The organism is Cryobacterium sp. Hz7 (assembly GCF_004402815.1).
Taxonomy (GTDB): Bacteria; Actinomycetota; Actinomycetes; order Actinomycetales; family Microbacteriaceae; genus Cryobacterium; species Cryobacterium sandaracinum.
Genome location: NZ_SOFB01000050.1, coordinates 57,672 through 100,063, shown reverse-complemented (window position 1 = coordinate 100,063; position 42,392 = coordinate 57,672). Strand labels below are relative to the sequence as shown.

The window sequence follows — 42,392 nt, the reverse complement described above, 5'->3', positions numbered from 1 at the left end:
ACCTACCAAGACTGGATCCATAGCTACAATCACCACAGACCCCATACCGGCATCGGCGGCAAATCACCCATCAACCGTGCTCACAACGTCAGTGGGAACAACATCTAGCCCGCGCCCCCTTTTTCCCCCCGCGTCCCCGCGCGCGTACGACGCACCCCACCGAGACCCGGCGGCCGCCCCTGGCCGCCGGGTTTCGGCATCCGTTCCCCGTGCCCCGTCCCCCGTGGCCCGTGCCCGTCCCCGTCTTCCCCTCGCGCCGGCCGGCATCCGTGCCCCGTCGGACAGTTCCTTCGTGGCGCTTCCCGGAGGGCAGCTCCCGTGGGTGGTGTGTGGCTAACTCAGGAGATCTACCCTGGCGGCGCCAACGGATGCCGGACTGGTGCAGTTTGCCCGTCGCTTCACAGCTGTTTCTCCTGAATTAGCCACGGGTCGGCGGCGACACCTCGGATCCTCCACAGCACAGGCTGACCGGAGCAGGCCACAGGTGGGCAGCCGACGCGGCAGACGGGGCCCGCGCTGTCCACACTGTCGACATGACTTGGGCAGAGTACTTCCGCGTCCACAATGTGCAGATCGCCGAAACCGGGGCGCTGAACGCCGGCGGCGCCAATTGGCGGGTGCTGAGGGCGGCCGTGGAGAGTGGATATCTGGTGAGGGCGCGTCGAGGGCACTATGCGCTTCCCGATACGGATGCGCACATCCTCGAAGCGGTGCGGCTGGGTGGGCGACTCGCCTGCGTCTCCGCGGTTGCGAATGCCGGGATCTTCGCTCTGGACAGCACCTTCGCGCACATCCATGTCGACCCCACCGCTTCCCGGTTGCGGGCGCCGCACGATCGATTTCAGCAGCTCAACGCTCACAACCGAGACGGTGTGGAACTCCACTGGGGTCAGCTGCTCGACCCCTGCGGCGGCACCGAGTTCCGTATCGGGCTGGCCGATGCGCTGGTCCAGGTTTTCCGGTGCCAGGAACCGAGATTCGCGATCGCGTCACTCGATAATGCCTTGTACAAGAGACTGCTCGCGGAGCAGGCCGTGGCCCAGATCTTCGCAGCTCTGCCCGCGGAGTTGCAGTCCCTGCGCCCGCTCATCGACTGTTGCAGCGAATCGGGCCAGGAGACCGTGCTCCGCCTCGTGATCACGGGAGCCGGCTTCGACGTCGAGATCCAGGTCGAGATCGGGGGCGTCGGTCGCGTCGATATGATCGTCGAGGGGCGCATAGCGGTCGAGGCCGACAGTCGGCAGTTCCACGACGGCTGGGAGGCGCACGCGCGCGACCGCACCCGCGACTGCGACCTCGCCATGCGGGGGTACCTGACTCTGCGGGTTCTCTACCGGGACATCATCCACCACCCGAAGCGCGTCATCGCCGCGATCACTGGCCTTCTGGCGTCGACCAGTCACTACCGCACTTTCATCGTCTAGTCGGTTCGCGGCAAGCCGACATCCGCTCCCGCACCTTCATCGTTTAGTCGGTTCGCGGCAAGCCGACATCCGCTCCCGTGGGGCTGCCGGGTCCGGCTCGGCGGACACCCAACCTGCCGGTCATGCGGTTGAGACCCACCCCCATGTGGCTAACTCAGGAGATCTGCCGAATCGCAGTATCAGACCCGCGTGTTTCCGGGGCGAAGAGGAACGCATATTACGGATGTCCTGAGTTGGCCACGCAGGCAGGAGCCGTGCCTGCTTCGAGCCCGGCGTTGCCGTCAGCGTGGCCGGGCGGCGCGCGCAGCGGGGCGGTCCGCCCGCGGACCCGACCTCCTTGCGGTCGAGACCCACCCTCGTGTGGCTAACTCAGGAGATCTGCCGAATCGCAGTATCAGACCCGCGTGTTTCCGGGTCAAATAGAAACGAATGCGACGGATGTCCTGAGTTGGCCGTACCGGGGCAAGCCAGGGGGACCCCAGCGGCACCGTCAGCGGGGGCCTGCGGTCAGTGGGGCGAGGCTGCGGGCCGCGAGGGCCCCGGGCAGCGCGGCGAGGCTGGTGATCCGGATGATGCCCAGCCGGGCGGCCTCGGCCGCATCCGCCCCGGCCCCGGCACCACTACCTCCAGCACCACCCCCAGCCCCGGCCGCGGTCCGGTCCAGCCAGACTCCGGTCAGCCCCGCCGCGGCGGCTCCGATCGCGTCCGTGCGCAGCCGGTCGCCCACGTAGACAGTCTGCTCCGACTCCGACCCGAACACCATGCAGGCATGCCGGAAGATGCGAGGATCCGGCTTGGCGAAGCCCAGGCTGCCGGATGCGATCACGTGCTCCAACCGCACGTCGAGCCCGGTGTCCGCCAGTTTGTGCCCCTGAGGCGTCGACTCACCGTTGGTGATCAGCCCGATCCGCACGCCCGGAAAGGCGACGGCCAGCGCGTCGAGGCAGGGGAGCGCATCGGTGTGGAGGCGCCAGCTCGCCCGATAGTGTAGAAAATACGCGTCGAACCAGCTCGTCGCAGCCGGCCCGGTCAGGGTCACGCCGTGCGCCGCCGCGAAGTCGCGGGCCCGCTCCCGGCGCTGCCCGGCGAAGTCCAGACTGCCGGCGAGGTAGGCGTGGTAATGCCGCTCTTCCAGGTCGTCCCAGAGCGCCAGCGCCGCGCCGGGGTCGGCGTCGGTGAAGGTGCCGCCCAGAGAGCCGAGGTAGGCGCGGATGCCGTCGGCCACGGCACCGCGATGGGCGAACAGGGTGTCATCGAGGTCGAACAGAACGACGGCGGGCGCGGGCGCGGACATCCGCTACCTGACGACGACGTCGACGACCATGACGACCATGACGACGACGACCATGACGACGACGACGACGACGTCGACGGGCCGGCCCCGCCCCAGCGGCAGCGAGCTCACCACAATCGCCACCACCGCCCTAGCGCCGCGGTAGCAGGCCGACGCGGTCGTAGGCGCGCGCCAGCGTCTCGTTGGCCACCGTCGCCGCCCGGTCCGCGTTGAGGGCGAGGAGTCGGTCGAGTTCGGCCGGGTCGTCGAGCAGCTCGAGAACGCGCGCCCGGATCGGCCCGAACGTGCCCGTGACCACCTCGGCGAGACCCTTCTTCAGGTCGCCGTAGCCGCGGCCGGCGTACTCGTCCTCGATCGAACCCACCGAGCGTTCCGCGAGCACCGAGTAGATCGTCAGCAGGTTGGCCACGCCCGGCTTGTTCTCGCGGTCGAAGACCACGCCGCCCTCGGCATCTGTGACCGCGCGCATGATCTTCTTATTCGTCACTGCCGGCTCGTCGAGCAGCCAGATCACGCCCGCGTGCGACTCGGCCGACTTCGACATCTTCGACGTCGGGTTCTGCAGGTCGTAGATCTTGGCGGTCTCCGTGACGATGGCGACCTCCGGCACTGTGAATGTCTGCCCGAACCGGGCGTTGAAGCGCGCCGCGAGGTCGCGGGTCAGTTCGACGTGTTGACGCTGGTCCTCGCCGACCGGCACGATCTCGGTGTCGTACAGCAGAATGTCCGCGGCCATCAGCATTGGGTAGGCGAACAGTCCCACGGTGGTCGCGTCCGATCCCTGCCGGGCGGATTTGTCCTTGAACTGGGTCATCCGGCTGGCCTCGCCGAAACCGGTGATCGTGTTCAGCACCCAGGCCAGCTGGGCGTGCGCGGCGACATGCGACTGCACGTACAGAGTCGACGCCGACGGGTCGATGCCGCTCGCGATGTATTGGGCGGCGGTGCGGCGGGTGTTCTCCCGCAGCTTCACCGGGTCCTGCGCCACGGTCAGGGCGTGCAGGTCGACGATGGAGAAGTACGCGTCGTGGGTCTGCTGCAGCGCCTTCCAGTTCAGGAGGGCGCCGATGTAATTGCCGATCTGCAGGGAATCGGCGCTCGGCTGCATGCCCGAGTAGAGGCGGGGCTTGTCCATGGGATCAGATCTTTTCGTAGCGTGTGGCCGCCGGCCGGGCCGAAAGCGCGAGTTGGAGGGGAGGTCAGATGGTGTAGTCGACGACCACGGGGGTGTGGTCGGACCAGCGCTGGTCGTAGGCGGCCGCGCGGTCGACGACGTAGCCGGTGACGGATGCCGCGAGCGCCGCTGTGGCCAGCTGGTAGTCGATCCGCCAGCCGGTGTCGTTGTCGAACGCCTGGCCGCGCCACGACCACCAGGTGAACGGCCCGTCCACTTCGCCGGACCACCGGCGCCCCACGTCGATCCAGCCGAGTCCGGCCCCGGCGTTGTAGTCCGGGGCGTCTTCGGCGCCGACGATGCGGTCGAAGTAGGCGCGCTCCTCGGGCAGGAACCCGGCGCGCTTCACGTTTCCGCGCCAATTCTTGATGTCGAGCGTGCGGTGCCCGACGTTCAGGTCACCGAGCACGACGGCCCGGTCGCTGTGCGCGGCGAGCTCGGGCAGTCGTTCGAGCATGGCGTCGAGGAACCTGTACTTCTCGACCTGCTTCGGGGTACCCACCTCGCCGGAGTGCACATAGGTGCTCACGACGGTGATCAATTTGCCGTTGACCTCGTAGTCGGCTTCGAGCCAGCGGCCGGCGCTGTCGAATTCGGCGGCACCGAGCTCGACCCGGTGGATGGCCGCGGTCGATCGGCTGGCCAGGGCCACCCCGGCCCGGCCCTTCGCGGTGGCGGCGTCGTGCAGGATGCTCCACCCCGGCCCGAGCAGACCCTCGAGGTCCTCGGTCGAGGCACGCACCTCCTGAAGGGCGAGGATGTCCACGTCGCGTTCGGACAGCCAGTCGCCCATTCCCTTGCGGAAGGCGGCGCGCACGCCGTTCACGTTCACGCTCGCGATCCGCAGGCGCTCGCCGGCGAAAGCCGCGGACACAGCGGAGTCGGCGGAGGCGGCGGAGGAAGCAGGGTCGGACGCGGCCGGGGTGGAAGCGGCAGTGGAAGCGGCAGTCGAGGCGGAAGGCATTCCCCAATTCTACTTTGGCTCAGGCCTTGGGGCCGTCGTTCGTCAGCTCAGCGGCTCGCTTCTCGGCGGCGCGCAGGCGACGCGTGGTGAGCAGCCGCTGGGGCCAGGCCGCGGTGTCGTGCGCGAGGCGGGCCTCCCGAAGCTCGGCCTGCACCACCACGCGGAACGCCTCCTCCTCCTGCCGGCGCTTCTCGGTGGCAACCTCATCCGCGCTGATCCGTCGCGGTGAGAACCCGGCGTCGTCCATGCCGACGGCGATCCAGGATGCCGCGAGCAGTGTCAGGGTGCTGGTCAGGTTGAACCAGATCAGGAGTCCGATGATCACCGCGAATGCGGCGAGCAGCGGGTTGCGGCCGGCGCCGGCGAGCAGTGTGCTGCCGAGGACCTTGAGGACACCGAGGCCCACCGCGCCCAGAATGGAGCCGGTGATGAGCTGGCGGACGGGGATCCGCACTCGCGACAGCACCCGGAACAGTGCGGCGAGGGTGATCGTGTCGATCAGGAGCACGAGGAGCAGGCCGACCGCTCGGGCGGCGCCGTTGAACCAGAACGAATCCCGGGACACCCCGAAAAGCCCGAACAGGGCCCCGAGCGCCTCGGTGCTCGCGATCGAGATCAACGCCGATACCACGAGCACGACCGCGAACAGCACTCCGAGGCCCAGCTCCCGCAGCTTGACGAGGAGGATGAAGGTCTTGTCGGGCGGCATCCGGAAGATCGTGCGCACCGCCTGCGCCGTTGTCGAGAGCCAGCCGAGCACGGTCGCGAGCAGACCGACCAGTGCGATGACGCCGGACCAGCCGAGGACCCTGGCGTCGGCGAGGACGCTCGGGTCAATCACGCCTTCCTCGCCGATCAGCCCGGGCACGGACTGGTTGATGAAGGAGTAGAGCGTCAGCTCGAGGTCGGGATTGGTCGTGATCCACAGTCCGGCGATGGAGAAGGTCAGCCAGAGGGCCGCGAACGTCGCGAAGATGGCCTGGTAGGACATGCCGCCGGCCAGGATGCCGCCGCCGCTTTCACCGAACCGGGTGAAGACCCGCACCGGGCGCGAGCGCATGACCCGCGCGATGAGGGTCTTGATCCGGTCGATCGCCGTGGGAGTGTTCACCCGCTCAGCCTAAGCGGCAGCCGGGCAGCGGAGAAAGCGAAAGGCCGGTATCGCCACGACGAAACGTCGTGACAAGACCGGCCCCAGGGTTCGGACCGGCTACACCATGCCGCGCAGCATGGCCTGCTTGACCTCGGAGATGGCCTGCGTGACCTGTATCCCGCGGGGGCACGCCTCGGTGCAGTTGAAGGTCGTGCGGCAGCGCCACACGCCTTCCTTGTCGTTCAGGATGTCGAGGCGCACGGCGGCGTTGTCGTCGCGCGAGTCGAAGATGAAGCGGTGCGCGTTGACGATCGCGGCCGGACCGAAGTACTGTCCGTCGGTCCAGAACACCGGGCAGCTCGACGTGCACGCGGCGCAGAGGATGCACTTCGTCGTGTCATCGAAGCGTTCGCGCTGGGCGACGGTCTGGATGCGCTCCTTGCCATCGGTGGGGGCGTTGTTCGCCACCAGGAACGGTTGCACGGCACGGAACGATTCGAAGAACGGCTCCATGTCCACGATCAGGTCCTTCTCCAGCGGCAGGCCCTTGATCGCCTCCACGTATACCGGCTTGGTGATGTCGAGGTCCTTGATCAGGGTCTTGCAGGCCAGGCGGTTGCGGCCGTTGATGCGCATGGCGTCCGAGCCGCAGATGCCATGCGCACAGGAGCGGCGGAAGCTCAGTGAGCCGTCCTGCTCCCACTTGATCTTGTGCAGAGCGTCGAGCACGCGGTCCGTCGGGTACATCTGTACGTCGAAGTCGTCCCAGTGCGGTTCGTCGTCGACCTCCGGGTTGTACCGGCGGATGATCAGGGTCACGGTGAAGGACTGGATTTCCTCCGGCACGACCGGCGCACTCGCAGTTGTCGGTGCGGTTGCGGTAGCGGTAGCGGTTGCGGTACTCAACTCAGTACTTCCTTTCCATCGGCTGGTAGCGCGTGATGGTGACCGGCTTCCAGTCGAGCGCAATGTGGTCGGCGGCGTCGGCGGAGAGCGGGTCTCCGGTCAGGTAGGCCATGGTGTGCACGAGGTAGTTTGCGTCGTCGCGCAGGGGGAAGTCGTCGCGCATGTGCCCGCCGCGGCTCTCCTTGCGGTTGCGTGCGGAGTACACGACGACCTCGGCCAGGTCGAGCAGGAAGCCGAGTTCGACGGCCTCGAGAAGGTCGGTGTTGAACCGGCGTCCCTTGTCCTGCACGCCGATGTTCTTGTACCGCTCGCGCAGGCCGTGGATCACGTTGGTGACGTCGGAGAGCGATTCGTCGGTGCGGAACACCTGCGCCTTGGCGTCCATCGTCTCCTGCAGCTCCTTGCGGAGCACGGCGATGCGCTCGGTTCCGGTCGAGGTGCGGATTCCTTCCAGCAGCTCCCGCACACCCCGGGCCGGGTCGGTCGGCAGCGGCGTGAACTCGGCCGTCGTGACATAGGCGACGGCGTTGTTGCCGGCGCGCTTGCCGAAGACGTTGATGTCGAGCAACGAGTTGGTGCCGAGGCGGTTGGAGCCGTGCACGGACACGCAGGCGCATTCGCCGGCCGCGTAGAGGCCGGGCACGACGGTCGTGTTGTTGCGCAGCACCTCCGCGTTCACGTTGGTGGGGATGCCGCCCATCGCGTAGTGCGCGGTGGGCATGACCGGCACCGGTTCGGTGACCGGGTCGACGCCCAGGTAGGTGCGGGCGAACTCGGTGATGTCGGGCAGCTTGGTCTCGAGCACCTCGGCACCGAGGTGGGTGCAGTCGAGGTACAGGTAGTCCTTGTTGGGACCGGCACCGCGGCCTTCAGCGACCTCCTTGACCATGCAACGGGCGATGATGTCCCGCGGGGCGAGGTCCTTGATGGTGGGCGCGTAGCGCTCCATGAACCGTTCGCCGGCCGCGTTGCGGAGGATGGCGCCCTCTCCGCGCGCGCCCTCGGTGAGCAGGATGCCGAGGCCCGCCAGTCCGGTCGGGTGGAACTGGAAGAACTCCATGTCCTCGAGCGGCAGGCCCTTGCGCCACACGATGCCCACGCCGTCGCCCGTGAGGGTGTGCGCGTTGGAGGTGGTCTTGTAGATCTTGCCGAACCCGCCGGTGGCGAAGATGAACGCCTTCGCCTGGAAGACGTGCAGTTCGCCGGTGGACAGGTCGTAGGCGACGACGGCCGAGGGCTGGTCGACCCCGTCGACCGGTGTCATGACCAGGTCGAGCACGTAGTACTCGTTGAAGAAGTTGATGCCGCGTTTGACGCAGTTCTGGTAGAGCGTCTGCAGGATCATGTGGCCGGTGCGGTCGGCGGCGTAGCAGGCCCGCCGTACCGGTGCCTTGCCGTGGTCGCTGGTGTGGCCGCCGAACCGGCGCTGGTCGATCTTGCCCTCCGGCGTTCGGTTGAAGGGCAGGCCCATGTTCTCGAGGTCGATGACCGCGTCGATGGCTTCCTTGGCGAGGATCTCGGCCGCGTCCTGGTCCACCAGGTAGTCGCCACCCTTGACCGTGTCGAAGGTGTGCCATTCCCAGTTGTCTTCTTCGACGTTGGCGAGGGCCGCGGCCATCCCGCCCTGCGCCGCACCCGTGTGCGAACGCGTCGGGTACAGCTTGGAGATCACGGCCGTGCTGGCGCCGGAGCCGGCTTCGATGGCGGCACGCATACCGGCACCCCCGGCTCCCACGATGACGATGTCGAACTGGTGGTAGTGCACACCGTCGATGACGGTGGACTCTGAGGGCGCGGTTGAAGCATCCGTAGTCATATGGGTTTTAGCAGCTCCTAAATGGCCGAGCAAAACGAAGGAAGAAGATCGGCGGGCGAACCGGCCGGGCAAGGGTCGAACGTGAATACCACGAGCGTGCCGAGCACGATCAGGATCACGACGGCCGCCAGGATGGCGGACTTCAGGATGCCGCGGGTCAGACGCTGCGTGGCGTAGTCGTTGACCAGCGTGCGCATGCCATTGCCGCCGTGGATCAGGGCGAGCCAGAGCATGAGAACGTCCCAGACCATCCAGAACGGGGTGGTCAGCTTGCCGGCGACGAAAGCAAAGTTGAGGGCGCTGACGCCCTCGCCGACCATCAGGTTGACGAAGAGGTGTCCGAAGATGAGCACGACCAGCACGACGCCGGAGACGCGCATGTAGATCCAGCCCCACTTCTCCCAGTTCACGCCGCGGGAGCGCGGCGCGCGGGAGTAGGGGCTGCGGGGAGCTTCGATTGTGGATGTCATGGCTCTCCCCGTTCTAGTGGCTGAACACGTTGATCAGGTGGCGCGGCACGAAGGCGAGCATCGTTACCACCCACAGGGCGACCACGACGTAGAACATGGCCTTCTGGTACTTGGCGTTCCAGAAGTCGATCAGGATGATCCGAATCCCGTTGAAGGCGTGGAACACGATGGCCCCGACGAGCGCGGTTTCGCCGAGGCCCATGATCGGCGTCTGATAGCTGCTGATGACCGCGTTGTAGGCCTCCGGGCTGACGCGCACCAGCGCGGTGTCCAAGATGTGAACCAGCAAGAAGAAGAAGATCGCAACACCCGTAATGCGGTGGAGGACCCACGACCACATGCCCTCACGGCCCCGATACAGGGTTCCGGCGGGGCGACGTGATGTCGTCTTCTGCTGGGATGTCAGTGTCGCTGCCTGCTCTGGCATGACCAACCCTCCCTGGCTGTGTGGCGGCCTCGACGAAGCTGGCCGACAATGCGCCGTGCGCGCATGGAACAATTATAAGTGTCTCTGTGCCGAGATAAAACGCGAATGTCCGGCTAGCGCTGCATTGACAGCGGAACCGCAACCATGGCGCGAACGGCGGCTCGTTCGTCGACGACCTGCTCGTAATGCGCCAGCAGCGCGCCGCACACGTTTTCCCAGGATCGACCGAGCACGCTCCGTCGTCCCGCCTCGCCCATCCGCCGCCGCAGCGCAGGGTCCAGGACCAGCCGGGCGACGCAGCGGCGCAGGTCTCTCTCGTCGTCCGGAATGAAGAGGAAACCGTTTTCACCGTGGCTGACCAGGTCGATCGGGCCGCCGGCCCGCGGTGCGACGACCGGCAGCCCGGCGGCGTGCGCCTCCTGCAGGGTCTGGCCGAAGGTCTCCTCGGTGCCCGCGTGCAGGAACAGGTCGAAGCTCGCGTAAGCCCGGGCGAGATCCGCCCCGTCCAGGCGGCCGAGCCAGGTCACCGGCATCCCGGCGAGCTCCCGCTCGAGCGCCGGCCGCGACGGGCCGTCGCCGACGAGGGCGAGACGGATGCCGGGCAGCCCGCGCAGGGCCCGGAACCTCTCCACCTGCTTCTCCGGTGCCAGGCGGCCGACGTAGCCCACGACGACCTCCCCGTTCGGGGCCAGCCGGCTCCGCAGCGCCGACGCCTCCGGGTCGGATCTCCGGTTGGGGTGGTAGCCGACCAGGTCGACGCCGCGGGTCCAGTGCGCCAGCCGCCGCAGGCCGATGCGGCGCAGGTCCGCCATCGACGCGGAGGAGGGAGCCAGGGTGAGGTCGGCTCCCTCGTGCACCCACTTGACGAAACGCCAGACGGACTGCGCGGCCGGGCCGAGCCGGTTGCGGCGGGCGTAGCCGGCGACATCCGTCTGGAAAACGGCGACGCTGGGAACGTCCTGCCGGTTCGCGGCCGCGATGCCCTGTGCGCCGAGCAGGAACGGCGACGCAGCGTGCAGCACGTCCGGGGCGAAATCGGCCAGCAGGCGGTGCACCTGCGGGCTGGGCATTCCCACCGGGAACTGCCGGTAGCGTGCCGCGGGAACACCGTGCACGGGGAACCCGGCGTACTCGGCCGGGGCGCCGGCCGGGGCGATGACCATCGCGTCGTGGCCCGTGCGGGAAAGATGCTCGAGCACCTTGCACACGCTCGTGGTGACTCCGCTGACCGTGGGCAGAAAACTTTCGGTGATGAGTGCAACCCTCATGAGGGTGACCCTAGGCACGCCCTCCGGCGCGCAGGTGAACGCACCGTGAACGGCGTGGACCGGGCGGTAGTCTGGCCGAATGCTGCCTTCCACGGAACCACTCGATCGTTTCTACAGCGTGATTCCCGCCGGTGGGATCGGATCCCGGCTGTGGCCGCTGTCCCGCGCCGACGCCCCCAAATTCCTGCACGACCTGACCGGCTCCGGCCAGACCCTGCTCAGGGCCACTTGGGATCGCCTCGCACCTCTGTCGGGCGAGCAGCGCATCATGGTGGTCACCGGCCGCGCGCACCGCGCCGCCGTCGAGGAGCAGCTCCCCGAGCTCGCCGACCTGAACGTGGTGCTCGAAAGCGAGCCGCGCGAGTCCACCGCCGCCATCGGCCTGGCCGCGGCGATTCTGGAGAAACGCGAACCGGACGTCATCATCGGCTCCTTCGCCGCCGACCACGTGATCAAGGGACACCACCTGTTCCGCCAGGCGGTCGCCGAGGCCGTGCGCGCCGCCGACGCCGGCTACATCGCCACCATCGGCATCCAGCCCACGGAGCCGGCCGTCGGCTTCGGCTATATCAAGACCGCCGGCGCGCTGCACATTGCCGGCGCCGCCAGCGCCCTGTCGGTGGACTCCTTCGTGGAGAAGCCCGACCTTGCCACCGCCCAGGACTACCTGGCCAACGGCACCTATTTCTGGAACGCCGGCATGTACATCGCCCGCGCCGACCGCCTGCTGGAAGAGATCGGGGCGTCCGAGCCCGAACTTCTCGCCGGGCTGCTCGAACTGGCCGAGGCCTGGGATACCCCGCGCCGCGGCGCCGTGGTCGACCGCGTCTGGCCCCGCCTGAAGAAGATCGCGATCGACTACTCGGTCGCCGAACCGGCGGCCGCCCGCGGCAGGCTCGCCGTGATCCCCGGCCAGTTCGACTGGGACGACGTGGGTGACTTCGCATCGATCGCGAAAATCCACGCCAACGGCCGCAAGCGCGATCTCGCCATCCTCGGCGACGGTGCCCGGGTGCTTGCGGACTCCTCGAGCGGGATCGTGGTCAGCCACACCGGGCGCATGATCGCCCTGATCGGCGTCGAGGACATCGTCGTGGTCGACACCCCGGACGCCCTCCTCATCACCACCAGCGCCAACGCGCAGAAGGTCAAGGCCGTCGTCGACGCGCTAAAGCTGTCCGGCAGCAACGACGTGCTCTAATCGGCATCAAACCCCCCGATCGGGGGCATTTTCGGGCCCGATTCGGCCGGGGCGTCCGGCGGGCCTGCCGCGGACCAGTATCGCGTCTTGATAACCTTTCGCCCACGGGCCCGTTTTGCTCCTCTGAGCAGAGAATCATTCGATAGCGTGTAAACCAATACAGCCCCTTGCGAACCCGCGCCGGGCGACCATTGGAGGTCATTTTGACAATCATGAAACGACGGGTCGCATTCAGCGGCCTTGCCACGTTGGGCGTCGTGGCCCTTCTCGCAGCCTGTGCGCCGGCGCCGACCGATGAGGGAACCGCTGGTGGCGGTGCCGAATCCGACTACCTGCCCTGCATCGTCTCCGACTTCGGCGGCTTCGACGACAAGTCCTTCAACCAGTCCAGCTTCGAGGGCATCACCAAGGCCTCCGACGAGCTCGGCATCGAATTCCAGCAGGCCGAGTCCAAGTCGGAAGACCAGTACGGTCCGAACGTCTCGAGCATGGTCGACCAGGGTTGCGACTTCGTCCTCACCGTCGGTTTCGCCCTCTCCAACGCCACCCGCGATGCCGCCCAGGCCGCGCCCGACACCAACTTCGCGCTGATCGACTCCGCGCTCTCCAATGACGACTTCAGCCCGCTGACGCTCGACAACGTGAAGCCGGTGCTGTACGACACGGCGCAGGCCGCGTTCCTGGCCGGCTACCTGGCCGCGGGCACCACCAAGACCGGAGTCGTCGGCACCTATGGCGGACTTCAGTTCCCGTCGGTCACCATCTTCATGGACGGCTTTGTCGACGGCGTCGCGTACCACAACGAGAAGAAGGGCACCGACGTCACCGTCAGCGGCTGGGACAAGACCACCCAGACCGGCCTGTTCGCCGGTGGCTTCGACGACATCAACCAGGGCAAGGCGCTCAGCACCACCCTGATCGACGCCGGCGCTGACATCATCCTCCCGGTTGCCGGACCGCTCTTCCAGGGCACCGCGCAGGCCATTCAGGACTCCGGCAAGGACGTCGCCATCATCGGTGTCGACAGCGACCTGTTCGAGACCACGCCCGAGTTCGCTTCGCTTTACCTCACCTCGGTGCTCAAGCAGATGACGGATGCCACCGAGCAGATCATCCTCGACGACGCTGAGGGTAACTTCTCGTCCACCCCCTACGTCGGCACGCTCGAGAACGAGGGCGTCGACATCGCCCCGCTCCACGACTGGGAGTCCAAGGTCGACCCCGCGGTCATGACCGAGATCGAGGCCATCAAGGCCGACATCATCAGTGGTGTTCTCAAGGTTGAGTCGCCCGCGACCCCGAAGTAGCACCGAAGCAGCACTCAGACGCAGTCGGGGAGGCACGCATCTTGCGGGCCTCCCCGACTGCGTCTGTGGGCGGATGTCGTCGGCCGGGATGCCTGCACACCCAAGCGAACGGCGCCACCCCGCCAACATATGAGCAAGAGCGTCAACTTTCGCTCGTCACTGAATAGAATCGACGACATGAAGCTCGAACTTCGAGGCATTACGAAGCGATTCGGTGCCCTGGTCGCGAATGACCACATTGACCTCACCGTCGAGGCCGGAGAAATCCACGCACTGCTCGGCGAAAACGGCGCGGGGAAATCCACCCTGATGAACGTGCTCTACGGCCTGTACCGGGCCGAGGAGGGCGATATCCTCCTCGACGACGTGGTGCAGCACTTCAGCGGCCCCGGCGACGCCATGGCCGCCGGCATCGGCATGGTGCACCAGCACTTCATGCTCATCCCGGTGTTCACCGTCGCCGAGAACGTCATGCTCGGGCATGAGGAGACCAAGGCGGGCGGTCGCCTCGACCTGCCCGCGGCCCGCAAGCACGTGCGCGAGATCTCCCGACGGTTCGGGTTCGACGTCGACCCGGATGCGCTCGTCGAAGACCTCCCCGTCGGCGTGCAGCAGCGGGTCGAGATCATCAAGGCGCTCTCGCGCGACGCGAAGGTGCTCGTCTTCGACGAGCCCACCGCCGTGCTCACGCCGCAGGAGACCGACGAGCTGATGGTCATCATGCGCCAGCTCAAGGCGAGCGGTACCTCCATCGTGTTCATCACCCACAAGCTGCGCGAGGTGCGCGAAGTCGCCGACCGGATCACCGTCATCCGTCTGGGCAAGGTCGTCGGTGAGGCGTCCCCGACCGCGAGCAACGTCGAGCTGGCCACCCAGATGGTCGGCCGTGCGGTCGACCTCACCGTGGACAAGTCCCCGGCACTGCCCGGTGAGGTGGTTCTGTCGGTGAAGAACCTCACCGTGCTGGGCCCGCACGGTCAGATCCTGGTCAACAACGTCAGCTTCGAGGTGCACAAGGGCGAGATCCTGGCCATCGCCGGGGTGCAGGGAAACGGCCAGACCGAACTCACCGAGGCGATGATGGGGCTCCAATCGCGGGTTTCCGGGGAGATCACCCTCGACGGCAAGTCGCTGCGCGGGCATTCGGTGCGCCAGGTACTCGACGCCGGAGTCGGATTCGTGCCGGAAGACCGCAACGAAGACGGACTGGTCGGTGAGTTCACCATCGCCGAGAACCTCATGCTCGACCGCTCGAACAAGCTCCCCTTCGTCAAACGGTGGAACGTGCAGCGGGCCTTCCTCGCCGCGTTCGCCGAAAAAAAAGTCACAGAGTTCGACGTGCGCGCCCAAGGCATCGAGACCCCGGTCGGCAAGCTCTCCGGCGGCAACCAGCAGAAGGTCGTGCTCGCCCGCGAGCTCGGCCGCGATCTGCGCCTCTTCGTCGCAGCCCAGCCCACCCGCGGGCTCGACGTCGGCTCGGTGGAGTTCGTGCACGAGCGCATCGTGGCCACCCGGGATGCCGGCACGCCCGTGATCGTCATCTCGACGGAGCTCGACGAGGTGGCAGCCCTCGCGGACCGGATCATGGTCATGTACCGCGGTCGCATCGTCGGCATCGTTCCCGGTGACACGCCGCGCGCCGTACTCGGTTTGATGATGGCCGGCGAAACGCCCGCCGGAGAAGGAGCTGCCGCGTGAGCGCGACACAGGGTCCCACGACCGAGTCAGGAACGCCGTCAATCCCGGCCCCCGAACAGCCGTCCCGCTGGAACCAGGCGTTTCGCGAGATCACCACCGGCAACGCGATCATCTCCGTGCTCGCCGTCGTGCTCGCGCTTTTCGTCGGCGGCATCATGATCGCCTTCACCAACGAGGGCGTTCAGGAAGCCGCAGGCTACTTCTTCTCCCGGCCCGGCGACCTGCTGCGGGAAGTCTGGTATTCCGTGTCCGGCGCCTACTCGGCCCTGTTCCAGGGGTCGGTCTACAACTTCCGTCGACCGAGCTTCGCCGCCGGCATCAAGCCGCTCACCGAGACGCTCACCTTCGCGACCCCGCTGATCATGGCGGGGCTCGGCGTGGCGCTGGGCTTCCGGGTGGGCATGTTCAACATCGGTGGCCGCGGCCAGATGCTGATCGCCGCCGCCCTCGGCGGCTGGGTCGGTTTCGCCGTCGACCTGCCCTACGGCCTGCACATGGTCGCGGCCCTCGTGGCCGGCGTGCTCGGCGGCGCCCTCTGGGGTGGGATCGTGGGTCTGCTCAAGGCCCGCACCGGCGCCCATGAGGTGATCACCACGATCATGCTCAACTACGTCGCGTTCTACCTGGTCAGCTATCTGCTGCGCGAGGGCTTCCTGAAGACCCCCGGATCGAACAACCCGAAGAGCCCGGCGACGAAGGTCACCGCGGTCTTCCCCGACCTTCTCGGCTCGACGTACTCGCTGCACTTCGGCTTCATCCTGGCCATCGCCGCCACGGTTTTCACCTGGTGGCTGCTGTCCCGGTCGAACCTGGGCTTCCAGTTCCGGGCCGTGGGACTGAACCCCCACGCGGCGCGCGTCGCCGGCATCAGCGTCAAGCGCATCTACGTCTACGCGATGCTGTTCTCGGGCGGACTGATCGGCCTGGCCGGCATCAACCAGGTGCTCGGCACCACGACCAGCGGTTTCGGCGCCGGACTGGACTCCGGTATCGGCTTCGATGCGATCACGGTCGCGCTGCTGGGCCGTTCCAAGCCCTGGGGTGTGTTCGCCGCGGGCATCCTGTTCGGCGCGTTCAAGGCCGGCGGTTTCTCGATGCAGGCGGCCGAGGGTGTGCCGATCGACATCGTGCTCGTCGTGCAGTCACTGATCGTGCTTTTCATCGCGGCTCCGCCTCTCGTGCGGGCCATCTTCCGACTGCCGGCCCCGGGCTCCGCGCCCCGCCGGGCACTGCCCAACGTTTCCCAGGAGGTGGCTGCACAGTGAGCACCGTTGCCCCGGCCGTCCAGCCCGTATCGTCGACCGCCGACGATCGCCCCGACTTCAAAATCGTGAAGAGTTGGAAGTCGCCCATCGCCCTGGCGATTTTCACCGTCGTCGCCTTCGCGCTCTTCGTGGCCTTCGGCCGCGAGGGCGTCAGCACCATGCGGCTCTCCACCTCGAGCGACCTGATCCAGCTTCCCGATCTCCTGCTGCCCACCCGGCTGACCGGCATCGTCATCAGTGTGCTGCTGCTTGTGATCACGGGCGTGAGCGTGTGGCTGGTGCAGTCCCGGCGTCAGGTGCCGATCTGGCTTATCTCCGTCTACGCGGTGCTCTTCCTGATCGGATTCCTGGTCTGGGCCGCCGCCGGCGAGTCCATCCCGATGCCCGGGCTGCTGTTCGGTTCGCTCAGCCTGGCTGTACCGCTGATCTTCGGTGCTCTCGGCGGTGTCATCTCCGAACGGGTCGGCGTGGTCAACATCGCCATTGAGGGGCAACTGCTCGCCGGGGCGTTCACCTCGGCCATGGTGGCGTCCCTGACCAACCAGCCCATCCTCGGCCTCGTCGCGGCCATGTTCGCCGGCGTTCTCGTTTCGATGGTGCTCGCCTCGTTCTCGATCAAGTACTTCGTCGACCAGGTCATCGTCGGTGTCGTGCTCAACGTTCTCGTGATCGGCGTCACCGGTTTCCTTTACTCCCAGGTGATGGCGCCCAACGCGGCCCTGCTCAACCAGCCGCCTCGATTCGAGCGGATCAACATCCCGCTGCTCAGCGAGATCCCGATCATCGGACCGGTCTTGTTCCGGCAGACCCTGATCGTCTACATCATGTATGTGGCCGTCGCCTTGGTGTACTACGGCATCTTCCACACCCGGTGGGGCCTGCGCCTCCGCAGCGTGGGCGAGCACCCCCAGGCGGCAGACACCGTCGGCATCAACGTCGGCCGCACCCGGTTCTGGAACGTGTCGCTCGCCGGCGCGATCGTCGGCCTCGGCGGCGCCTACTTCACCCTCGGTTCGGTGGGCGCTTTCGGCAAGGAGATGACCGCCGGAGCCGGCTTCATCGCGCTGGCCGCCGTGATCTTCGGCCGTTGGGATCCGATCCGGGCCACGCTGGCCGCCCTCCTGTTCGGGTTCGCGAGCAACTTGCAGAACGTGCTCAGTGTCATCGGTTCGCCGGTGCCGAGCGAGTTCATGCTCATGCTGCCGTACCTGATCACCATCGCCGCCGTTGCCGGGTTCGTCGGAACGTCGCGGGGACCGGCGGCATCCGGCAAGCCCTACATCAAATCGTGACCGGCGTGAGCCACGGCGCCTCGCCAGCGGCCGGCGACATCGACTGGGCGGCGCTGCGGGAGGCCGCGACGACGGCGATGGCCCAGGCCTATGTGCCGTACTCGAAGTTTCCGGTCGGCGCCGCGGCGCAGGTCACCGACGGTCGTGTGATCAGCGGATGCAACGTGGAGAACGCCTCCTACGGGCTCACCCTCTGCGCCGAATGCGCCCTCGTCTCCGTGCTGCACCTGACCGGGGGAGGCCACCTCGTCGCGTTCACCTGCGTCGACGGCAACGGCCGAACGCTGATGCCCTGCGGTCGCTGCCGCCAGCTGTTGTACGAACATTCCGCGCCCGGCATGCTGCTGGAGACGGTGTCGGGTGTGCGCACCATCGATGAAGTGCTGCCGGACGCCTTCGGGCCGAGGCAGCTCGCCGAATATCAGGAAGAGTAGCTGTGAGCACCAACGAGAACCGTATCGAGGCCTTCGACGCCGTGGACCTGATCCATGCCAAGCGTGATCGGGGCGAGCTCAGCACGCCGCAGATCGACTGGCTGATCGACGCGTACACGCGCGGTTACGTCGGCGACGAGCAGATGGCCGCCATGACCATGGCGATCTTCCTGAACGGCATGAATCGCCGGGAGATCAAGGATCTCACCATGGCGATGCTGAGCAGCGGCGAGCGGATGAGCTTCGCCGGACTCGGCAAGCCGACCACCGACAAGCACTCCACCGGCGGCGTCGGCGACAAGATCACCCTGCCGCTGATGCCACTCGTGGCGGTCTTCGGTGCGGCCGTGCCGCAGCTGTCCGGCCGCGGCCTCGGCCACACCGGCGGCACCCTCGACAAGCTCGAATCCATCCCCGGCTGGCGTGCGCACCTCACCAACGAGGAGATGTTCGCGCAGCTGCAGGAATTCGGCGGCGTGATCTGCGCCGCCGGCGGCGGTCTGGCCCCGGCCGACGGCAAGCTCTACGCGCTGCGCGACATCACCGGCACCGTCGAGGCGATCCCGCTGATCGCGTCGTCGATCATGTCGAAGAAGATCGCGGAGGGCACCGGCGCCCTCGTCCTGGACGTGAAGTTCGGGTCGGGCGCGTTCCTGAAAGACATCGAACGGTCCCGGGAGCTCGCCCGCACCATGGTCGCCCTCGGCGAGGACGCCGGCGTGGCGACATCCGCTCTGCTCACCAATATGAACGTGCCGCTCGGGCTCGCGATCGGAAACGCCAACGAGGTGCGTGAATCGGTCGAGGTTCTCGCCGGCGGCGGGCCGGCGGATGTCGTCGAGCTCACCGTGGCCCTGGCCCGGGAGATGCTCGCTCTGGTGGGCATTACCGACGTCGACGTGGAATCCGCTCTCACGGACGGACGCGCCATGGACAAGTGGCGCGACGTGATCCGTGCCCAGGGCGGCGATCCCGACGCCCCGCTGCCCGTGGCCCGCGAGACCCACGTCGTCACCGCCCTGCGCGACGGTGTGCTCGTCGAGCAGCAGGCGCTGCCGTTCGGCATCGGCGCCTGGCGCCTCGGCGCCGGCCGCGCCCGCAAGCAGGATCCGGTGCAGCACGCCGCCGGCATCGACCTGCACGCCAAGCCGGGCGATATCGTGCGCGCCGGCCAGCCCCTGTTCACCCTCAGTGCCGACGAACCCGAGCGCTTCGCGCGGGCCCTGGAGGCCGTGGACGGCGCATATCGCATCGGCGACCCCGGCGAGCCCGTGCAGGACGGCGGCCCGCTGATCGCCGAGCGCATCGGCCGCTGAACCGCCCGCCGGTCTCGGCCCGTGCATCTGAACGGATGTGCGGGCCGGCTCAGCCGGCAGTGTGACTCTCAGCACCCAGCCGGTAGATTAGGGGGGTGAACACGAGCCCTGAGGACTACCTGCTGCCCGGTGCCGGCACGAGCATCAACGCACTGCCGAAGATCTCCCTGCACGACCACCTCGACGGCGGCCTGCGCCCGCAGACCATCATCGAGCTGGCCGGCGCGGTCGGGCTGGCGCTGCCGGCGACGGATGCCCGATCGCTCGGCTCCTGGTTCAGCACCCAGGCCGACTCCGGCACCCTGGTCGACTACCTGAAGACTTTCGACGTCACCGTCGGCGTGATGCAGACCCGCGAGGCCCTGGTGCGCGTGGCCCGCGAATTCGTGGAGGACCTCGCCGCCGACGGCGTGATCTACGGGGAGATCCGCTGGGCCCCCGAGCAGCACCTGGCCCGCGGCCTCACCCTCGACCAGAGCGTCGAGGCGGTGCAGGAGGGCATCGAGGCCGGCATCGCGCTGGTCGCGGGTGCCGGGTCCCGCATTCGGATCGGCCAGCTGATCACGGCCATGAGACATGCCGAGCGCAGCCTGGAGATCGCGGAACTCGCCGTGCGGCATCGTTCCAACGGGGTTGTCGGCTTCGACATCGCCGGGGCCGAACTGGGGTTCCCGGCCCACCACCACCGGGACGCGTTCGACTTCCTCGCGAAGGCCTTCCTGCCCGTCACCGTGCATGCGGGCGAGGCTGACGGGTTGGAGAGCATCCGCGGGGCACTTTACGACGGCCGGGCATTGCGCCTGGGCCACGGCGTACGTCTCGCCGAGGAAATCGTGATCGGCCGCGAAGACGCGGAGAACACCTACGTCACGCTCGGCCCGGTGGCGCAGTGGGTGCGCGACCGCGACATCGCCCTCGAGCTCAGCCCGTCGTCCAACCTGCAGACCGGCGCAATCGCCGCGTGGGGCGCGGACCTGCTCGACCACCCCTTCGACCTGCTCTACCAGCTGGGCTTCCGGGTCACGGTCAACACCGACAACCGCCTGATGAGCAGCACCACCCTGACCCAGGAACTCGCGCTGCTCAGCGATGCGTTCGGCTACGACATCGACGACCTCGAGGTCTTCCAGCTCAACGCGGCGCAGGCCGCGTTCCTTCCGCTCGACGAACGCGAAGAGCTGGCGGACGCCATCGTCGCCGGTTTCGAAAGCGCCTGAGCGACTCGCGAAAGCCGACCTCCTACCCCGTGAAAGTTCCCATGCCCCTTCCGCCCCTGCCCCTCGAAGCCATCGCGATCGGCGTCCACGTCGACGACTGGCGCGGCGCGGTGGCCGCCGCCGGTGACGCCCTCGAGCGCTCCGGCGCCACCGCCCCCGAATACACGAAGCGCATGATCGCCGTCATCGAGGAATTCGGTGCCTACGTGGTCATCGCCCCCGGGCTGGCGCTCGCGCACGCCCGACCCGGACCCGATGTGCACACCGAGGGTCTCAGCATCGTGACCCTGGCCGACCCGGTCGCGTTCGGACATCCGCACAACGACCCGGTCAGCGTGGTGCTCGGGCTCGCCGTCACCAGCTCCGACGAGCACGTGCTGCTCGTGGCCGAGTTGGCCAACGTCTTCAACGACGCGCACGTCATCCCCTCGCTCGCCGCGGCCACGGATGCCGACGCCATCCGCGCCCTGCTCGGCGTGCCGACCGCAACAGAGGAGCCCTCATGAAGATCGTCGCACTCTGCGGGGTGGGAGTGGGAACCTCCGCCATCCTCAAAATCAACGCCGAGCGCGCGCTCAAACGCCTCGATATCGAAGCCTTCGTCACGGCCACCGACATCGCCGGGGTGAGCACGGTCGGGGCGGATGCCCAGGTCATCCTGACCTCGTCGGAGCTGGTCGACGCCATCGGCAAGACCAATGCCGATATCGTCGTGATCGACAACTACTTCGATGTGGACGAGCTCACCGCCAAGCTGGAGACCGCCCTGGGCTGACGCCCTCGCGGCGGTGCGCTGCAGCTGCGCCGTTGCGCGCGAGGCACGCCGCCCGCGCAACGGCGCAACACCCGTGCGCCGTGCGAACGGATGCTGCACCGCGCTTCGCGGGGCTACGCGATCAGGTCGCGCATGCCCCGGTCGAGCTCCGCGAGGGTTGCCTCGGCGGCGGCCCGGCGTTCGGCGACCGTGCCGACGGAACTGCTGGTGTCGAGGTAGACCTTGAGCTTGGGCTCGGTGCCGCTCGGGCGCACCATGACGCGGGAGCCGTCGGCCAGCCGGATGCGCAGCACGTCGCTGGGCGGCAGGCCGTTGAAGCCCCCGGAGAGGTCGTCGATGTGGTCGACGGCGATGCTGCCGACGAAGACCGGGGGTGTCTCGCGCAGCCGCGCCATGACCTGCTCGATCTCGGTCAGGTCGGTGACGCGCACCGAGATCTGGCCGGAGGCGAAGTGGCCGAAGCGTTCGCTGAAACGGTCGAGGTGCTGGGCGAGGGTGACGCCCTCCGCCTTCAGATTGCTGACCAGGGAGAGCAGCGCCACGGCGGCGGAGATGCCGTCTTTGTCGCGCACGGTCTCGGGGTTCACGAGGTAGCCGAGGGCCTCCTCGAAGCCGAAGATCAGGTCGGGCGCGCGCGACACCCACTTGAAGCCGGTGAGGGTGTCGGTGAACCGCAGCCCGTAAGCCTTCGCCACGGCCTCCAGCGCCGGGGTGGAGACGATGGAGCACGCGAGGGTGCCGGTGGCGCCGCCGTCACCGGTGACGCTCGCGGCCAGTTCCGCGGCTCGCCAGCCGAGGATCGCCCCGACCTCGTTGCCGCTGAGGCGCCGGTACCCGTCGGGGGACCCCTCTTGCGGGATGGCGATCGCAAGGCGGTCGGCGTCGGGGTCGTTGGCGATGATCAGCTCGGCGCCGGTCTCACGGGCCGTCTCGTAGGCGAGGTCCATCGCGCCGGGTTCTTCGGGGTTGGGGAAGGAGACCGTGGGGAAGGCGGCATCCGGGGCGATCTGGGCGTCGACGAGCGTGGGAAGGTCGAAGCCGGCGGCTTGAAGCACCCGGCGGGTGGTGTCCCAGCCGACGCCGTGCAGGGCCGTGTAAACCGTGTTGACCTGCGCGAGGGGCCGGCGGGCAAGACCTGCCGTCGCGTCGATGTAGGCCTGCACGATCGACTCGGGCGCCGTCTCGTAGGGTGCCCGGGGCAGGTCGGGAACCCGTTCCTCCGCGGCGACGCGTAGGATCTCGGCCGCGATCGCGGCGTCGTCGGGCGAAACGATCTGGGAGCCTTGGTTGGCGCCGCCCAGGTAGACCTTGTAGCCGTTGTCGTTGGGCGGGTTGTGCGAGGCGGTGACCATGATGCCCGCGCCGACGTCGAGGTGGCGCACAGCAAACGCGAGCACGGGGGTCGGTAGTAAACGGGGGAGCAGGATGGCGCGTACCCCTGCACCGGCCATGATCGCGGCCGAGTCAGTGGCGAAGACCTGCGAGTTCTTGCGCCCGTCATAGCCGATGACGACCGAGGGGACCCGGCCCGGGGCGGCGTTCTTCGTCAGGAACGCGGCGAGGCCGGCGGCTGCCTGGCAGACGAGTACGCGGTTCATCCGGTTGGAGCCTGCGGCGATGGCGCCGCGCAGACCCGCCGTGCCGAAGGCGAGGCGCTCGTCGAAGCGGGCGTGCAGCTCCGCGAGTGCGACGGCGTCGCCGTCGCCGGCCCCGCGCAGCAGGAGGCGCAGCTCGGCCTGGGTCTCGGGATCGGGGTCCTGGCTGAGCCAGGCATTGGCCACGGCGATCACGGTCGGCGTGGCAGCCGCGGCCGGAGCGGAGTCGGTGCCGGTCTCGCTGCCGCTCACGGCATCCGTGCTGGTGCCGGTGCCTGTGTCGTCGTCGGCGCCGATGGTGTTGATGACCATCGTGTCGGGCAGGACTGTTTCGGTGGCGCCGGTGCCGGTGGCGGCATCGGCACCGGCAGCGGACGCGGGAGCAGCGTCGGCGGCGGCGGAATGCCGGCCGGTGATCTGCGGGTCGGTATTGTCGAGGCTCACAGTGCGGCCACGATCCGGGCGAGGAGCGCGCTGATGACGGGCTCGGCGAGCTTTCCGGCCTCGAGCACCTCCGAGTGGCTGAGCGGGTCCTGCTGGATTCCGGCCGCGAGGTTGGTGATCAGCGACAGACCGAGGATCTCCATGCCCGACTGGCGGGCGGCGATCGCCTCGAGGGCGGTCGACATGCCGACGATGTGGCCGCCGATGACCTTGGCCATCTGCACCTCGGCCGGCGTCTCGTAGTGCGGGCCGCGGAACTGGCAGTACACGCCCTCGTCGAGCGATGGGTCGATGGTGCGGGCCAGGTCGCGCAGGCGGCGCGAGTAGAGGTCGGTCAGGTCGACGAACGTCGCGCCCTCGAGGGGCGAGTCGGCGGTGAGGTTGATATGGTCGCTGATCAGCACGGGGGTGCCGGCTTTCCAGGTCTCCCGGATGCCGCCGGCACCGTTGGTGAGGATCATGGTCGTCGCGCCGGTGGCGGCGGCGGTGCGCACGCTGTGCACGACCCGGCGCACGCCGTGGCCTTCGTAATAGTGCGTGCGGGCGCCGATGAGGAGGGCGCGCTTGCCGCTGGGCAGCAGCACCGAGCGCAGAGTGCCGGCGTGGCCGGCCAGGGCGGGTGCACTGAAACCGGTGATGTACTGCGCGTCGAGGGTGTGCGTGGTCTCGCCGATGAGATCGGCGGCCTTGCCCCATCCGCTGCCCAGGGTCAGGGCGATGTCGTGGCGGGCTACGCCCGTGGCTTCGGCGATTTCAGAAGCGGCGGTCCGTGCAACATCAAACGGATCGGTTTCTGGCGCGTCGAGCAAGTTATTGTCGGTCTTCAGCATCCCCCTACTCTAATTGCCCGCCGATTTCGGGACCGTTCCCTTGTTCAATTCGACGGAGATTTTGGGATTTCACGGCGAAAAAGGGGCCTGAACGTCAATTTTGGGCAGAATCTCCGTCGAATTGGTTCGTCGACGGGGGAGCGGAGCCCCGGGGTTTGGCGGCGGGCGCGCCGGGGCAGGAGAATATGAGCATGGCCTACGACTTCGAACGCAAGCAGCGCATCGCTATCCTCGGCGGAGGCCCCGGCGGGTACGAGGCCGCCCTGGCCGGCGCTCAGCAGGGCGCCGAGGTCACCCTGATCGAGCGTGTCGGCGTCGGCGGTTCGGCCGTGATCACGGACGTCGTCCCGTCCAAGTCCCTCATCGCGACGGCCGAGGCCACCAACTCGATCCACGACGCGACCGAGCTCGGCGTACAGCTGTTCGTGCGCGGCGAAAAAGGCAAGCCGGCCCGCCCCGAGGTGGCCATCAACCTCGCCGCGGTCAACAAGCGGCTCCTGGCACTGGCCCGCCAGCAGTCCGAAGACATGAAGTCCACCCTGATGCGCGCCGGGGTCAACCTGGTGCACGGCCACGGCCGGCTAGACGGTACCAGCGGCGTGATCGTGTCCACGGCCGAAGACGGCTCCGGCACGGACTTCGACCGGATCGAGGCCGACACGATCGTCGTCTCCGTCGGGGCAACCCCGCGCATCCTGCCCACCGCGCTCCCCGACGGCGAGCGCATCCTCACCTGGACGCAGCTCTACAACCTGCGGGCCGTACCCGAACACCTCATCGTCGTGGGCTCCGGGGTGACCGGGGCCGAATTCGCCTCCGCCTACCGCGCCCTCGGTGCCAAGGTCACCCTGATTTCCAGCCGCGACCGCGTGCTGCCCGGTGAGGACGCCGACGCCGCGAACGTGGTCGAGAACGTATTCAAGCGCAACGGCATGGTCGTGCTCAGCAAGTCCCGCGCCGAGTCCGTCGTGCGCACGGTGGGTGGAGTGCTGGCCACGCTGGCCGACGGCCGAACCGTCGAGGGTAGCCACTGCCTGATCGCGGTCGGGTCCGTGCCGAACACGAAGGGCCTCGGCCTCAAGGAAGCCGACGTGCAGCTCACCGACTCCGGTCACATCCGGGTGAACCGGGTCGCGCGCACGTCGATGCCGAACATCTACGCGGCCGGGGACTGCACGACCGAGCTGCCGCTGGCATCCGTCGCCTCGATGATGGGCCGCACGGCCGTGTTCCACGCCATGGGCGACGCGGTCAACCCGATCGAGATTCGCAACGTCGCGGCCAACATCTTCACGCAGCCGGAGATCGCCACGGTCGGCTGGACCCAGAAGCAGATCGAGGACGGCCTCACTCGCGGCAGCATCTACAAGCTCCCGCTCGCTTCGAACCCTCGGGCCAAGATGATGGGCATCAAGGACGGCTTCGTGAAGCTGTTCGCCACCACCACCACCGGCACCGTCATCGGCGGCGTGATCGTGGCCCCTAAGGCCAGCGAACTGATCTTCCCGCTCGCCCTGGCCGTGGAGCACCGGCTCACCGTCGACGAGGTCGCACGAGCGTTCCCGGTCTACCCGTCGCTGACGCATTCGATCACGGATGCCGCCCGCGCCATGCACATCGTGCTCTGACGCCTTCGAGAGACACCACAAACGAAAGAAAAGACAACGCCCTCGTTCTTGGAACGAGGGCGTTGACGTGTCAGCCGGTGACGCGGGTCAGGCGTCCACGGCTTCCACGGCGTCCACGGCTTCCACGGCGTCCATGACGGCCATCAGCAGGAAGCCAGAGGCCACGGTCGCGCCGATGATCGCCCCCACGTTGCCGACGATGCCGTCCTTGTGGGCGGTCAGTGGTTGCTCCATCTTCATGGCCTCCAGCACCAGCAGCAGATCACCCTTGACGACGAGGTCGCCCTCGGCCACGGCCAGCTTCACGATGGTCGCCTGCATCGGGGCGTGTACGGCGTCGCCGGTGGCCGAGCTGACGGAGGGGGAGCCGCCGCGCCGACGGGGTGCCGGGCCGGCCGTGTTCTCGGAGGCGGCGCCGGGCAGCAGGCGGACCGGCAGACTGACCTCGATCCGTCGCCCCTCCACCTCGACGACGACGTTGTGGCGCTTAGCGGGGCCGGTCAGCACTTCCGGCGAGCCGTTCCACGGCTCGATGTCGTTGACGAACTCGGTTTCGATCCACCGGGTGAAGATCGTGAACGGCTCACCGTCGGCAGGGGCGAACGCGGGGTCGCGCACGATCCGGCGGTGGAACGGCAGCACGGTGGGGAGACCCGCGACCTCGAACTCGTCCAGGGCCCGGCGGGAACGCTCGAGCGCTTCCTCGCGGGTGGCGCCGGTGACGATGAGCTTTGCGAGAAGGGAGTCGAACGAACCCGAGATGACGTCGCCGGCGGTGACGCCGCTGTCCACGCGCACCCCGGGGCCCCCGGAGGGCTTGAAGACGTGCACGGGGCCGGGGGCCGGCATGAAGCCGCGGCCGGCATCCTCGCCGTTGATGCGGAACTCGAAGGAGTGTCCGATCGGCTCCGGGTCGGGGTAGTCGAGGCGACCGCCCTCGGCCAGGCGGAACTGCTCGCGCACCAAATCGATTCCGGTCACTTCCTCGGACACGGGATGCTCGACCTGCAGCCGGGTGTTGACCTCCAGGAACGAGACGGTGCCGTCCTGGCCGATCAGGAACTCGCAGGTGCCGGCGCCCACGTAGCCGACCTCGGCGAGGATCGCCTTGGACGCGCGATACATCTCGTTACGCTGCGCGTCGGTCAGGAACGGCGCGGGGGCCTCCTCGACCAGCTTCTGGTGGCGGCGCTGCAGGGAACAATCGCGGGTGGAGACGACAACGACCGTACCGGATGCGTCGGCGAGGCACTGGGTCTCGACGTGGCGCGGCTTGTCCAGGTACTTTTCAACGAAGCATTCGCCCCGACCGAACGCGGCAATGGCCTCGCGGGTGGCGGAGTCGAAGAGCTCGGGCACCTCCTCGCGGGTGCGGGCGACCTTGAGGCCGCGACCGCCGCCGCCGAAGGCCGCCTTGATCGCGACCGGCAGGCCGTGGAGGTCGACGAAATCGAGCACCTCCGCGGCATCCGCCACCGGGTTGAGGGTGCCGGGCGCCATCGGCGCATGCACCTTCTCGGCGACGTGCCGTGCGGAGACCTTGTCGCCGAGCTTCTCGATGGCGTCGGGGGAGGGGCCGATCCAAATCAGGCCGGCCCCGATCACGGCGCGGGCGAAGTCGGCGTTCTCGGCGAGGAACCCGTAGCCGGGGTGCACGGCATCGGCGCCGGACCGTCGGGCCACGGAGAGCAGCTTTTCGATGACGAGGTAGGTGTCGGCGCTCGTGGTTCCGTCGAGACCGTAGGCCTCGTCGGCCAGATGCGAATGCATCGAGTCGCGATCCTGGTCAGCGTAGACGGCAACCGAGGCAATGCCGCTGTCTTTTGCGGCTCGGATCACCCGGACGGCGATTTCGCCCCGGTTTGCGATGAGGACCTTCGTTATTGGGGGCACAGTGCCCTAGCTTATGGGGCAGAGCGACCGGGTTTTTGGTTCTCTCCCACAAAAAGAGGCCGGAGAAAGGTGCGGATGCCTACAAACAACCTCGAAAACCAGCAATCTGTCAGTTGTCGGTGCGGTTCCACAGGCTCGGCCACGCGTGCCCGAGACCGGTCACCAGCCGGCGCAGCGTCGGCAGCGAGAGCCCGACGACGGTGGACGGATCCCCGCTGATGTGGGTGATGAACGGCGCCCCTAGACTGTCAATGGTGAAGGCCCCGGCCACGAGCAGAGGCTCGCCGGTGGCGATATAGGCGTCCAGCTCCGCATCCTCGATGTCGTCGGCGAAGGTGACGTCCGCGACGGCGACGGCGCCGACACCGCGCCCGGCCACGCCGGCCGAGTGGTCGATCAGCCAATGGCCCGAATACAGCTGCCCGGTTCGGCCGCGCTGCAGGTGCCAGCGTTCCCGCGCCTTCTCGGCGGTGTGCGGCTTGCCGTAGATGACGTCGTCGATCACGAAGACCGAGTCGCCGCCGAGCACGAGGCCGTCGGTGATGTCGCCGCTGTCGGTCAACACGCGGGACACGGCCTCCGCCTTGGCCCGCGCCAGCAGCTCCACGACCCGGTGGGGAGTCAGCGGTCCGCCGCCCGACCGGGCCGCGTCGGCGGCGACCACGTCCTCGTCGACGTCGGGCGCAACTGTGACAGGTTCGATCCCCGCGGTGCGCAGCAGCATCAGCCGGGCCGGAGACGTGGACGCCAGGTACAAGCGCATGGGTTTCCTTCGGTGGGGGTGCACGTGGTGTGGGATCATCGGAGGATGGGCTCCAGCAATGACATTCAGGCAGATTCGAACGGGCACTCCGCAGAAGTGGGCACGGAACTCGAACTCGACGTCACCAACGTAGCCCACGGCGGCATCTTCATCGCCCGGCACGAGGGCCGCGTGGTCTTCGTGAGTGACACACTGCCGGGGGAGCGCGTGCGCGCCCGGCTGACCTCGGCCAGCCACAAAAGCTTCTGGCGGGCGGAGACCGTCGAAGTGCTCACCCCGGCACCGGAGCGTCAGCCGCACATTTGGGCCGCCGCCGCCCTCGACCGCGACCCCGTCGACCGCGCCGGCGGCGCCGAGTTCGGCCACATCGAGCTCGGTTTCCAGCGCGAGCTGAAGCGCCAGGTTTTGGCTGACGCCTTGAAACGGATGGCCGGTATCGAGTCCGAGGTCATGGTCGAGCCGGTCCCGGTCGGCCCCAACGCCTCGCCCGGCGACGCCGCCGACGGCACCGGCTGGCGCACGCGCGTGCGCCTGCACGTGGACGAGGACGGCTCTGTCGGCCCTTATGCCGCCCGCTCGCACCGGGTGATCCCGGTCGGCGACCTGCCGCTGGCCGACCGCCTGCTCGAGGCGGCCGCGCCGCTGGACAAAATGTTTCCCGGCGCCGCATCCGTCGACATCGTCGCCCCGAGCCTGGGCACCGTGCAGATCCTGGTGGCGGAGCAGGACGACAAGGGCCGACGCCGGCACACCCCGAAAACGCTGATCCGCGAGGTTGTGGGCGAGCGCGAGTTCCGCCTCGACGCCGCTGGGTTCTGGCAGGTGCACACCAGCGCCGCCGAGACCCTCTACCGCGCGGTGCAGGACATCATCGACGCGGACGCCTTCGACCCCCGGGCCGCGAACCTGGACCTCTACGGCGGGGTCGGCCTGCTCGCCGCCGCCGTGGGCGACCGGTTCGGCAGCACGGTGCGCATGACCAGCGTCGAGAGCGACCCGCAGGCCACGGACTTCGCGGCTGAGAACCTCGCCGAATGGGTGGGGGCCAGCGTGCAGACCTCCCGCGTCGACCGGTTCCTGAACGCGCTCGTGCGCGATTCGAGCTCCGCCGAGAAGGCTCGCCAGTCGGCCGCCACGGTGATCCTCGACCCGCCACGCTCCGGCGCCGGCAAGGAGGTCATCGACCTGCTCGGCGCCGTGGAACCGGCCCAGATCGTCTACGTGGCCTGTGACCCCGTCGCCCTGGCCCGCGACATCGCCCTCCTCGCCGGTCACGGGTACATCCTGCGCCGGCTGCGTGCCTTCGACCTTTTCCCCAATACCCACCATGTCGAAGCCGTCGCGCTCCTGTCCCGGTAGCTATCGTTGACCTGTACGACAACGTGAGGATGTAGGAACCGTGAACCAGCCAGCAACACCTCTCCCCTCGGCCCCGGGAATTCCCGGCGCCCTCGAACTCGGCCATCCCGTGCGGGTGGGCATCGCCGACGATCACGAGTCGGTGCGCCTGGGCATCAAGGCGGCCTGTGAGAACGTCGGCTACGAGGTCGTCTTCACCGCGCCCACCGTGCAGGAGCTCGTGAACGGCATCGACGGCCGCGCCGTAGACGTCATCGTGTTGGATCTGTCGCTGGGCGATGGATCCCGCGTCACCGACAATGTGCACCGTGCCCAGAGCACGGGCGCGTCGGTCCTCGTGCACAGCATCGCCGATCGGGTCGCCCTGGTGCGCGAGGCGCTTGCCGCGGGCGCGGCCGGCGTCATCCCCAAATCGTCCCCCACCACCACGGTCATGGCGGCCGTCGCATCCGTGGCCCGCGGCGACGTTCTCAACAACCTCGAGTGGGCCACGGCCATCGACGCCGACCGCGACTTCGCCAAGGCCCAGCTCGGCCGGCGCGAACGTGACGTGCTGCACCTCTACGCGTCGGGGCTCCCCCTCAAAATGGTGGCGATGCAGCTTGGCATCGCGCACTCGACCGCCCGTGAGTACCTCGACCGGATCCGGGTGAAATACGTGGAGGTCGGCCGTCCGGCACCCACCAAGGTGGACCTGCTCCGGCGCGCCGTCGAAGACGGAATCCTGCCGGGCCTCGACCCGGATGGCGGAGATGCCCGCGGGTAAGCCCGCGGGCTCCGGCCCTCTGGGCTCCACCGCGGCGCACACGGACGCCGAGCTGCTCGATTCCGACCCGATCGTGGGGCCCAAACAGCCGCGCAACCCGATCAGCCGCACCCGGATCGAAGTCGTGGCCTCGCGTTCCGTCGCCGGCGTCGGCGTGGTCTTCGCCCTCCAGGCGATGCCGATCATGCTCGCGCAGGCCCCGGTGCGGGTGCCGGTGATGGGTTTGCTCGCGCCGCTGCTGCTCGGTCTGTCGCTGGCGGCGGTCGTGGTGGCCGCCGTGACCAAGGTCGGGGTGCGGGCATCCGCCGGAACCGTGGCGATGCTCTATCTGGCGGCGCTCCTGGCCTGGCCCATGCTGATGCGTGACCCCGCGGCCGTGCTCGACGGCAAACCGTGGCTCTGGTACATGTGCACCATCGCAACGGCCTGCGCCGCTCTGGCCTTCCCGGTGTTCTGGGCCGTCATCTACACGGTGGTCGTGCCGATCGTCTACGGCGTGGTGCGGTCGACACCGTCCGGCGGCGATGCCGATGTTCTTCTGTCGTCTCTGGACACGGTCTACGCGATAATCCTCGGCCAGGTCATCCTGATCATCATCTTCATGCTGCGGCAGACGGCCCTCGCGGTCGACAACGCGCAGACCAACGCGCTGCACCAGTATGGGAACGCCGTGCGGCAGCACGCGACGGAGGTCGAGCGCGTGCAGGTCGACTCGATCGTGCACGACAGCGTGCTGGCCACGTTCCTCGCCGCGGCCGCGGCCGGCAGCCCGAAGGCGGCCGAGCTGGCCTCCGGCATGGCCTCTGATGCCCTCACCCGGCTCAACGACGCCGCCATCGTGCCTGCCGGTGACGACAGCACGGTTGCCTTCAGCGAGCTCAGTGCACAGATCCGGGCCGCCGCCGACCGGCTGCCGGTGCCGTTCACCGTCGACGAGTGCGAGATCGACGGGTTGCGCCTCCCGGTCCACGCGAGCGAGGCGATCCTCGCCGCGAGCATGCAAGCCATGGTGAACAGCGCCCAGCACGCCGGCACGCCGAGCTTCGAGCCCGACCGCGCCCTCACGATGAGCGGGAACGCCCGGGGGGGCTGCACCATCACGATCGCCGACACCGGCGTGGGCTTCGACCCGGAGCTTGTGCCGGCGGAACGGCTCGGACTGCGCATCTCGATCCAGGACCGGGTGGCCAGCGCCGGCGGATCCGTGCGCGTGCGCGCCGGGGTGGGCCGCGGAACGACGATCACCATCGAATGGCCGCCGGCCCAGGAAGGAGGTTCCGAGTGATCACCGTTCCGCGCGGACTCGTGCTCTCCCTGGCCGCAATGTTCTCCGCCTACCACATCGTGCTCGGCTTCTACTCGCTGGGCCAACCGCGCAGCCCGGTGCCGGCGATCCTGGCGCTGCTCGTCTACGGTGTGGCGACCGTGCTCAGCCTCTGGCCGACGAGCCCGATGCGGATGCCGGTGTGGCTGGCGTTCTTCAACGTCGCTGTTTGTGCGATGCTCCCGCTGCTCGTGGGGAGCCAGCTCGACGGCTCCGTCGACAACGGCTACGCCACCTGGAATGTCGCGGCCGTGGGCACCCTGATGACTATTACCGCCACCCGCCGGCGCCCAGGCCTGGCCTGGGTCGGCGCCGCGACGCTGGTCGTGCACACGATTTTCTGGGCTGGCCCGGCGGCCCTGGGCTCCATGGGCGTCATCGGCAGTGTGGTCTGGGTCGCGGTCGCGGTCATCCTGGCGCGGGCGCTGGCCAAGGCAGGCCGCGACGCCCGGCAGTACGCCCTGGCCGAGCAGGAGGCCACCGAGTGGCAGGCCGCCCAGGACGCGCACCTCTACGAGCGCCAGGTGCGGCTCGCCCAGACCATCCGGCTTGCGGCCCCGATGCTGCGCCGGATCATCGACCAGGGCGGGGTGCTGAACGACGAGCAGCGTCAGGAGTCCCGCTACCTGGAGGCGGCTGTGCGGGACGAGATCCGCGGACGGAAGCTGCTCAATGACGCCGTGCGTGACGCGATCATGGCCGCGCGTCGCCGCGGCGCCATCGTCACCCTGCTCGACGAGGGCAGTATCGACGACATCCGCGGCGCGGAGCTGGAATCGGTGCTCAACACTCTGGCGACCGCGATCGACTCCACCCTGGCGGACACGATCATCGCCCGGACCGCCGGCGACGGGTCCGCGACCGCGGTCACCGTGGTGGGTCTCAGCAGCGCAGACGCGAAGCTGAGCGCCCTCGGCCAGGAGTCACCGGAGCCTGAGGTGCACCTGTGGCTGGAGATCCCGCGCAACCCGGTCCTGACGTCCTCCGGCCCGGGCTAGCTGGTCAGCACGCGGAACACCGTGCGCCGAGCGCACACCAATTCGACGGAGATTTTCGTCTGCAACCACTTTTTCGGAGTGTTTGGGGCCGTTTTCCTCAAAATCTCCGTCGAATTCGTTCGAGACGGGGTTACACCCGGGCCACGCCGGGGCCACGCCGGGGCCACGCCGGCAAATGCGAAAGGGACCAACCGTGGTTGATCCCTTTCGACTATCGTGCCAGGGCGACAACCCGAATGTCACCCTGACGCGCCCCCAAAACCCGACTGCTTACCCTAGTCGACGGGCTTTAGTCGTGAACTCTTAAGAGCATCACCGAGCAATGCCAATACTGGTCGAACCGGTTCGGTAAAAAAAGTCGGCATTTAGGGGGACCGGGAGCGCCCGACGGTTGGGAACCGAAGGGTCAGGCCGAGAATCCGCGCCAGCGGCCTGCGCCGGGGGTCAGAGCCACCCGGACACTGCGCTGGCTGCGCTGCCACGCGCTCTGGCCGCGCACCGGCGCCTGGCGCAGGTTGTCGCCCTCCTCGCGCACCAGGCCGTGCAGCACGGCCGACACGGCGGCCGCCTCGGTGGGGGAGACGCCGCGGGTCAGGAAACGCAGCCCGGGCACCGGGGGAACCTCGGGCGACGCAGACTCGGTCTCCTCGGCTGAGCTCGGGGCGCTCGGGGCGCTCGTAACATTCGATGAATCGGTCATAGCACCCGCCTACAGCGGAATGTTCCCGTGCTTCTTGGGCGGCAGACTCGCTCGCTTGGTGCGCAGGGCGCGCAGGGCCTTGGTCACCGCGACGCGGGTCGTGGCCGGCTCGATGATGCCGTCCAGTTCGCCGCGCTCGGCCGCCAGGAACGGACTCGCCACGTTGTAGGTGTACTCGTTGGCCAGCCGGGTGCGCACGGCGGCAACATCCTCCTCGGCTGCTTCGGCCTTCTTGATCTCGGCACGGTACAGGATGTTCACGGCGCCTTGGCCGCCCATCACGGCGATCTCCGCGGTCGGCCAGGCCAGGTTGATGTCCGCGCCGAGCTGCTTGGAGCCCATCACGATGTACGCGCCGCCGTAGGCCTTGCGCAGGATGACGGTGACCAGAGGCACGGTCGCCTCCGCGTAGGCGTAGAGCAGCTTGGCGCCGCGGCGGATGATTCCGGTCCACTCCTGGTCGGTGCCGGGAAGGAAGCCCGGCACGTCGACCAGGGTGAGGATAGGAATCGAGAACGCGTCGCAGAAACGCACAAACCGGGCGGCCTTCTCGCCGGCCGGAATGTTCAGCGTGCCGGCCATGGCGTTGGGCTGGTTGGCGACGATGCCGATCGAGCGTCCCTCGACGCGGGCGAAGCCGACGACGATGTTCGGGGCGAACAACGGCTGCGTCTCGAGGAAGTCGCCGTGGTCGACGATGTGCTCGATCACGGTCTTCACGTCATAGGGCTGGTGCGCGGAATCGGGGATGATCGTGTTCAAGTTCCGGTCGCCATCCGTCGTCTCGAGCTCGATGTCGCTGTCGAAGACGGGCAGGTCGGCCAGGTTATTGTCCGGCAGGAAGCTGAGCAGGGTGCGGGCGTAGTCGAGGGCGTCGGGCTCGTCGCTAGCCAGGTAGTGCGCCACACCGGAGATCGTGTTGTGCGTGAGCGCGCCGCCGAGCTCTTCCATGCCGACGTCTTCGCCCGTGACGGTCTTGATCACGTCGGGGCCGGTGACGAACATCTGGCTGGTCTTGTCGACCATGATCACGAAGTCGGTCAGGGCAGGGGAGTAGACGGCGCCGCCGGCGGCGGGGCCGCAGATGATCGAGATCTGCGGGATGACGCCTGACGCGGCCGTGTTCCGGCGGAAGATCTCGCCGTACTTGCCGAGGGCGACGACGCCCTCCTGGATGCGCGCTCCGCCGGAGTCGAGGATGCCGATGATGGGCACCCCGGTCTTGAGGGCAAGGTCCATCACCTTGATGATCTTCTCGCCGGCAACCTCGCCGAGCGAGCCGCCGAAGATGGTGAAGTCCTGCGAGTAGACGCAGACCTGGCGGCCGTGGATGGTGCCGGTGCCCGTGACGACCGCGTCGCCGTAGGGCCGCTTCTTCTCCATGCCGAATGCGTGCGTGCGGTGCCGCACGAACTCGTCGATCTCGACGAAGGAGCCCTGGTCGAGCAGCAGGTCGATGCGTTCCCGCGCGGTCATCTTGCCTTTGGCGTGCTGTTTCTCGATCGCGGCCTCGCCGCTGGCGGTCACGGCTTCGTGATAGCGCAGCTTGAGGTCGGCGAGCTTTCCAGCCGTCGTGTACAGGTCGGGGCCCGCAAGGGGCGAGTTCTCAGTCACGCGGTTCACTCTACCGGCCAGCCCCTGCTCCCGATCGTTGACGATTGTCTACAAAAACCGGCCGGTTTGCTGGTCGGGTGCGTCTGCCTTCCTGTGGCCAACTCCTGAGGATTGGCGGATTCGGGCGTGAATTGTGCCATTTGCGCTCGTATTCGCCAGAATTACAGGAGTTAGCCACAGGGAGAGAGAATCAGATGGAGTTTCCGCTCAGCCGCGAGGTCGTGCCGCGTTTCGAGTACCTGCCCGAGACCGGGTCGACGAACGACGTGCTCGTCGCCCACACTGCGGGCGAGGATGCCGCAGCCTGGCCCGACCTGTCGACGGTCGTCACCGACAACCAGACTCGCGGTCGCGGCCGACTGGGTCGCACCTGGCTCGCCCCCACCGGAAAGTCGCTCGCCATCTCGGTGCTGCTCCGCCCGAGAGCCTCGGCCGCCCCGCTCCCGATCGACCACTTCGGCTGGTTCCCCCTGCTCGCCGGAGCCGCGATGACCCGGGCCGTGCGCGCGGTCGTCGAGGCGAGCCTGGCAGCCCGGGTGGACGAACCCGGCGAGGAGGCGCCCCGGCACGAGGTCACCCTGAAATGGCCCAACGACGTGCTGATCGACGGTTACAAGGTGTCGGGCATCCTCTCGGAGCTGCTGCCCGGCGCGCAGGGGCTGGTTATCGGCGCCGGCCTGAACGTGTCCCTCGACGAGCACGACCTGCCCACGCTCACCTCGACGTCGCTGCTGCTGGTGACCGGTTCGGCCCCCGATCCGGATGCCGTGCTCGCCCGCTACCTCACCGAACTGCGGCAGCTCACCCGGGCCTTCCTCGACGCGGAGGGCGACCCGGTCCAAAGCGGGCTGTTGCGCGCGGTGACCGAAGCGTGCGGCACGCTCGGCGGGGTCGTGCGGGTGGAACTGCCCGGTGGCACCGACCTGGTCGGCACCGCTGTTGCGCTCGACCGGAGCGGCCGGCTCATCGTCGAAGACCAGGCGAGCGGCGAATTGCAGGCTGTCGCCGCCGGGGATGTCACCCACCTGCGGTATTAATAGATTATGACAAAGACAGCGGGCTTCGCGGCGGCGGAGGTGCTTCCCCCGGCCGAGTCGGTCGTGGCCGGGCTCCGGCCGCACGCCCGAATCCTGTTCTGGCCCACCCTGGCGCTGCTGGCCATTTCCGCGGCCACCGGGTACTTCTACGGTTCCCTGCCGGAGCCGTGGCAGAATATCGCGCTGCTGGCTGCCGCGGCCACCCTCGTGCTGCTGCTCTGGCTACTGCCGCTGATGTCGTGGCTGAACAACCGCTACACGATCACCACCCGGCGCATCATCTTCCGGCACGGATTCTTCGTGCGCACCCGCCAGGAATTGCTGCACAGCCGCGGCTACGACGTGACGGTGCGCCAGAACTGGCTGCAGTCTCTGGCCCACTCGGGTGACGTTCTGATCAGCGCCGGGCTGGAGCATCCGCTCGTCTTGAAAGACGTGCCCAACGCCACCCTGGTGCAACAGGTGTTGCACGACCTGATGGAGTCCTCGCATACCTTGATGGGCTTGCGCCGCCAGGAACAGTCAGCACTCGCCGACGAGACCGCGCGCTGGGGCTCCCGCTAGGCAGCCAGCGCCCGCTCCGAGTCGGCCGTCCCCGCGCGCCGCGGGGAGAACACCCAGTGCCGGTAGAGCACGAAACGGAAGGCCGAGCCCAGCCCCAGCCCGATCACGTTCGACGAGATGTTGTCGGCGAGCAGGCTGGTGTAGCCGAGCCCGTAGCGGCTGACCCAGAGGCAGGCGAGGCCGATGGCCATGCCGACGAGACTGACCGCGAAGAACTCGGCCGCCTCGCGCAGCGTGCGCGACTGGCGGTTGGCCCCGAAGGTCCAGAAGCGGTTGCCGATCCAGTTCACAATGATGGCCAGCGTGGTCGACACGACCTTCGCATAGATCGGTCCGGACTCCACCACGGCGGGGTCGAAAACCGTGGTGCGCAGCAGGTTGAAGACCGTGAAGTCCACGACGAAACCGACGAGGCCGACAGCCCCGAACTTGCCGAGTTGGTGGACGAAGGCCAGAAGCCGTGCTGACCGGCGCTGTGTACGCGGCATGCATCCCTCCGGATGATGGGCAAAGATAGAGGTCGAGAACCCGAGTCTACGGCGAGGTCCAGCCTGCAGCCTGAGAGAACCCGTACCGGCAATGACCGGTACCAAGGAATTGGTGGAGCGATGAACACGACTGTGGGCGTTATCGGCGGCGGCCAGTTGGCCAGGATGATGATTCCGGCGGCCGTCAACCTGGGCATCCGGATCCGGGTGCTGGCCGAGAACGAGGGTATGTCGGCCGACCTGGCCGCGGTGCAGGTGGGCGACTACCGCGACCGAGACGTGGTGCTGGCCTTCGCCGACACCGTCGACGTCGTCACGTTCGACCACGAGCACGTGCCGCAGGGGATCCTGCGCGAGCTCGTGGCCAGGGGCGTGGCCGTGCACCCGGGCCCCGACGCGCTGCTCTTCGCCCAGGACAAGCTGTTGATGCGTCAGCGCCTGAGCGAGCTGGGTCTGCCCGTGCCCGACTGGGCGCGGGTCGAGAACGCCGCCGAGTTGGGCGTGTTCCTGGCCGCCCACAACAGTCGCGGGGTCGTCAAGACGGCCCGCGGCGGCTACGACGGCAAGGGCGTTCGGCTGGTCACCCACGAGCACGAGGCCGACGACTGGTTCGCCGCGCTCGCCGAAGACGGCAACGACGGCGCCCTCCTGGTGGAGGAGCTGGTCGAGTTCCGTCGCGAGCTCGCCCAGTTGGTCGCGCGACGCCCGTCCGGCCAGATCGCGCTCTGGCCCGTGGTGGAGACAGTACAGCAGGGCGGCGTCTGCGCCGAGGTCATCGCCCCCGCGCCCCAGTCCGAGGGCAGGCTGGCCCGGGCCGCCGCTGACATCGCCGTGCGCATCGCCGAGGGCATCGGCGCCACCGGCATGCTGGCCGTCGAACTGTTCGAGACGACGGATGAGCGCATCCTGGTCAACGAGTTGGCGATGCGCCCACACAACAGCGGCCACTGGTCGATCGAGGGGTCGACGACGAGCCAGTTCGAGCAGCACCTGCGCGCCGTGCTCGACCTTCCCCTCGGGGCGACCGACGTCAGGGACCCGTGGACGGTCATGGTCAACATCCTCGGCGGGCCGGCGTCGGAGCCCCTGTCCGCGCGCTACCCGGCCGCGTTCGAGGCCTACCCGGCCGCCAAGGTGCACACCTACGGCAAGGACCCCCGGCCGGGGCGCAAGGTCGGCCACGTGACCGTCGGTGGGGACGATTTGGACCTCGTCGCGTACCAGGCGCGGGCCGCAGCGGCAGTTTTTCAGGACTGACCAAATAGGATCGACTGCGTGACAGACAACCCTGAGCTCGAGACCGCCCCGCGCGAGACCGCCCTGGTGCCGCTGGTCGGCGTCGTGATGGGCTCCGATTCCGACTGGCCGGTGATGAGCGACGCGGCGCAACTCCTGCGCGACTTCGACGTTCCCTTCGAGGTGCAGGTCGTTTCCGCGCACCGCACCCCGGAGAAGATGATCGCCTACGGCCAGAGCGCCCATGCGCGCGGCATCCGGGTGATCATCGCCGGCGCCGGCGGCGCCGCCCACCTGCCCGGCATGCTCGCGGCCGTGACCACCCTGCCGGTGGTGGGCGTGCCCGTTCCGCTGGGTCGGCTCGACGGCCTGGACTCGCTCCTGTCGATCGTGCAGATGCCGGCCGGGGTGCCCGTGGCCACCGTCTCCATCGGCGGAGCACGCAACGCCGGCCTGATCGCCGTCAAGGTCCTCGCCATCGCCGACGACTCCCTGCGGGTCAAGCTGCTCGCCTATCGGGAGATGCTCGCCGCACAAGTCGAGCAGAAGAACCTGGACCTCCAAGCAAAACTATGATCAGTGCACGCACGCCGATCCGGCATCCGGATCTCGGGTCCGCCCCGATCATGACCAAACGGGCCTGGTGGCTCGTCGTGCTCAACTTCGTGCTGCCCGGCTCCGCGCAGGTGCTGGCCGGCAACCGTCGGCTCGGCCGGTTCGGCCTCGGCATGACGCTCACGCTGCTCGCCCTCGCGGTGGTCGTGGGGGTCGTCTACACTCTCTGGCCTGCCGTCGCTCTGACCGTGTTCACCAACTCGATCGGCTTGTGGGCGGCCGCCCTGCTGCTGGCCTTCTCCGGTGTGGTCTGGCTGATCCTGTCCCTGGACACCCTGCGCCTCGTGCGGCTCGTGCGTGCCACCCCCAAGGCCCGCCCGATCATCGCCGGGCTCGCGACGGTGCTGATGGTGGGCGTGGTCGGCACGGCCGGGTACGGCGCGTACGTGGCCACGACGGCCAGCGGGTTCCTCTCCTCGGTCTTCGTGGCAGGCCCGACGGAGCCGCCCTCCGACGGCCGCTACAACATCCTGCTGCTCGGCGGCGACGCCGGCCCCGACCGTGAGGGTCTACGCCCCGACAGCATCTCCGTGGTCAGCATCGATGCGGAGACCGGCCAGGCCAGCATGATCGGCTTGCCGCGCAACCTGGAGGACGTGCCGTTCTCTGCGGGGCCACTCGCCGACCTGTACCCGGAAGGGTACGGATCGATCGACGGCTGTGAGGTCTCCGCGTGCATGCTGAACTCGATCTACACCGAGGTGGAGGTGAAGAGCCCGGAGATGTACCCGGATGCTGTCGGCAGCGGCAGCGAACCGGGCATCGAAGGCATGCGCGACGCGGCCCAGGGCGTGACCGGGCTGACGATCCAGTACTACGCATTGATCGACATGCAGGGATTCTCCGACCTCGTCGACGCGCTCGGCGGAGTCGACATCAACGTCGACCACCGTGTCCCCGTGCATACCGACGAGACCTTCACCGAGGTTGCCTTCTGGTTCGAGCCCGGCAGGCAGCACATGGACGGGTACCACGCCCTCTGGTACGCACGCTCACGCCATGACACGAGCGACTACGACCGGATGGTGCGGCAGCGGCAGGTGCAGGAGGCGATCCTGCAGCAGGCGAGCCCCGCCAACGTGCTGACGAAGTTCCAGGCGGTTGCATCGGCCGGCAGCCAGGTCGTGAAGACCGACATCCCTCAGGGCATGCTCGGCTATTTCACGCACCTGGCGTCGAAGACGAAGGCGCTGCCGATCCAGTCCGTCGAGTTGGTGCCGGAAAACGACGTCGACCCGGAGGATCCCGATTACGACGTCATCCGCAGCCTGATCGAAGCCGCCCTGGTTCCGCCGCCCACGGCGGAACCGGCCCCGTAGGGCCGGTTGGGTCCGGGGTCGGTCGAACGGCCCCGGATTCGGTGGTGCTGTTACAGGTCCGCGTGCAGCAGCCAGATGCGCTCGGCGGAATCGCGCCAGGTGAAGGCCTGGGCTCGATCGCTACCGAAGATGCGCAGCCGGTTTGCGAGAGTGGTGTCGCTCAGCACCTGGGTGACGGCCGCAGCCAGTCGCTCGGGGTACCCGGATGCATCCTCACGCTCGACGACCAGCCCCGCGTCGCCGGCGGCCTCGACCAGGGCCGGGGCGTCCGAATGCACGACCGGGGTGCCCAGGTAAAACGCCTGGATCATCGGCCCGGCGAAGCCTTCTTCCCGGCTGGGGTAGACGAACACGGCCGCCCGGGAGATGACCACGGCCAACTCTTCGTCGGTCAGCCCGTTCAGGGCGCGCACCCGGCCCCACGGGAGGCCGGCCTCGTCGGCGACGGATGCCACGTCGAGCTCACCCCAGGCGGCCGGTCCCAGAACGATCAGCGGGAGATCCGGCGCTCCCGGCAGGCCCAGGGCGGTGATCAGCGCCGTGATGGCCTTCCGCGGCTCGAGCGTGCCGACGGTGACGATGTACTCGTTCGGCAACGCCAGGCGTTCCGCGATGATCTCCGTCGCGGAGGAGTTCGACGGAAGGCGGAGGCCGCTGCCGATTCCGCCGCCGATCACCCGCACGCGGTCGCCGAGGTCGACGATGTTCGCGAGCTGGTGGGCCACGGCGTGGCTGGGGACTACGATCGCATCCGCGTGTTTGCGGGCGCGTTTGACCATGACCTTCGTCCAGGCGACGGTCGCCGGAGTGAGCGCCTCCGGATGCGTCCAGGCCAGCACGTCGTGAATGGTGACGGTCACCTGGGTGCCGTCGTTGACGATGCTGTGCTTGCGCAGGGGCGCCAGCAGGGAGGGGGCATGGATCATGCCCGACCCGGAACTGTTGGCGATGCCCAGTTGCCAGGCCGCCGTGAGCTCGCGCCGCGGCAACGTGGTCTTGTGCAGACTGGCCAGACCCGGCAGGGACGTTTCGACCCTGGCGTAGTGCTCGGCCGACGACGACGACACGATTCCTTCGACGTCGCAACCGGCCGGCGCCGCCGCGATCAGGGCCCGGGTCAGCTCTTCGGTGTAACGCCCGATGCCACCCGGGACCGGTGCAATCATCTGGTCCAGGACGACTCTCAGTGTGGTCATTGGTCCGCGAAGATCCCCTGCTCGGCCGCCGCAGCCAGAGCCTCGCGCCAGTCGCGAATGGGGGACAGCCCGGCGGCAGCCCAGGCATCGTGGCCGAGCACCGAATACGAGGGCCGGGGGGCCGGGCGCACGAACTGCGAACTGTCGGTCGGGGTGACCCGTTCAGGGTCAAGGCCGGCTGTGGCGAAGACGGCCCGGGCGAAGCCGAACCAGCTCGTCACGCCGGAGCTGGTGCCGTGGTAGATGCCGGCGGGGGCGTCGGAATCGAGCAGGGCGACGATCTGCGCGGCCAGGTCGGCGGTCCAGGTCGGCTGACCGACCTGGTCGTCGACGACGCTGAGGGTGTCGCGGGCTGCAGCCAGCTTCAGCATGGTCTTGGGGAAGTTCGGGCCGTGTTGGCCGTAGAGCCAGGCCGTGCGCACGATGTAGCTGCCCGCCGGGTGTTCCTGCAGTACGAACGCCTCACCGGCGGCCTTGGTGCGGCCGTAGGCGGAGATCGGGTCGATCTCGGTGTCCTCCGCGTAGGGTGCGGTGGCGCTGCCGTCGAACACGTAGTCGGTGGAGATCTGCACGAGCTTCGCCCCGGTGGCGGATGCGGCCAGCGCCAGGTTGTGGGGGCCGGTCGCGTTGATCGCGTACGCGGCATCCTCATTCGTCTCGGCGTCGTCCACCTGCGTGTATG

At 68.3% G+C, this 42,392-nt stretch carries 41 protein-coding genes (1 of these 41 only partly in view); 22 read left to right on the top strand and 19 right to left on the bottom strand.

What is annotated here, in order from left to right:
• Both E3N86_RS12070 and E3N86_RS12065 read left to right on the top strand, forming a co-directional pair.
• Positions 1-108, top strand: a 108-nt coding sequence (locus tag E3N86_RS12070) for an integrase core domain-containing protein (RefSeq protein WP_166785069.1), incomplete at its 5' end; no start/stop codon positions are given.
• 425 nt (positions 109-533) lie between these two features.
• Positions 534-1,424, top strand: coding sequence for an endonuclease domain-containing protein (locus tag E3N86_RS12065; protein WP_134512025.1), 891 nt, complete (start codon positions 534-536; stop codon positions 1,422-1,424).
• 490 nt (positions 1,425-1,914) lie between these two features.
• Here E3N86_RS12065 and E3N86_RS12060 read toward each other — a convergent pair whose 3' ends face one another.
• The 10 genes from E3N86_RS12060 to E3N86_RS12020 all read right to left on the bottom strand — a co-directional run bounded on the left by E3N86_RS12060 (position 1,915) and on the right by E3N86_RS12020 (position 10,836).
• Positions 1,915-2,718 (bottom strand): HAD family hydrolase, encoded by an 804-nt coding sequence (locus E3N86_RS12060; protein WP_104100352.1) that lies wholly within the window; start codon positions 2,716-2,718, stop codon positions 1,915-1,917.
• 3 nt (positions 2,719-2,721) lie between these two features.
• The gene (locus tag E3N86_RS17660; protein WP_255453070.1) at positions 2,722-2,844 is read right to left on the bottom strand and encodes a hypothetical protein; all 123 of its coding nucleotides are present in this window, start codon (positions 2,842-2,844) and stop codon (positions 2,722-2,724) included.
• Between the two features lie 4 nt (positions 2,845-2,848).
• Positions 2,849-3,853, bottom strand: a complete 1,005-nt coding sequence (gene trpS / locus E3N86_RS12055) for a tryptophan--tRNA ligase (protein ID WP_104171369.1) — start codon at positions 3,851-3,853, stop codon at positions 2,849-2,851.
• Between the two features lie 64 nt (positions 3,854-3,917).
• On the bottom strand, positions 3,918-4,685 hold the full coding sequence (locus tag E3N86_RS12050; RefSeq protein WP_241986069.1) for an exodeoxyribonuclease III: 768 nt from the start codon (positions 4,683-4,685) through the stop codon (positions 3,918-3,920).
• Between the two features lie 190 nt (positions 4,686-4,875).
• The gene (locus E3N86_RS12045) at positions 4,876-5,967 is read right to left on the bottom strand and encodes a YihY/virulence factor BrkB family protein (protein ID WP_134372289.1); all 1,092 of its coding nucleotides are present in this window, start codon (positions 5,965-5,967) and stop codon (positions 4,876-4,878) included.
• A 99-nt stretch (positions 5,968-6,066) separates the two neighbouring features.
• Positions 6,067-6,855: a succinate dehydrogenase iron-sulfur subunit gene (locus E3N86_RS12040; RefSeq protein ID WP_174843019.1), complete on the bottom strand. Its 789-nt coding sequence runs from the start codon at positions 6,853-6,855 to the stop codon at positions 6,067-6,069.
• Between the two features lies 1 nt (position 6,856).
• Positions 6,857-8,671 (bottom strand): succinate dehydrogenase flavoprotein subunit, encoded by a 1,815-nt coding sequence (sdhA, locus tag E3N86_RS12035; protein WP_104100348.1) that lies wholly within the window; start codon positions 8,669-8,671, stop codon positions 6,857-6,859.
• Between the two features lie 17 nt (positions 8,672-8,688).
• Positions 8,689-9,141, bottom strand: a complete 453-nt coding sequence (locus tag E3N86_RS12030) for a succinate dehydrogenase hydrophobic membrane anchor subunit (RefSeq protein WP_104100347.1) — start codon at positions 9,139-9,141, stop codon at positions 8,689-8,691.
• Between the two features lie 13 nt (positions 9,142-9,154).
• Positions 9,155-9,568 (bottom strand): succinate dehydrogenase, cytochrome b556 subunit, encoded by a 414-nt coding sequence (gene sdhC / locus E3N86_RS12025; RefSeq protein ID WP_104100346.1) that lies wholly within the window; start codon positions 9,566-9,568, stop codon positions 9,155-9,157.
• Positions 9,569-9,681: 113 nt separating this feature from the next.
• Positions 9,682-10,836, bottom strand: a complete 1,155-nt coding sequence (locus E3N86_RS12020) for a glycosyltransferase family 1 protein (RefSeq protein WP_134372287.1) — start codon at positions 10,834-10,836, stop codon at positions 9,682-9,684.
• Positions 10,837-10,915: 79 nt separating this feature from the next.
• Here E3N86_RS12020 and E3N86_RS12015 point away from each other — a divergent pair, with 79 nt between their 5' ends.
• The 10 genes from E3N86_RS12015 (at position 10,916) to E3N86_RS11970 (ending at position 21,341) form a co-directional block, all read left to right on the top strand.
• A complete protein-coding gene (locus E3N86_RS12015; protein WP_134342668.1) occupies positions 10,916-12,037 on the top strand; it encodes a mannose-1-phosphate guanylyltransferase in 1,122 nt (373 codons plus the stop codon).
• 212 nt (positions 12,038-12,249) lie between these two features.
• Positions 12,250-13,344, top strand: coding sequence for a BMP family protein (locus E3N86_RS12010; protein ID WP_134372330.1), 1,095 nt, complete (start codon positions 12,250-12,252; stop codon positions 13,342-13,344).
• A gap of 177 nt (positions 13,345-13,521) precedes the next feature.
• Entirely contained in the window at positions 13,522-15,042 is a 1,521-nt protein-coding gene (locus E3N86_RS12005; RefSeq protein WP_104100342.1) for an ABC transporter ATP-binding protein, read from the top strand.
• Positions 15,039-16,307, top strand: coding sequence for an ABC transporter permease (locus E3N86_RS12000; RefSeq protein ID WP_174722148.1), 1,269 nt, complete (start codon positions 15,039-15,041; stop codon positions 16,305-16,307). Before E3N86_RS12005 ends, E3N86_RS12000 begins: the two co-directional genes overlap by 4 nt.
• Positions 16,304-17,599 carry an ABC transporter permease gene (locus E3N86_RS11995; RefSeq protein WP_370295456.1) on the top strand — a complete coding sequence of 432 codons (1,296 nt, stop codon included), beginning with the start codon at positions 16,304-16,306 and terminating at the stop codon, positions 17,597-17,599. The genes E3N86_RS12000 and E3N86_RS11995 overlap by 4 nt, the downstream gene beginning before the upstream one ends.
• Positions 17,596-18,033, top strand: a complete 438-nt coding sequence (locus E3N86_RS11990) for a cytidine deaminase (RefSeq protein ID WP_255409024.1) — start codon at positions 17,596-17,598, stop codon at positions 18,031-18,033. The genes E3N86_RS11995 and E3N86_RS11990 overlap by 4 nt, the downstream gene beginning before the upstream one ends.
• A gap of 2 nt (positions 18,034-18,035) precedes the next feature.
• Positions 18,036-19,349 carry a thymidine phosphorylase gene (locus tag E3N86_RS11985; protein WP_134512023.1) on the top strand — a complete coding sequence of 438 codons (1,314 nt, stop codon included), beginning with the start codon at positions 18,036-18,038 and terminating at the stop codon, positions 19,347-19,349.
• A gap of 95 nt (positions 19,350-19,444) precedes the next feature.
• Complete coding sequence (locus E3N86_RS11980) at positions 19,445-20,566, top strand: adenosine deaminase (protein WP_104100340.1); 1,122 nt, start codon at positions 19,445-19,447, stop codon at positions 20,564-20,566.
• A 41-nt stretch (positions 20,567-20,607) separates the two neighbouring features.
• Entirely contained in the window at positions 20,608-21,072 is a 465-nt protein-coding gene (locus E3N86_RS11975) for a PTS sugar transporter subunit IIA (protein ID WP_104100339.1), read from the top strand.
• Complete coding sequence (locus tag E3N86_RS11970; protein ID WP_104100338.1) at positions 21,069-21,341, top strand: PTS sugar transporter subunit IIB; 273 nt, start codon at positions 21,069-21,071, stop codon at positions 21,339-21,341. The genes E3N86_RS11975 and E3N86_RS11970 overlap by 4 nt, the downstream gene beginning before the upstream one ends.
• Positions 21,342-21,454: 113 nt before the next feature.
• On the opposite strand, the gene E3N86_RS11965 is transcribed toward E3N86_RS11970, so the two are convergent.
• The gene (locus E3N86_RS11965; RefSeq protein WP_134401289.1) at positions 21,455-23,248 is read right to left on the bottom strand and encodes a phospho-sugar mutase; all 1,794 of its coding nucleotides are present in this window, start codon (positions 23,246-23,248) and stop codon (positions 21,455-21,457) included.
• Positions 23,249-23,376: 128 nt separating this feature from the next.
• Positions 23,377-24,210: a purine-nucleoside phosphorylase gene (locus tag E3N86_RS11960; protein ID WP_104100337.1), complete on the bottom strand. Its 834-nt coding sequence runs from the start codon at positions 24,208-24,210 to the stop codon at positions 23,377-23,379.
• Between the two features lie 191 nt (positions 24,211-24,401).
• Here E3N86_RS11960 and E3N86_RS11955 point away from each other — a divergent pair, with 191 nt between their 5' ends.
• Positions 24,402-25,838, top strand: a complete 1,437-nt coding sequence (locus E3N86_RS11955) for an NAD(P)H-quinone dehydrogenase (protein ID WP_134512022.1) — start codon at positions 24,402-24,404, stop codon at positions 25,836-25,838.
• Between the two features lie 87 nt (positions 25,839-25,925).
• Here E3N86_RS11955 and E3N86_RS11950 read toward each other — a convergent pair whose 3' ends face one another.
• Together E3N86_RS11950 and E3N86_RS11945 are read right to left on the bottom strand one after the other, a co-directional pair.
• Positions 25,926-27,731, bottom strand: coding sequence for a biotin carboxylase N-terminal domain-containing protein (locus E3N86_RS11950; RefSeq protein ID WP_134512021.1), 1,806 nt, complete (start codon positions 27,729-27,731; stop codon positions 25,926-25,928).
• Positions 27,732-27,840: 109 nt separating this feature from the next.
• The gene (locus tag E3N86_RS11945) at positions 27,841-28,494 is read right to left on the bottom strand and encodes a nucleoside triphosphate pyrophosphatase (RefSeq protein ID WP_104100334.1); all 654 of its coding nucleotides are present in this window, start codon (positions 28,492-28,494) and stop codon (positions 27,841-27,843) included.
• Positions 28,495-28,539: 45 nt separating this feature from the next.
• Between E3N86_RS11945 and E3N86_RS11940 the strand changes: the two genes are divergently transcribed.
• The 4 genes from E3N86_RS11940 (at position 28,540) to E3N86_RS11925 (ending at position 32,941) form a co-directional block, all read left to right on the top strand.
• Positions 28,540-29,853, top strand: coding sequence for a class I SAM-dependent RNA methyltransferase (locus E3N86_RS11940; RefSeq protein ID WP_134372277.1), 1,314 nt, complete (start codon positions 28,540-28,542; stop codon positions 29,851-29,853).
• Positions 29,854-29,932: 79 nt separating this feature from the next.
• Positions 29,933-30,619: a response regulator transcription factor gene (locus E3N86_RS11935; RefSeq protein WP_104100375.1), complete on the top strand. Its 687-nt coding sequence runs from the start codon at positions 29,933-29,935 to the stop codon at positions 30,617-30,619.
• Positions 30,606-31,904, top strand: coding sequence for a sensor histidine kinase (locus E3N86_RS11930; protein ID WP_134512020.1), 1,299 nt, complete (start codon positions 30,606-30,608; stop codon positions 31,902-31,904). Before E3N86_RS11935 ends, E3N86_RS11930 begins: the two co-directional genes overlap by 14 nt.
• Positions 31,901-32,941 carry a hypothetical protein gene (locus E3N86_RS11925; RefSeq protein WP_104171382.1) on the top strand — a complete coding sequence of 347 codons (1,041 nt, stop codon included), beginning with the start codon at positions 31,901-31,903 and terminating at the stop codon, positions 32,939-32,941. Before E3N86_RS11930 ends, E3N86_RS11925 begins: the two co-directional genes overlap by 4 nt.
• Positions 32,942-33,347: 406 nt before the next feature.
• Here the strand turns inward: E3N86_RS11925 and E3N86_RS11920 are convergent, their stop codons facing one another.
• Positions 33,348-33,641, bottom strand: a complete 294-nt coding sequence (locus E3N86_RS11920; protein WP_233191318.1) for an acyl-CoA carboxylase epsilon subunit — start codon at positions 33,639-33,641, stop codon at positions 33,348-33,350.
• A gap of 9 nt (positions 33,642-33,650) precedes the next feature.
• A complete protein-coding gene (locus tag E3N86_RS11915) occupies positions 33,651-35,264 on the bottom strand; it encodes an acyl-CoA carboxylase subunit beta (protein ID WP_369827947.1) in 1,614 nt (537 codons plus the stop codon).
• A gap of 185 nt (positions 35,265-35,449) precedes the next feature.
• Between E3N86_RS11915 and E3N86_RS11910 the strand changes: the two genes are divergently transcribed.
• Positions 35,450-36,292: a biotin--[acetyl-CoA-carboxylase] ligase gene (locus E3N86_RS11910; protein ID WP_134415504.1), complete on the top strand. Its 843-nt coding sequence runs from the start codon at positions 35,450-35,452 to the stop codon at positions 36,290-36,292.
• A 6-nt stretch (positions 36,293-36,298) separates the two neighbouring features.
• On the top strand, positions 36,299-36,856 hold the full coding sequence (locus tag E3N86_RS11905; RefSeq protein WP_241986058.1) for a PH domain-containing protein: 558 nt from the start codon (positions 36,299-36,301) through the stop codon (positions 36,854-36,856).
• On the opposite strand, the gene E3N86_RS11900 is transcribed toward E3N86_RS11905, so the two are convergent.
• Positions 36,853-37,344, bottom strand: a complete 492-nt coding sequence (locus E3N86_RS11900) for a GtrA family protein (protein WP_134512019.1) — start codon at positions 37,342-37,344, stop codon at positions 36,853-36,855. The genes E3N86_RS11905 and E3N86_RS11900 overlap by 4 nt on opposite strands.
• A gap of 120 nt (positions 37,345-37,464) precedes the next feature.
• Here E3N86_RS11900 and E3N86_RS11895 point away from each other — a divergent pair, with 120 nt between their 5' ends.
• From E3N86_RS11895 to E3N86_RS11885, 3 genes are all read left to right on the top strand, one after another.
• A complete protein-coding gene (locus tag E3N86_RS11895) occupies positions 37,465-38,601 on the top strand; it encodes a 5-(carboxyamino)imidazole ribonucleotide synthase (RefSeq protein ID WP_134512018.1) in 1,137 nt (378 codons plus the stop codon).
• Positions 38,602-38,688: 87 nt separating this feature from the next.
• The gene (gene purE, locus E3N86_RS11890; protein ID WP_134372322.1) at positions 38,689-39,156 is read left to right on the top strand and encodes a 5-(carboxyamino)imidazole ribonucleotide mutase; all 468 of its coding nucleotides are present in this window, start codon (positions 38,689-38,691) and stop codon (positions 39,154-39,156) included.
• Entirely contained in the window at positions 39,153-40,514 is a 1,362-nt protein-coding gene (locus E3N86_RS11885) for an LCP family protein (protein WP_369827946.1), read from the top strand. Before purE ends, E3N86_RS11885 begins: the two co-directional genes overlap by 4 nt.
• Before the next feature lie 50 nt (positions 40,515-40,564).
• Here E3N86_RS11885 and E3N86_RS11880 read toward each other — a convergent pair whose 3' ends face one another.
• Complete coding sequence (locus E3N86_RS11880) at positions 40,565-41,710, bottom strand: glycosyltransferase family 1 protein (RefSeq protein ID WP_134342659.1); 1,146 nt, start codon at positions 41,708-41,710, stop codon at positions 40,565-40,567.
• Positions 41,707-42,392, bottom strand: the 3' portion of a protein-coding gene (gene rfbD / locus E3N86_RS11875; protein ID WP_134512017.1) for a dTDP-4-dehydrorhamnose reductase. It continues 169 nt past the right edge of the window; the window shows 686 of its 855 coding nt (coding positions 170-855); the start codon falls outside the window, past its right edge; the stop codon is at positions 41,707-41,709. Before rfbD ends, E3N86_RS11880 begins: the two co-directional genes overlap by 4 nt.

Coding starts and splice junctions, on each gene's coding strand:
- E3N86_RS11910 (WP_134415504.1), top strand. CDS start 35,450: ATGGAGTTTCCGCTCAGCCGCGAGGTCGTGCCGCGTTTCGAGTACCTG.
- E3N86_RS12020 (WP_134372287.1), bottom strand. CDS start 10,836: ATGAGGGTTGCACTCATCACCGAAAGTTTTCTGCCCACGGTCAGCGGA.
- E3N86_RS11905 (WP_241986058.1), top strand. CDS start 36,299: ATGACAAAGACAGCGGGCTTCGCGGCGGCGGAGGTGCTTCCCCCGGCC.
- E3N86_RS12030 (WP_104100347.1), bottom strand. CDS start 9,141: ATGACATCCACAATCGAAGCTCCCCGCAGCCCCTACTCCCGCGCGCCG.
- E3N86_RS11970 (WP_104100338.1), top strand. CDS start 21,069: ATGAAGATCGTCGCACTCTGCGGGGTGGGAGTGGGAACCTCCGCCATC.
- E3N86_RS11900 (WP_134512019.1), bottom strand. CDS start 37,344: ATGCCGCGTACACAGCGCCGGTCAGCACGGCTTCTGGCCTTCGTCCAC.
- E3N86_RS12065 (WP_134512025.1), top strand. CDS start 534: ATGACTTGGGCAGAGTACTTCCGCGTCCACAATGTGCAGATCGCCGAA.
- E3N86_RS11955 (WP_134512022.1), top strand. CDS start 24,402: ATGGCCTACGACTTCGAACGCAAGCAGCGCATCGCTATCCTCGGCGGA.
- E3N86_RS11920 (WP_233191318.1), bottom strand. CDS start 33,641: ATGACCGATTCATCGAATGTTACGAGCGCCCCGAGCGCCCCGAGCTCA.
- purE (WP_134372322.1), top strand. CDS start 38,689: ATGGGCTCCGATTCCGACTGGCCGGTGATGAGCGACGCGGCGCAACTC.
- E3N86_RS11885 (WP_369827946.1), top strand. CDS start 39,153: ATGATCAGTGCACGCACGCCGATCCGGCATCCGGATCTCGGGTCCGCC.
- E3N86_RS12060 (WP_104100352.1), bottom strand. CDS start 2,718: ATGTCCGCGCCCGCGCCCGCCGTCGTTCTGTTCGACCTCGATGACACC.
- E3N86_RS11945 (WP_104100334.1), bottom strand. CDS start 28,494: ATGCGCTTGTACCTGGCGTCCACGTCTCCGGCCCGGCTGATGCTGCTG.
- E3N86_RS11895 (WP_134512018.1), top strand. CDS start 37,465: ATGAACACGACTGTGGGCGTTATCGGCGGCGGCCAGTTGGCCAGGATG.
- E3N86_RS11940 (WP_134372277.1), top strand. CDS start 28,540: ATGGGCTCCAGCAATGACATTCAGGCAGATTCGAACGGGCACTCCGCA.
- E3N86_RS11960 (WP_104100337.1), bottom strand. CDS start 24,210: ATGCTGAAGACCGACAATAACTTGCTCGACGCGCCAGAAACCGATCCG.
- E3N86_RS12010 (WP_134372330.1), top strand. CDS start 12,250: ATGAAACGACGGGTCGCATTCAGCGGCCTTGCCACGTTGGGCGTCGTG.
- E3N86_RS11880 (WP_134342659.1), bottom strand. CDS start 41,710: ATGACCACACTGAGAGTCGTCCTGGACCAGATGATTGCACCGGTCCCG.
- trpS (WP_104171369.1), bottom strand. CDS start 3,853: ATGGACAAGCCCCGCCTCTACTCGGGCATGCAGCCGAGCGCCGATTCC.
- E3N86_RS11930 (WP_134512020.1), top strand. CDS start 30,606: ATGCCCGCGGGTAAGCCCGCGGGCTCCGGCCCTCTGGGCTCCACCGCG.
- E3N86_RS12005 (WP_104100342.1), top strand. CDS start 13,522: ATGAAGCTCGAACTTCGAGGCATTACGAAGCGATTCGGTGCCCTGGTC.
- E3N86_RS11965 (WP_134401289.1), bottom strand. CDS start 23,248: ATGGTCATCAACACCATCGGCGCCGACGACGACACAGGCACCGGCACC.
- sdhC (WP_104100346.1), bottom strand. CDS start 9,568: ATGCCAGAGCAGGCAGCGACACTGACATCCCAGCAGAAGACGACATCA.
- E3N86_RS11975 (WP_104100339.1), top strand. CDS start 20,608: ATGCCCCTTCCGCCCCTGCCCCTCGAAGCCATCGCGATCGGCGTCCAC.
- E3N86_RS12050 (WP_241986069.1), bottom strand. CDS start 4,685: ATGGGCGACTGGCTGTCCGAACGCGACGTGGACATCCTCGCCCTTCAG.
- E3N86_RS12015 (WP_134342668.1), top strand. CDS start 10,916: ATGCTGCCTTCCACGGAACCACTCGATCGTTTCTACAGCGTGATTCCC.
- sdhA (WP_104100348.1), bottom strand. CDS start 8,671: ATGACTACGGATGCTTCAACCGCGCCCTCAGAGTCCACCGTCATCGAC.